This window comes from Enterobacter sp. 4974935 (assembly GCF_058661735.1).
The window spans coordinates 963,356-1,020,678 of the sequence record NZ_JBZWGT010000003.1; the positions used below are offsets into that span (position 1 = coordinate 963,356).

Sequence of the window (57,323 nt, forward strand, 5' to 3'; positions counted from 1 at the left end):
GAAGTGAAACATCTTCGGGTTGTGAGGTTAAGCGACTAAGCGTACACGGTGGATGCCCTGGCAGTCAGAGGCGATGAAGGACGTGCTAATCTGCGAAAAGCGCCGGCGAGGTGATATGAACCTTTGACCCGGCGATGTCCGAATGGGGAAACCCAGTGCAATTCGTTGCACTATCGTTAACTGAATACATAGGTTAACGAGGCGAACCGGGGGAACTGAAACATCTAAGTACCCCGAGGAAAAGAAATCAACCGAGATTCCCCCAGTAGCGGCGAGCGAACGGGGAGCAGCCCGGAGTCTGAATCAGCTTGTGTGTTAGTGGAACGGTCTGGAAAGTCCGACGGTACAGGGTGATAGTCCCGTACACGAAAGCACACTTGCTGTGAACTCGAAGAGTAGGGCGGGACACGTGGTATCCTGTCTGAATATGGGGGGACCATCCTCCAAGGCTAAATACTCCTGACTGACCGATAGTGAACCAGTACCGTGAGGGAAAGGCGAAAAGAACCCCGGCGAGGGGAGTGAAAAAGAACCTGAAACCGTGTACGTACAAGCAGTGGGAGCCTCTTTATGGGGTGACTGCGTACCTTTTGTATAATGGGTCAGCGACTTATATTCTGTAGCAAGGTTAACCGTATAGGGGAGCCGAAGGGAAACCGAGTCTTAACTGGGCGTTAAGTTGCAGGGTATAGACCCGAAACCCGGTGATCTAGCCATGGGCAGGTTGAAGGTTGGGTAACACTAACTGGAGGACCGAACCGACTAATGTTGAAAAATTAGCGGATGACCTGTGGCTGGGGGTGAAAGGCCAATCAAACCGGGAGATAGCTGGTTCTCCCCGAAAGCTATTTAGGTAGCGCCTCGTGAATTCATCTTCGGGGGTAGAGCACTGTTTCGGCTAGGGGGCCATCCCGGCTTACCAACCCGATGCAAACTACGAATACCGAAGAATGTTATCACGGGAGACACACGGCGGGTGCTAACGTCCGTCGTGAAGAGGGAAACAACCCAGACCGCCAGCTAAGGTCCCAAAGTCATGGTTAAGTGGGAAACGATGTGGGAAGGCACAGACAGCCAGGATGTTGGCTTAGAAGCAGCCATCATTTAAAGAAAGCGTAATAGCTCACTGGTCGAGTCGGCCTGCGCGGAAGATGTAACGGGGCTAAACCATGCACCGAAGCTGCGGCAGCGACACTATGTGTTGTTGGGTAGGGGAGCGTTCTGTAAGCCGTTGAAGGTGTGCTGTGAGGCATGCTGGAGGTATCAGAAGTGCGAATGCTGACATAAGTAACGATAAAGCGGGTGAAAAGCCCGCTCGCCGGAAGACCAAGGGTTCCTGTCCAACGTTAATCGGGGCAGGGTGAGTCGACCCCTAAGGCGAGGCCGAAAGGCGTAGTCGATGGGAAACAGGTTAATATTCCTGTACTTGGTGTTACTGCGAAGGGGGGACGGAGAAGGCTATGTCAGCCGGGCGACGGTTGTCCCGGTTTAAGCATGTAGGCGGAGGTTCCAGGTAAATCCGGTACCTTATTAACGCTGAGGTGTGATGACGAGGCACTACGGTGCTGAAGTGATAAATGCCCTGCTTCCAGGAAAAGCCTCTAAGCATCAGGTAACACGAAATCGTACCCCAAACCGACACAGGTGGTCAGGTAGAGAATACCAAGGCGCTTGAGAGAACTCGGGTGAAGGAACTAGGCAAAATGGTGCCGTAACTTCGGGAGAAGGCACGCTGATATGTAGGTGAAGTCCCTGCGGACGGAGCTGAAATCAGTCGAAGATACCAGCTGGCTGCAACTGTTTATTAAAAACACAGCACTGTGCAAACACGAAAGTGGACGTATACGGTGTGACGCCTGCCCGGTGCCGGAAGGTTAATTGATGGGGTTAGCGGCAACGCGAAGCTCTTGATCGAAGCCCCGGTAAACGGCGGCCGTAACTATAACGGTCCTAAGGTAGCGAAATTCCTTGTCGGGTAAGTTCCGACCTGCACGAATGGCGTAATGATGGCCAGGCTGTCTCCACCCGAGACTCAGTGAAATTGAACTCGCTGTGAAGATGCAGTGTACCCGCGGCAAGACGGAAAGACCCCGTGAACCTTTACTATAGCTTGACACTGAACACTGGTCCTTGATGTGTAGGATAGGTGGGAGGCTTTGAAGCGTGGACGCCAGTCTGCGTGGAGCCAACCTTGAAATACCACCCTTTAATGGCTGGTGTTCTAACGTAGACCCGTAATCCGGGTTGCGGACAGTGTCTGGTGGGTAGTTTGACTGGGGCGGTCTCCTCCCAAAGAGTAACGGAGGAGCACGAAGGTTGGCTAATCCTGGTCGGACATCAGGAGGTTAGTGCAATGGCATAAGCCAGCTTGACTGCGAGCGTGACGGCGCGAGCAGGTGCGAAAGCAGGTCATAGTGATCCGGTGGTTCTGAATGGAAGGGCCATCGCTCAACGGATAAAAGGTACTCCGGGGATAACAGGCTGATACCGCCCAAGAGTTCATATCGACGGCGGTGTTTGGCACCTCGATGTCGGCTCATCACATCCTGGGGCTGAAGTAGGTCCCAAGGGTATGGCTGTTCGCCATTTAAAGTGGTACGCGAGCTGGGTTTAGAACGTCGTGAGACAGTTCGGTCCCTATCTGCCGTGGGCGCTGGAGAATTGAGGGGGGCTGCTCCTAGTACGAGAGGACCGGAGTGGACGCATCACTGGTGTTCGGGTTGTCATGCCAATGGCACTGCCCGGTAGCTAAATGCGGAAGAGATAAGTGCTGAAAGCATCTAAGCACGAAACTTGCCCCGAGATGAGTTCTCCCTGAGACTTTAAGTCTCCTGAAGGAACGTTGAAGACTACGACGTTGATAGGTCGGGTGTGTAAGCGCAGCGATGCGTTGAGCTAACCGATACTAATGAACCGTGAGGCTTAACCTTACAACGCCGAAGCTGTTTTGGCGAAGAGACAGACACGATTTTCAGCCTGATACAGATTAACAGAATTTGCCTGGCGGCTTTAGCGCGGTGGTCCCACCTGACCCCATGCCGAACTCAGAAGTGAAACGCCGTAGCGCCGATGGTAGTGTGGGGTCTCCCCATGTGAGAGTAGGGAACTGCCAGGCATCAAACAGAAAAAACCCCGTACCGGAAGGTGCGGGGTTTTTTGCTTTGTGCGCGGAAAAACATGCCGGATGGCGGCTTCGCCTTATCCGGCCTACAATTGTTAAAACGATTTTAACAATGGTGCTGCTTTGACTCGTCCTTTTGATTACCAACAAGATTTTGCAAATATAAATTTTCGCGAACATCCCGAACGGTATCAGGTTGGCCGGGGTGAGCAGGGCGTATTGATGGTCGAGCCTTATAAAAGCGAAATCCTTCCACACTGGCGTTTTAAAAATTCTGAAGTCGCAGCGCGTTCGGCACAAGAGATATACGCTCTATTTGAAGAGTACCGCAGTAAAAACGATTTTGTAGGCATGGATATGGCGCGTAAATTCATACAAATGGGCTATACCCGCGCCCGGCGATACGCGAATCATAAGGGCGGTAAAAAGTATGATGCGGAACGACAAGTCAAACCCCTCGATCACGATCCAGTAAAAGCAGAAGCAGCCGCAGTCTTCAAAAAGTGGTGGGATAAAATTCGTGCAGACGAAGATTACTTGCAGCGAAAAAAGGCCCACCAGCAGTCCTGGGGATAATTACTGCGTCCGCTAATAATTAGATAGCTGATCGACTTCACAAAACGCAATGAAACATATCGGAAACATTTTATTTACCTAACGATTCGTTTTAAATCCGGTTTTACTGTTTGTGGGCAAAGGCCCGCAATGTGAGACAGGGGATATTAAAATGACAGAAACCGTAGCCAGTGCAGATACGGATAACACCAATTTGGCAGGTAAGGATACTCGCCGTCGGGTTTGGGCAATCGTTGGGGCCTCATCAGGAAACCTTGTAGAGTGGTTTGACTTTTACGTCTATTCATTTTGTTCACTCTACTTTGCGCATATCTTTTTCCCGTCAGGGAACACCACAACTCAGCTTTTGCAAACCGCAGGCGTTTTTGCCGCCGGGTTCCTGATGCGACCTATCGGTGGATGGCTATTCGGCAGGATCGCGGACAGGAAAGGGCGCAAGACATCCATGCTCATCTCTGTATGCATGATGTGCGTCGGCTCGCTGGTGATTGCCTGCCTGCCCGGTTATGAGACTATCGGAACATGGGCACCGGCGTTGTTGTTGCTGGCACGTCTGTTCCAGGGGCTATCGGTCGGTGGCGAATATGGCACCAGTGCGACATACATGAGCGAAGTGGCGGTTGAAGGGCGCAAAGGTTTCTATGCATCATTCCAGTATGTAACCCTCATTGGCGGACAGCTACTGGCGTTACTGGTTGTGGTGATCCTTCAACAGATCCTTAGCGATGAAGATTTACGCGCCTGGGGCTGGCGCATCCCGTTTGCTATGGGCGCTGCCCTGGCGGTTGTCGCCCTGTGGCTACGCCGTCAGCTTGATGAAACCTCTCAACAGGAGGTCAGGGCGCTGAAAGAGGCGGGCTCGATGAAGGGGCTCTGGCGAAACCGCAAAGCATTTTTGATGGTGTTAGGTTTTACCGCCGCGGGCTCGCTAAGTTTCTATACCTTCACCACCTACATGCAAAAATATCTGGTTAACACCACGGGCATGCATGCAAACGTTGCGAGTGTCGTCATGACGGTGGCGTTACTGGTCTTTATGCTCATCCAGCCGATTGTCGGCGCGCTGTCGGACAAAATTGGTCGCCGTACCTCCATGCTGATCTTTGGCGGCATGCTAACCCTGGGTACCGTTCCGCTTTTGACGGCGCTACAGCATACAACCTCTCCGTATGCCGCTTTCGCTTTAATCATGGTGGCGCTCATTATTATCAGTTTTTACACGGCAATCAGTGGCATTTTGAAAGCGGAAATGTTTCCCGCACAGGTGAGGGCGCTGGGCGTAGGCCTCTCTTATGCGGTTGCAAACGCCCTGTTCGGCGGTTCGGCAGAGTATGTCGCGTTATCCCTTAAGTCATGGGGCAGTGAAACGACCTTTTTCTGGTATGTCACCGTTATGGGGGCGCTGGCGTTTATTGTCTCGCTGATGCTGCATCGCAAAGGAAAAGGTATCCGTCTTTAATAATGCGCCATCTGCCAGACGGCGTAGCCGGTTGTTGCCCCGGCTACGTCCCAGGCAAAATCTTTCCAGCTCCAGCCGCTTCCCGAGGGGCGGCTATCCCAAAGTTCTTTTGATGCCCCCAGGCTGATGGAGAACATCAGGCCTATTGTGGCACTTCGATCCCTGCTATAACCCTGGTGCAGCGCATACTCATTACCCGCAGCGGACATCATTGCAGACGCCAGAAAGTGCTGAGCTTTATCCTGACCCGACCAGTTATCATTAGCCATATGGCTGCAACCTGTCAGCAAAAGAGGGATTATCAGGCAAGGCGTACGCATTAACAGGCTCCATAAAAAAGCCCCGTCGATGACAGGGCTCGTGTATTACAGAATGCGGCTGATGAGGCGATCGATACGGATCCGACGTAGACGGCGAATCAGCTTGCGAACTTTCACCGGGTAATCAGCGATGCTTTGCAGATCGCGATAATGACGAACCACTGTGGTATGCGTGCGTATAAGCTCCAGCTCACGATCGCGTTTCGCGGCTAACGCATGCTGAGGATCGTGAATAAGAATGGCGTTTTCCAAATCCAGACGCCAGGCGCGTGGGTTCAGGTTATTACCGGTCAGCAGCATCCACTCGTCATCAACCCACATTCCTTTGAGATGATAACTGTTATCTTCATCTTTCCAGAGGCGCACGACGAGCTGGTCCGTGTTCACATAGTACTGTAAACGGCTCAGAAAGCGGCGCAGGTTAATCTCATAGAGATAAGGCAGTGCGCCGATGATCTTGAAAGGCTGATCTTCCGGAATGAAAAAGTCGTTTGCCGTTTTATCCCCGACAATGATTTCCACCTTTTTACCATCACGCAGCAGCTGAATGATATTACGCACCAGAACGGCGGGAAGGTTGAAGTACGGGGTGCAGATGGTGAGCTTATGCTCCGCGCACGGCATCAAATGGAAGATAGTCTTGTTCAGGAGGCTGGATTTACCCAGGCCTACCAGAGGCGTAACGGACAGTTCTTCATTATTGGCATCACCCTGGAAACGATAAATCGCATCGCGCAGCTCCTGGCGGAAGGAGCGAACGTCGTTTTTGATTTCCGGGCTTTTCGGGCGATGAGGATCGTCAAGACGGTGCACACCCCGGCCATGAACCAGGTTTTTATCAACCCAGTTGAACATGATGTCGGTCATCTGCGGATTACGGATAAGATGGTAGCGATCGTAACGGTATTTATCGAGCTGATGGAGATAAACATCATTCAGGCTGGCGCCGCTGTAAAGGACGCTGTCATCGATGATAAATCCTTTGAAATGAAGAACGCCAAGCGCTTCACGGGTATTCACCGGTACGCCATATACCGGGATATCAATACCCGGATTTTCCTGGGCCATGCGGCAATACCAGTCCGCATTGGTATTCGAGGCAGCCGCACCAATACGGCCACGCTGAGCACGGTGCCAGTCAACCAGCACGCGAACATCCAGTTCCGGACGCTGACGTTTCGCTTCATAGAGCGCGTTCAGGATCGCACGCCCACCTTCATCTTGTTCAAGATAGAGCGCCACAATGCAAATACGTCGCGTAGCGCTGGCAATCTTTTCAAGAAGCGTCTCCCGGAAATGAGCGGGAGCATAAAAGAACTCTACATCATCAACTGACTGAGAAATCTTCGGTAGTTGAGCAAGGTGTTGTTGATGTTTATTACGCTTAAATTTTGACAACATCACAGTGCGTTTCTTCTCTGTTCATTGAAGGGTTGTCTGTACCAGGCAAACAACATAAGCGGACAATGATACCCCAGTGCCGGGAAAAGTGGGTAACATTTCCAGCAGCTTACTCTTGTTTATCCGTCGAAGTCAGGCTGAGGGACAAAGAGACAATGCCTTCATCCAGCTGGATATCAACGTCAAAACCGAGCTTCCGCGCCAGGGTCACCATACCCCGATTATTTGGCATAGTAATGCCATTGAGCCGTGACAATCCGTGATCGCGCGTATAACCAATGAGTTTTTCGAGCAGCCGTCTGCCCAAACCCAAACCTTTAAGATCGGAACGCACCAGTACGGCAAACTCCGCATCCACGTTATCCGGGTCGGAAATGGCACGCGTCACGCCGAGGATCTCCTCTCCCTCTGCGGAACGGCGGACCGCCACAATCGCCATTTCTCGATCGTAGTCGATCTGGGTCATATTGGCTAAATCGTCGTGGGTAAATTCATTAATTTCGCTGAAATAGCGATAGTACAAATCTTCTTTCGTCACCTGCGAGATGAACGCTCGCAGCAGCGGCTCGTCTTCCGGCAGGATAGGGCGAAACAGTGCCCGCTCTCCATTTTTCATCTCCACCCACTCTTCCAGATGGAGAGGATAAGGACGAATGGCGAGACGGCTTTCCCGTTCACCGACAAATGGCGCAATTTCCAGCGTCACGTCGAGGGCAGTGAAGTCATTTCCGGAAGCGAGGAGCGGGTGGATGTCCAGGCGCTGGATCTCCGCACAGTCAACAATGAGGTTGGAGACCTTCACCAGAAACTGGCTTAACCCGGCGATATCAAGCGGCCTCAGAGCGCTTCTGCCGCGGATTTTTTTACTTTTGATGGCCTGAATAACCAAATAACGCGCCAGGTTCATGTTTAGAGGTGGAAGCGCGACAGCCGCTTGTTCTTCTGGCCGCCATTCAACGCCGCCTTCACCCAACATAATAAGTGGACCAAAAACCGGATCGTGTTCGACGACCACGCGCAGCTCCTGCGCACCTGCTCGGTTAGCCATGCTCTGCACCAGCAGGCCGTGGATCCGGGCCTGTGGCCACGTCATTTTAACGCGATCGATAATGGCATCCGCGGCCTGTTGTACTTCTGTCGCGGTGCGAAGATACAGCATGACGCCCTGAACATCCGATTTGTGCGGAATATCGGGGGAGCGCAGCTTCAGCGCGACCGGATAGCCAATCTGCTCAGCGATATGTACCGCCTCAGCGCTGTCACCGGCAATCCAGGTCGGCAGTGTTTGCATCCCATAGCTGCCAAGAATGGGTTGCACTTCATGCGTATCAAGCGAAGTGGCGCCCTCTTCGATGGCCTGTTGCAATAAACTGTGTACGTCCACCGATTTTGCTGTGAGGTTGCCCGGTAGGGCAGGCGTTTCACGCAGCTGCTTCTGGTTGCGGCGGTACTCAACCATATGCATAAACGCGGTTATGGTGCCCTCTGGCGTACGGTAGGTTGGCAACCCGGCTTCACTAAACAGACGTCGCGCTTCCTGCGAGGAGAACTCGCCGCACCAGTTGGTCAGCAGGGTGACGTATTTGCCGCGCGGATGGTTTCGGACAGCCTCAATCAGCGTTCGTGCACTTTCGCTGCCTGGCGCAACCGCGCTGGGCGAATGGATAATCATCAGCGCATCAAAGTCCTGGCTATCCAGCAAAATCGTGATCGCCTTAATGTAACGATCGCTGCTGGCATCATCGCGCAAATCGAGGGGATTATCGGGAACAACGCTTCCCGGTAACGCGTCCCGCAGGCGCTGGAGCGTCTCTTCACCCAGCGTGGCCAGCTTGCCGTTGCGTAGCCAGAGCTCGTCCAGCGCCAGGGCGGCGGGAGCGGCTCCGTTGCTGACAATCATCAGCTTTTCACCGCGCAGGGGACGCATGTGGCTCAACGTTTCGACGGCGGAAAAAAGCTCGTGCGTATCCTGTACCCGCAGTAAACCGGCGCGCTGGATCGCTGCATCCCATGCGGGATCCATCCCGGAATGGGATTGCAGCAGGCGCTGAGCCGCGGGGCTGCGCCCGCTTTTGATGACCAGAATCGGTTTATTACGCGATGCGCTACGCGACGCCGACACAAAACGACGGGCGTCGCTCAGGTGTTCAAGGTAGAGCAGGATAGCGCTGGTTTTGCTGTCACGCGCCAGGAAATCCAGCAGCTCATCAACGTCAATGTCCAGGCTGTCGCCGAGGGCGATGAAATAGGAAAAGCCCATCTCACGCTGCTGCGCCCAGTCGAGGATGGTATTGGATACCGCTGCCGACTGTGAAATAAAGGCCAGTTTGCCTTTACGGATCGGAACCGGGGAAAAACTGGCATTCAGCCCTTGCCAGGGCGCAAGCAGACCGAGGCTATTTGGACCAAGAATGCGCATCTGGTAGCGGCTGGCGCAGGCCAGCAGTTCGGGCTGCTGTTCAGGAGGCGAGGAAAGAATAATGCAGGTTTTACAGCCTTTCTGACCGAGCGACTCAAGCAATTCGAGGTTTCGTTTCGCATGCGTACAGAGCACGGCGAGGTCGGGAACAAACGGTAAACTTTGCACGTCCGGCCACGCCAGCACCCCCTGTACCGCTTTATAAGCGGGCGTAACGGGCATGACCGGGCCGTTAAACCCGCCAGCCAGCAGGTTACGCATCATCAGATACCCTGCGCGGTCCGGTTTCATCGAGGCGCCAATAACGGCAATGGATTTCGGACGGAGTAGCGCTTCTAACCCTCTCTGGCTCATGCAGGCCTCCTGTGAATGCAAGCGACCTGATGATTTTAAACGCTTTCTGTCTCTGTTGCTGTGACGCTACCCTTATGAACGGTTTTTCCTGCCAGATAACGTTCGCGGAAGCAGGAGAAGTGGGAGCTTAATGCGCTGGCCGCCTGGGTATCGCCCGCCAGATCCAGTAGCGCAATGGCGACTTCAGCGGTGCAATATTGACCCTCGGCATGCGCTTCTCGTAAGCGATAGGCCGAAACGCGCGACAGATCGACGGAAATCACCGGCAGCGCATCAAGATAAGGGCTTTTGCGAAACATCTTTCTTGCTTCGGTCCAGGTGCCGTCGAGCATAATAAACAGCGGCGGCTTACCGGATGGTGGCGCCGTAAGCACCTGGCGTTGTTCGCCTGCATATGATGCCGGGAAAACGACCATGGGCTGATAGTCCGGGTTTGCCACCAGGTCAAGCAGAGCCTGAGGTGGCTCAGTGCGCGACCACTGAAACGCTGCGGTATTGGGCAGAATATCGGCGATCAAACGCCCCGTGTTGCTGGGCTTCATCGGTTCGGTATCGAACATGACCAGACAAAAACGGCTTTTCGCCTCGCTCGGTGTAAGCGTTTCGCACAGACACACTTTCAGCGGTAAAAGGCAGCGCTGGCAGCGGCGAATACGATTGCCTCGGGCCAGAAAAGGGCGGGTTGCGCGCGCAAGGCGCTCGGCGCGTAATTGAAGTACAGCGTTATCAGTCATGGGCGAAAAGGCAGGAAAAAACCCATTTTCGCAGAGGAGAGAACGGGGCACAAGATGTGCCCCGTGAATGTTACAGGGATTCGTTTAACCAGCTGTCGAAAGGCGCCTTCGGTACTGCACCATTGAGCATGTCGATCACTTCCCCATTTTTGAAAATCATAATGGTTGGAATGCTGCGAATGCGAAAACGGGCGCTGAGTTCACGTTCCGCTTCGGTATTCACTTTAACAAAACGCATTTTCCCGCTGCGCTCTTCAGCCACGTCTTCGAAGATGGGCGCAAAGTTACGGCAGGGGCCGCACCACGGTGCCCAGAAATCGACCACAACCGGCAGATCGTCCTTGAGGAGTTTGTCCAGCGTAGCACCCGTCGCGTTAATGACATCGCCATCAAATAATTCGTGGCCACAACGCCCGCATTTCGCACCGTCATCCATCCGATCGTCCGGAATGCGGTTTAAAGCCTGACAGTTGGCACATACGGTATTCATAACTAACCTCTGATAGAGCCGTGGAACAACGGCAGAACGCCGATAATGTTTCTGATATGTTACATATTATCAGTGAGCCTGTATAAATCGACAACGCGTTTTATTCAATGGGAACAATAGTCACAGGCTTTTGTACGAAATTATGGCTATGAGCTTGCACATCGGGTAATCTGCGCGCTTCGCGCAGCGCTGGTGGAGAAAAGCATGAACGACGAAATGAAAAACAAAAGCGGCAAGGTCAAAGTGATGTATGTCCGCAGTGATGATGACTCTGATAAACGCACCCAAAATCCGCGTACCGGAAAAGGTGGCGGGCGTCCGGCGTCTTCTCGTGCAGACGGTGGCCGTCGCCCCGCCCGCGATGACAGAAATAACCGCGGCGATGACCGCAAACGTGATGACCGTAAGCGTGACGATCGCAAACGCGATGATTTTGTCCGCGACGGTGGATCGCCATGGCGTACCGTTTCGCGCGCGCCCGGTGAAGAGGCGACCGAAAAAGCCGATCACGGCGGTATCAGCGGAAAAAGCTTTATCGATCCGGAAGTGCTGCGTCGTCAGCGTGCGGAAGAAACCCGTGTATATGGCGAGAACGCCTGTCAGGCCCTGTTCCAGAGCCGCCCGGAGTGTATCGTTCGCGCATGGTTTATCCAGAGCGTGACCCCGCGCTTTAAAGAAGCGCTGCGCTGGATGGCGGCGAACCGTAAAGCCTACCACGTGGTTGACGATGCCGAGCTGACAAAAGCGTCCGGGACTGAACACCACGGCGGCGTCTGCTTCCTGATCAAAAAACGTAACGGCACCACCGTGCAGCAGTGGGTCAGCCAGGCGGATGCCGATGACTGTGTGCTGGCGCTGGAAGATGTGGGTAACCCGCATAACCTGGGCGCTATGATGCGTAGCTGCGCGCACTTTGGCGTGAAAGGCGTTCTGTTGCAGGATGCCGCGCTGCTGGAATCCGGTGCGGCAATCCGTACCGCGGAAGGCGGTGCTGAGCATGTTCAGCCGATCACCGGCGACAGCGTGCTGGAGGCCCTTGAGCAATTCCGTAACGCGGGCTACACCATTGTCACCACCTCAAGCCGTGCCGCTACGCCGCTGTTTAAAGCGACGTTGCCGCGCAAAATGGTGCTGGTGTTAGGTCAGGAGCGCGATGGTCTGTCTGATGCGGCACTCTCCAGCGCTGACATGAGCGTTTCTATCGACGGCACTGGCAACGTTGAAAGCCTGAACGTATCCGTTGCGACCGGCGTGCTGCTGGCCGAATGGTGGCGTCAGAACAAAGCATAAGCCTTTTATGTGCCGGGCCTGACCCGGCACATTCAAACCCTACTCACTCTCTGCCGGTAACACAGGCATCCAGTCAATCGGCTTTTCGCCACGCTTTTCCAGCCACTCATTCGTCAGAACAAAATGGTTACTGCCAAAGAAACCGCGATGCGCAGACAGCGGCGACGGGTGCGGTGCCTTCAGTACGTGATGACGCTGACGATCGATAATCGCCCCTTTCTTTTGGGCATGTGAACCCCAGAGTAAAAACACGACGCCTTCACGATGCTCATTGATCAGGCTGATAACCTTATCGGTAAAGGTTTCCCATCCCAGACTGGCGTGGGAGTGTGCCTGACCCGCCCGGACGGTTAATACGGTATTCAGCAATAGCACGCCCTGGCGCGCCCAGCTTTCCAGATAACCGTGATTAGGGCGGGTGAAACCCGGAATCGTTCCTTCCAGCTCTTTATACATATTCAGCAGAGAAGGGGGAATGGCCACGCCCGGACGCACGGAAAATGCCAGTCCGTGAGCCTGCCCGGGACCATGGTACGGATCCTGCCCCAGTATAACCACCTTCACGTCGCTCAGTTCGGTGTAGCGAAAGGCGTTAAATACATCTTTCTGCGGTGGATAAATTGTCTGGCCGGCCTGCCGTTCAGCCGCAACGGTACTGAGGGTATTAATAAAATAGGGCTGCTGCTTCTCTTCTGCCAGCACGTCATGCCAGGTTAAAGGTGTTGTCATCTCGCTCTCCTGCGAATTTCATTCTCTGCCTAGCTTACCTGCTAATGCCTGGTGAGCAAAATTACCCGCGGAAAAGCGGCTAAGTGTCTCAATTTATGTTGAAAACCAGGCAGGGTAAGTTGAATTGGTAAATCATTAAAATTGATCTAAAACAAAAAATTCAGACCACACTCTTTATGTGGTTAGTGATTTTGTTGATTTAAATCAATAAATCACCCGGGTCTGAATGTTATATATACACACAACAAACAATGGTTTTACCAATTGGCCGCAAAAGGCCAGCATCAGTTAATGTAGCCTAAGGGAGGCAACACATGATTACAGGTATCCAGATTACTAAAGCTGCAAATGACGATCTGCTGAACTCTTTCTGGCTGCTGGACAGCGAGAAAAACGAAGCGCGCTGTGTAGTAGCGAAAGCAGGTTTTGCGGAAGACGAAATCGTTCCGGTGAGCAAACTGGGCGAAATTGAATACCGTGAAATTCCAATGCAAGTGCAACCAGAAGTGCGCGTGGAAGGTGGTCAGCACCTGAACGTTAACGTCCTGCGTCGTGAAACGCTGATGGATGCTGTTGAGAACCCAGAAAAATACCCGCAGCTGACCATCCGTGTGTCTGGCTATGCGGTGCGTTTCAACTCTCTGACTCCGGAACAGCAGCGCGACGTTATCGCCCGTACCTTTACTGAAAGCCTGTAAGGTTTCAGCTTCGGGGGTGGAATAAAAAAGCCGGGAATGTCCCGGCTTTTTTTTACTCTTCAGTTTTTGTCTCTGGCGCAGCAGAACTTGGCTTACGGCGCTTACCAATATTTTTGGTATCGCGGTGGCGCTGCTTCACGCGCGGCTTCTCTTTTTCTTTCTCTTTTCTCTCAGCACGTTTCGCGAGCGCTTTCTTGGACGGTTTACCCGTCATTTTTTCACTCGGCGCACGTGTCGTCGGACGAAGTTCGTCAATCACACGAGCTTTTAGCGGCTCATCAACGTAGCGGCCAATTTTTTGGAGCAGCAGATGGTCGTGCGCTTCTACCAGAGAAATAGCAATCCCTTTGCGGCCCGCACGGCCGGTACGACCAATACGGTGCAGGTAAGTATCACCGCTGCGCGGCATATCAAAGTTGATCACATGGCTCACGTCCGGGATGTCGATCCCGCGCGCGGCAACGTCGGTTGCAACCAGCACATTCACGCGACCATCGGTCAGGCGCTTAATCCCTTCGGTACGCTTAACCTGTGCCATTTCACCTTCGAGATAGCAGTTGTTGATGCCAGCGTTGCGCAGCATTTCTGCCAGCTCATGCACGCGCTCGCGTTTACGTACGAAGACGATGGTACGGGTTGCTTCTTCCTGCTTCAGCAGATGTTTCAGCAACTCAACCTTATGCTCAAGGTTATCTGCGCGGTAGTACCACTGGTGGATCTTCTTACGCTCACGCGTCGATGGCGTAGCGGACACTTCCACCGGATCTTCCAGCAGACGTTCGGCGAAATCTTTAATGGCATCCCCTTCAAGGGTTGCCGAGAACAGCATTGTCTGGTTACGCCAGCGCGTTTCACCCGCGATGTGTTCGATATCCTGGGCAAAGCCCATGTCCAGCATGCGGTCAGCTTCATCGAGAATCAGCGTTTCCACCGCCCGGCAGTCGAAGTTCTCTTCTTTTATGTATTGCAGCAGACGGCCTGTCGTCGCGACAACGATATCCTGGTTTTCGCTGAACACTTCGGCGTGGTTCATATACGCTACGCCGCCGGTGATGGTCGCGATATCCAGATGGGTGTTCGCCGCCAGCTCACGCGCGTGTTCGGCAACCTGCATCGCCAGTTCACGGGTCGGGGTCAGGATCAAAATGCGCGGCGGCCCTGATTTTTTACGCGGAAAATCGAGCAAATGCTGCAACACAGGCAGCAAGTAGGCTGCTGTCTTCCCCGTGCCGGTTGGCGCAGAACCGAGCACATCGCGGCCCTCAAGCGCAGGCGGAATGGCCGCGGCCTGAATGGCGGTCGGGCGTGTAAAGCCTTTACTCTCAAGAGCATTGAGCAGGCTTTCATCGAGTTCAAGTTCGGAAAAAGTCGTTACAGTCATGTTCTACCTCTGTGTGGGGCGCTGATTATAGACGTTACGGCTGTAATCTTCATCTGTTTGTATGGATATCGCTTTTCGACCACTTCGCTTTCCCCTATGCTACTCCAGTTTCACACAGAAGGTTGCCCTGACATGTCTCAACTCAAAGCGCAGTTGCGCCGCGATGGTTTTACGTTTAAACAATTTTTTGTGGCGCACGATCGTTGTGCAATGAAAGTCGGTACAGACGGTATTTTACTGGGTGCATGGGCCCCTGTCGCAGGTGTAAAACGCATTCTGGATATTGGTACGGGCAGCGGACTTCAGGCGCTGATGCTGGCGCAGCGTACCGAAGAACACGTCACTATCGACGCCGTTGAGCTTGATCCTCAGGCGGCCCAGCAGGCAAGCGAAAACGCTGCCGATTCTCCGTGGGCAGAACGGATCAGGGTGGAATGTGCCGATGTCCTGACCTGGGCACCGGAGCAGACTGCGCGTTACGATTTGATCGTCAGCAATCCGCCGTATTTCACGCCAGGTGTGGAGTGTGGAACGCCGGAACGCGAGCAGGCACGTTACACCGGCTCGCTCGATCACAAGGCGCTACTGACCAGCGCGGCGGAACTCATCTCGGAAGAGGGATTTTTCTGCGTGGTCTTGCCCGAAAGCACGGGTAACACCTTCATTGAGATCGCTCGGGATATCGGCTGGAGTTTGCGTCTTCGTACCGATATTTCGGATACGGAAGGTCGCTTACCGCACCGCGTGTTGCTGGCGCTCTCGCCGAAAGAGGGGGAGTGCTTTACCGACAGGATGGTTATTCGCGGGCCAGACCAGCGTTATTCCGAAGATTACACTGCCCTGACCCAGGCCTTTTATCTGTTTATGTGAACCTGCGGCGTCAACACCGACGGGCCGGACGTTTCCAGCGGGTCGGGATAGTCCAGCGTATAATGCAGGCCACGACTCTCTTTGCGCATCATCGCACAGCGTACAATCAGCTCGGCAACCTGCACAAGGTTGCGCAGCTCCAGCAGATTATTGGAAACGCGGAAGTTGGCGTAATATTCATCAATTTCCTGCTGCAACATCATGATGCGGCGTAACGCGCGTTCCAGACGCTTCGTTGTGCGTACAATCCCGACATAATCCCACATGAGAAGCCGCAGCTCGTGCCAGTTATGCTGGATAACCACCAGTTCGTCCGGGTTCTCTACCCGACTTTCATCCCATGCTGGCAGGTGCGTTGTTGGACGTGCATAGGGCATGCGTTTGGTTATATCTTCCGCAGCCGACCACCCATACACAAGACACTCCAGCAATGAGTTTGATGCCATGCGATTCGCACCATGCAGGCCGGTGTAGCTGACCTCGCCGATCGCATACAAACCATCCACGTCGGTACGACCATGATCGTCAACCATCACCCCGCCACAGGTATAGTGGGCGGCAGGCACAATCGGCACCGGATCGCGGGTTAAATCGATACCCAGACTCCGCAGCTTTTCATAAATCATCGGGAAGTGCTGGCGAATAAAGTCTGCCGGTTTATGGCTAATGTCCAGATACATACAGTCCACGCCAAGCCGCTTCATCTCGTGGTCAATGGCGCGGGCCACGATATCCCGCGGGGCAAGTTCACCTCGGGGGTCGAAGTCCGGCATAAACCTGGAACCGTCCGGTCGCTTGAGATACGCGCCTTCGCCGCGCAACGCTTCAGTTAACAGGAAGTTACGTGCCTGCGGGTGGAACAGGGCGGTAGGATGGAACTGATTAAACTCCATATTCGCTACGCGGCAGCCTGCGCGCCAGGCCATGGCGATACCGTCTCCGGAGGCGATATCCGGGTTAGTCGTGTACTGGTAAACCTTGGAGGCGCCGCCGGTCGCCAGCACAACGGCTTTAGCCTGGCAGGTTTCCACCTTCTCTTTATTCCGATTCCACACCCATGCGCCGACAACACGGCGCGTGCCGGGCAGGCCAATTTTATCGGAAATAATCAGGTCGACGGCGTTACTGCGCTCCAGCACCCGAATATTGGGATGGCTGAGGGCTTTGCTGACCAATGTGGTTTCAACCGCTTTTCCTGTTGCATCAGCAGCGTGCAGAATACGGCGATGGCTGTGCCCGCCTTCACGGGTCAGATGATAGCTCTCTTCACCATTAGGCTGAACCTGCGTATCAAACAGCACGCCCTGGTCGATAAGCCATTGCACGCAGTGGCGGGCATTGCTGGCGACAAACTCTGCGGCATGCTCATCCACGATCCCGGCACCGGCAATCAGAGTGTCTTCTACGTGTGAGGCAATGCTGTCCGTTTCATCAAACACGGCGGCAATACCGCCTTGTGCATAGAAGGTGGAACCTTCGCTCATCGGCCCTTTACTCAGCACGATTACGTTCTGATATTCCGCCAGGCGCAGCGCGAGGGAAAGGCCAGCAGCACCGCTGCCGATAATCAGTACATCACAATGGAGTTCAGGCGTTGTATTCATGATGTTTGTTTAATTTACTAAACATGGTCTGGGCAGAATAGCATTGTGATGCGAGTTATCGCACGTTTTTTTTGAAGCGTGTTGCAATGACTAAACGGATGGCCGGAAGTTAAATCATCGCTAAATGACTGGAATTATTTTGCGAAGCAGATCGTTAGCTTCAGATTTTGTGGTGAAATAAAGCCTGTGTTGCGTTACTCTTCTGACGATAAAGTTAATGATTCTTGTCAGAAAGCGGGTGCGTATCGTGAACAGACTTATAATGAGAGAAAATGAACGGTCTGCGGCGCGATGAACAAAAACAAAGGCGTTACGGAACTTATTGAAGAACAGACGCTCTAATTCGGTGCTTGCTCAAAGTGCAATGTTGTTAGAGTGGCGTTTCGATAACGCGTGGAATTTGGTTTGGGGAGACATTACCTCGGATGAGCGAGCAGTTAACGGACCAGGTCCTGGTTGAACGGGTCCAGAAGGGAGATCAGAAAGCTTTTAACCTACTGGTGGTGCGCTACCAGCATAAGGTAGCGAGTCTGGTTTCCCGCTATGTACCGTCAGGCGATGTTCCTGATGTGGTACAAGAGTCTTTTATTAAGGCCTATCGCGCGCTGGATTCATTCCGGGGGGATAGTGCTTTTTATACCTGGCTGTATCGTATTGCAGTCAATACGGCTAAGAATTATTTGGTTGCTCAGGGGCGTCGTCCGCCTTCAAGTGATGTTGACGCTATCGATGCAGAAAACTTCGAAAGTGGCGGCGCGCTGAAAGAAATTTCGAACCCTGAGAACTTAATGTTGTCAGAAGAACTGAGACAAATCGTTTTTCGCACGATCGAGTCGCTCCCGGAAGATTTACGCATGGCAATTACGTTACGGGAGCTGGATGGCCTAAGCTATGAAGAGATAGCCGCCATCATGGATTGTCCGGTCGGCACGGTTCGTTCACGAATTTTCCGTGCGCGAGAAGCCATTGATAATAAAGTTCAACCGCTTATCAGGCGTTGACGATAGCGGGATACTGGAAAAGGTATTAGGCATGCAGAAAGAAAAACTTTCCGCTTTAATGGATGGTGAAATGCTGGATAGTGAGCTGCTCGATGAGTTGTCTCATTCTCCCGAAATGCAACAGACCTGGGAGAACTATCATCTTATCCGCGACACTCTGCGGGGTGATACCAGCGATGTTCTCCATTTCGATATCTCAGCACGCGTTATGGCGGCCATTGAGAACGAACCTGTTCATCAGACCACGCCGCTTATTCCTGAAGCGCAGCCTGCACCTCACCAGTGGCAGAAAATGCCGTTCTGGCACAAGGTGCGTCCATGGGCCAGCCAGCTCACCCAGATGGGAGTCGCTGCGTGTGTATCGCTTGCAGTTATCGTTGGGGTCCAGCACTATAATACCCAGTCTGAAGCCAGTCAGCAGCCTGAAGCGCCAGTGTTCAATACGCTGCCGATGATGGGTAAAGCCAGTCCGGTTAGCCTGGGCGTACCGGCAGATGTCTCCGCAAGCGGCGGACAGCAACAGCAGGTACAGGAGCAGCGTCGTCGCATTAATGCGATGTTGCAGGATTACGAGTTGCAGCGTCGTCTGCACTCCGAGCAGCTTCAGTTTGAGCAGGCCCAAACCCAGCAGGCTGCTGTGCAGGTGCCAGGAAACCAAACTTTAGGAACGCAATCGCAGTAATGAAGCAACTTTGGTTCGCCATGTCTTTGATGGCGGGTAGCCTGTTCTTCTCTGCTAACGCCTCGGCTGATGTTTCATCCGGGGCGTTGTTGCAGCAAATGAATCTGGCCAGCCAGTCACTCAATTACGAGTTGGCATTTATTAGCATCAATAAGCAGGGTGTCGAATCGTTACGCTATCGCCACGCCCGCCTTGATAATCAGCCGCTCGCCCAGCTTTTACAGATGGATGGCCCGCGTCGGGAAGTGGTCCAGCGTGGGAACGAAATCAGCTATTTCGAGCCAGGCCTTGAGCCGTTTACGCTCAATGGTGACTACATCGTTGATTCCCTGCCATCGCTCATTTACACCGATTTTAAACGTCTCGCCCCCTACTATGATTTTATCTCGGTGGGGCGAACGCGTATTGCCGACAGGTTGTGCGAAGTGATCCGCGTAGTCGCGCGGGATGGGACACGTTACAGCTATATCGTCTGGATTGACGCAGAGACGAAGCTGCCGATGCGCGTTGATCTTCTCGATCGCGACGGTGAAACGCTGGAGCAGTTCCGCGTGATCTCCTTCGACGTGAACGGTCAGGTTGGCAACAGTATGCAGAATCTGGCCAAAGCCAGCCTGCCGCCTTTGCTTTCCGTACCTGCCGGCGATTCTGTCAATTTCAACTGGGTACCTTCCTGGATCCCGCAAGGATTCAGCGAAGTATCCAGCAGCCGTCGCCAGCTGCCGACTATCGAAACACCGGTTGAGTCGCGCCTCTATTCCGATGGGCTATTTAGCTTCTCGGTGAATATCAATCGCGCTACGGCGAACAGTTCCGAACAGATGCTCCGTACCGGTCGCCGGACGGTTAGCACGACGGTACGCGATAATGCGGAAATTACCATTGTTGGTGAATTACCGCCGCCAACAGCAAAACGTATTTCAGACAGCATTAAATTCAGGGCTGCGCAATGATTAAAGAGTGGGCGACGGTCGTAACCTGGCAGGATGGCGTAGCGCTTGTCAGCTGTGACGTTAAAGCATCATGCAGCAGCTGCGCTTCGCGAGCCGGTTGCGGCAGCCGCGTATTGAATAAGCTGGGGCCGCAAACGTCGCACACTATTGCTGTGTCGAGCGATCAGCCGCTGGTGGCAGGGCAAAAAGTGGAGCTCGGCATCGCTGAAGGCAGCCTGCTCACTTCCGCCATACTGGTTTACCTTTCTCCGCTCGCCGGACTTTTCGTGATGGGCGGGGTTTTCCAGATGCTGTTCGGCACAGATTTGGCCGCCATGTGCGGTGCCGCCTTGGGCGGTGTGGGCGGGTTCTGGCTTGCTAAAGGCGTTTCCCCAAGGCTTACCGCCCGGGAAGCCTGGCAGCCCGTCATTCTCAGCGTTGCACTGGCACCCGACCAACTTCGTGTTGAGACGCTCTCTTCTGAGGCCCGGTGATCTGCCGGGCTTTATTATTATTTACATCGCAATAAAGTAAACGCCGTCTCTTCGCGCTATACCTGACTCTAAGTGCATTTCCAGCAGACGAGGTTGTAGTGTAGAATGCTGCGTTTTCGCACTGAAAAACGTCAGGCTAAGAACAGCGGCCTCCAGGAATTCGTAAGGCATAATTATTTAACTATATGAAGAACATACGTAACTTTTCGATCATTGCTCACATTGACCACGGTAAGTCGACGCTGTCTGACCGTATTATCCAGATTTGCGGTGGCCTGTCTGATCGTGAAATGGCAGCCCAGGTTCTGGACTCCATGGACCTGGAACGCGAACGCGGTATTACCATTAAAGCCCAGAGCGTGACGCTCGACTATAAGGCTTCCGATGGTGAAACCTACCAGCTGAACTTTATCGACACCCCAGGGCACGTTGACTTCTCTTATGAAGTGTCACGCTCGCTGGCGGCCTGCGAAGGCGCGCTGCTGGTGGTGGATGCCGGGCAGGGCGTAGAGGCCCAGACGCTGGCAAACTGCTATACCGCCATGGAAATGGATCTCGAAGTGGTGCCGGTTCTGAATAAAATCGACCTGCCAGCCGCCGATCCTGAGCGCGTAGCGGAAGAAATTGAAGACATCGTCGGTATCGATGCGACCGATGCAGTGCGCTGCTCGGCAAAAACCGGCGTAGGTGTTCCGGATGTACTGGAACGTCTGGTGCGTGACATTCCGCCGCCGGAAGGTGACCCGGATGCGCCGCTCCAGGCGCTGATCATCGACTCCTGGTTTGATAACTACCTGGGCGTTGTCTCGCTGGTGCGTATTAAAAACGGCACCATGCGTAAAGGCGACAAAATCAAGGTCATGAGCACCGGGCAGGTCTACAACGCTGACCGCCTCGGCATCTTCACGCCAAAACAGGTTGACCGTACCGAACTGAAATGCGGCGAAGTGGGTTGGCTGGTCTGTGCAATTAAAGACATCCTCGGCGCGCCAGTGGGCGATACCCTGACCGGCGCACGTAACCCGGCAGATAAAGCGCTGCCAGGCTTCAAAAAGGTGAAACCGCAGGTTTATGCGGGTCTGTTCCCGGTCAGCTCCGACGATTACGAAAACTTCCGCGATGCGCTCGGAAAGCTGAGCCTCAACGATGCTTCCCTGTTCTATGAGCCAGAAAGCTCAACGGCGCTGGGCTTCGGCTTCCGCTGTGGCTTCCTCGGTCTGCTGCACATGGAGATCATTCAGGAACGTCTGGAGCGTGAATACGATCTGGATCTGATCACCACCGCCCCGACGGTTGTCTACGAAGTAGAAACCACGTCGAAAGAGGTGATCTACGTCGACAGCCCTTCCAAGCTCCCGCCGCTGAATAATATTCAGGAATTGCGCGAGCCTATCGCAGAGTGTCACATGCTGCTGCCGCAGGAGTTCCTCGGCAACGTGATCACCCTGTGTATTGAGAAGCGTGGCGTGCAGACCAACATGGTGTACCACGGTAACCAGGTGGCGCTGACCTATGAAATTCCGATGGCGGAAGTGGTGCTCGACTTCTTCGACCGTCTGAAGTCTACCTCCCGTGGCTATGCGTCACTGGACTACAACTTCAAACGCTTCCAGGCCTCGAACATGGTTCGCGTGGACGTGCTGATCAACGGCGAGCGAGTTGATGCCCTGGCGCTGATCACCCACAACGATAACGCACCGTACCGTGGTCGTGAGCTGGTTGAGAAGATGAAAGAGCTGATCCCGCGTCAGCAGTTTGACATTGCGATTCAGGCGGCCATTGGTAACCACATCATTGCCCGTTCAACCGTGAAGCAGCTGCGTAAAAACGTTCTGGCTAAGTGCTACGGCGGCGACGTCAGCCGTAAGAAAAAGCTGTTGCAGAAGCAGAAAGAAGGTAAGAAGCGTATGAAGCAGGTCGGTAACGTTGAGCTGCCGCAGGAAGCATTCCTTGCCATCCTTCATGTTGGTAAAGACGGAAACGGTAAATAACCTTAAGGAGTTGGCATGGCGAACATGTTTGCCCTGATCCTGGTCATCGCTACCCTGGTAACAGGTCTGTTATGGTGCCTGGATAAGTTTATCTTCGCCCCAAAACGCCGTGAACGTCAGGCTGCCGCGCAGGCAGCCACGGGCGATACGCTGGACGCGAAAACCCTGAAAAAAGTCGGCCCAAAACCGGGCTGGCTGGAAACAGGGGCATCGGTCTTCCCGGTGCTGGCGATTGTGCTGGTGGTGCGTTCATTTATCTATGAACCGTTCCAGATCCCGTCAGGATCGATGATGCCAACGCTGCTGATCGGTGATTTCATTCTGGTTGAGAAGTTTGCCTATGGCATCAAAGATCCGATTTACCAGAAAACGCTGATCGAAACGGGTCATCCGAAACGTGGCGACATCGTGGTGTTTAAATATCCGGAAGATCCACGGCTGGATTATATTAAACGCGCGGTAGGTCTGCCGGGCGATAAAGTAACCTACGATCCGATAGCGAAGGAAGTGAGGATTCAGCCAGGCTGTAGCTCTGGAACTGCATGTGAAAATGCGCTGCCAGTCACTTACTCCAACGTTGAGCCAGGTGATTTTGTGCAGACCTTCGCCCGCCGTAATGGCGGTGAAGCGACCAGCGGATTCTTCCAGGTGCCAAAAGGTGAAACCAAAGAGAACGGTATTCGTCTGGTTGAACGCAAAGAGACGCTGGGCGATGTCACTCACCGCATTCTGACCGTGCCAATCGCACAGGACCAGCTAGCAATGTACTACCAGCAGCCAGGCCAGCAGCTGGCGACCTGGATTGTGCCGCCGGGACACTACTTCATGATGGGTGACAACCGCGATAACTCCGCGGACAGCCGTTACTGGGGCTTTGTGCCGGAAGCGAATCTGGTCGGTAAAGCAACCGCTATCTGGATGAGTTTCGAGAAGCAGGAAGGCGAGTGGCCGACCGGCGTTCGCCTGAATCGTATTGGCGGAATTCATTAATTTTCGTCAAAAATAACACGTAGCGGCTTTTATTCGCCGCTACGTGAATTATTTCAGCGATAAATCTCTTTGAACTAACGACATCCCCTGTCGTTGCGTATAGAATATTCCCCCGAAGTTTAAGGTTGGCCCTGCAAGGGTGCCACGGCACACGAAACCGCGTTGGTTTTCTCAGGTCGGTTTCGTGTGCTGCATTTTTGACGCATTCATTTATTGGTATCGCATGAACCCCATCGTAATTAATCGGCTTCAACGGAAGCTGGGCTACACTTTTCATCATCAGGAGTTGTTGCAACAGGCATTAACCCATCGCAGTGCCAGCAGCAAACATAATGAGCGTCTCGAGTTTTTAGGCGACTCTATTTTAAGTTTCGTGATTGCAAATGCGCTTTATCATCGTTTTCCGCGTGTGGACGAAGGTGATATGAGCCGCATGCGTGCCACGCTGGTGCGCGGCAACACCCTCGCTGAAATCGCACGCGAGTTTGAGCTGGGTGAGTGTCTGCGTCTGGGGCCGGGTGAGCTGAAAAGTGGTGGGTTCCGTCGTGAATCCATTCTTGCCGATACGGTCGAGGCTTTAATCGGTGGCGTGTTCCTGGACAGCGATATCCAGACCGTAGAAAAGATGATCCTGAACTGGTATCAGACCCGTCTGGACGAAATCAGCCCGGGCGATAAACAAAAAGATCCGAAAACGCGTCTGCAAGAATATTTGCAGGGTCGTCACCTCCCGCTGCCATCCTATCTGGTGGTGCAGGTACGTGGCGAAGCGCACGATCAGGAATTTACCATCCATTGCCAGGTCAGTGGCCTGAGTGAACCGGTGGTCGGCACGGGTTCAAGCCGTCGTAAGGCTGAACAGGCTGCCGCCGAACAGGCGTTAAAAATGCTGGAGCTGGAATGAGCGAAGAAAAAACGTATTGCGGATTTATTGCCATCGTCGGACGTCCGAACGTTGGCAAATCCACCCTGTTGAATAATCTGCTTGGACAGAAGATTTCCATTACCTCACGTAAGGCGCAGACCACGCGTCACCGCATCGTCGGTATCCATACTGAAGGCGCGTATCAGGCGATCTACGTCGATACCCCGGGCCTGCACATGGAAGAGAAGCGTGCCATCAACCGTCTGATGAACAAGGCGGCGAGCAGCTCCATTGGCGATGTAGAGCTGGTGATTTTCGTTGTGGAAGGCACCCGCTGGACGCCGGACGACGAAATGGTCCTGAACAAGCTGCGTGACGGCAAAACGCCGGTGATCCTCGCGGTCAATAAAGTGGACAACGTGCAGGAAAAAGCCGATCTGCTGCCGCATCTGCAATGGCTGGGCAGCCAGATGAACTTCCTGGACATCGTCCCGCTGTCTGCGGAAACGGGTCTGAACGTCGATACCATCGCGGGCATCGTGCGTAAACATCTGCCGGAAGCGACTCATCACTTCCCGGAAGACTACATCACCGATCGCTCTCAGCGTTTTATGGCGTCTGAAATCATCCGTGAGAAGCTGATGCGTTTCCTGGGCGCTGAACTGCCGTACTCTGTGACGGTGGAGATCGAGCGTTTCCAGAGCAACGAGCGTGGCGGCTACGATATTAACGGTCTGATCCTCGTTGAGCGAGAAGGGCAGAAGAAGATGGTGATCGGCAATAAAGGTGCCAAGATCAAAACTATCGGAATCGAAGCCCGTAAAGACATGATGGACATGTTTGAAGCACCGGTTCACCTGGAACTGTGGGTGAAAGTGAAATCTGGCTGGGCCGATGATGAGCGTGCGCTGCGCAGCCTCGGTTACGGCGAAGATCAGTAACCTAAGACGACGAGCATATGGATGGATGGCAGCGCGCCTTTGTCCTGCATAGTCGTCCCTGGAGCGAAACCAGCCTGATGCTGGACGTCTTCACGGAAGAGTCCGGTCGCGTGCGCCTTGTTGCCAAAGGCGCACGTTCCAGACGTTCTAATCTGAAAGGTGCCTTGCAGCCTTTCACCCCGCTGCTGGTCCGCTTTGGCGGGCGAGGGGAAGTCAAAACCCTGCGCAGTGCTGAAGCCGTCTCCCTGGCGCTTCCTCTTTCTGGTATCACGCTCTACAGCGGTTTGTATGTCAACGAACTCATTTCACGGGTTCTTGAACATGAGACCCGCTTCTCTGAACTTTTCTTTGATTACCTGCACTGTATTCAGGCACTTGCTGGCGCAACCGGCACCCCTGAGCCTGTGCTGCGTCGTTTCGAACTGGCGCTGCTCGGGCACCTTGGTTACGGCGTTGATTTTCTGCACTGTGCGGGGAGCGGGGACGAGGTAGAAGACACTATGACCTACCGCTATCGTGAGGAAAAGGGCTTTATTGCCAGTGTCGTCGTCGATAACAGCACTTTTACCGGGCGCCAGCTCAGAGCACTGTATGAACGCGAGTTCCCGGACGCCGACACCCTGCGTGCGGCAAAACGCTTTACCCGAATCGCGCTCAAGCCGTATCTTGGGGGCAAACCTTTAAAGAGCCGCGAATTATTCAGGCAGTTTATGCCGAAACGCTAATGTTTTACCCCTCACCCCAGCCCTCTCCCGGAGGGAGAGGGAGAAGGTAAATGACCAAAAATACCGAGGATTGTCATGGCTGAATTACTGTTAGGCGTCAATATCGATCACATCGCCACGTTACGTAATGCACGCGGTACCGCGTATCCCGATCCGGTTCAGGCGGCATTTATCGCTGAGCAGGCTGGCGCCGACGGCATTACCGTCCACTTGCGTGAAGATCGTCGCCACATCACTGACCGCGACGTGCGCATCCTGCGTCAGACGCTGGATACCCGCATGAACCTGGAGATGGCGGTGACAGAAGAGATGCTGGCGATTGCCTGCGAGACCAAACCGCATTTCTGCTGCCTGGTGCCGGAAAAGCGTCAGGAAGTGACCACCGAAGGCGGTCTCGATGTGGCCGGGCAGCTCGACAAAATGCGCGATGCCTGCAAACGCCTGGCGGATGCCGGTATCCTGGTATCTTTATTTATCGACGCCGATTTCACCCAGATTAAAGCCGCTGCCGACGTGGGTGCGCCGTATATTGAAATTCACACCGGCTGCTATGCCGATGCCGAAAACGACGCAGCGCAGGCGAAAGAGCTGGAGCGAATCGCCAAAGCGGCAACCTACGCCGCGAGCCTGGGACTGAAGGTGAACGCCGGACACGGCCTGACCTATCACAACGTAAAAGCCATTGCTGCCCTGCCGGAAATGCATGAGCTGAACATTGGCCACGCCATTATTGGTCGTGCGGTGATGAGTGGCCTGAAAGAGGCGGTGTCCGAGATGAAGCGCCTGATGCTGGAAGCGCGTCAGTAATGGCTATTCTGGGCTTAGGCACCGACATCGTCGAAATAGCCCGCATTGAAGCGGTGATCGCCCGCAGCGGCGATCGCCTCGCAAGACGCGTGCTGAGCGATAACGAATGGGCTATCTGGGAGGCGCATCAACAGCCGGTGCGCTTTCTGGCAAAGCGCTTCGCGGTAAAAGAGGCGGCGGCGAAAGCGTTCGGCACGGGCATTCGTAACGGCCTGGCGTTCAACCAGTTTGAAGTGTTTAACGATGAGCTGGGTAAGCCACGTCTGCGTTTATGGGGCGAGGCGCTTAAGCTGGCGGAAAAGCTGGGCGTGGCGCACATGCACGTAACGCTTGCAGATGAACGCCACTATGCCTGTGCGACGGTGATTATTGAGAGTTAAATTTTGTCCGCATGGTGCATCAGGACAAACTTATCCCACAACTGTTCTTCATTCTCGACGTGTGCCGGATCTTTTAAGATCGTATTGGGAATTGGGCACACCTTCTGGCAGGTCGGCGTTTCATAGTGGCCGATGCATTCGGTGCAGCGGTCGCTGTTAATCTCATAAATGCTGTCGCCCATCGAAATCGCCTGGTTCGGGCATTCGGGTTCGCACATATCGCAGTTGATGCATTTTTTGGTGATTAACAGCGCCATCAGGAAATTCTCAGAAACATCACAAACAGGGCGGGCATTATACGCTCATTCGTTGTTCAAACCAGTTTTTTTACCAGCTCTTCGCTGTGCCGAATACGTTCTGGCGCACGCTCCAGATCCTGCTGAACCAGCGCCATAAACAGCAGGTCCGTCAGCATCATCTGCGCACTCGTCGACGAAATCGCCGCGCTGCGAGTGGCCTGTTCCTCGGCAATGGTATACAGGCAGCGGGTTGCCCGTTGCTGGAGCGCATTCGGGCTAAATCCGGTAATCGCCAGAATTTTTCCCCCTACGCGCAGGGCTTCGTCGGTGGCCATATTAATTTCACGTCGCTCGCCGGAATAGGAGATGGCCAGCAGTAAATCGTCAGGATCCATGGCCTGCACGGTCGCCAGCAGCGCGTGCATATCCTGTTCAACGATGGCGTTATAGCCGATTTTTGTCAGCTTCCAGCCAAAGTTACGCGCAACCAGTCCGGAGGCGCCGATCCCGGTCAACACAATACGCCGCGCGTCGCGAAGCATGGCTACGCTTTCCAGCAGCTTCTCTTCTGTGTTCACATCCAGCGTGGCATGCATTGCCGCCACGTTCTCCTTGATCAGCTTTTCGCCCACCAGACGCATCGGATCGTCGCCACGGATCTGGTTATGCACCGGCATTGACTGCGGATTCGGGTTGCTCACCAGTGCTTCACTGATCGCCAGCTTTAGCGCCGGAAAGCCCTTATAGCCTATTTTCTGGGCGAATTTCACCACGCTCGACTGGCTTACCCCGGCTTCGCCTGCCAGCTGCTGGGAGCTGAGGTGTCGCGCGCGATCGGGCTGAGAAAGTAAAAAATCCGCCAGCTTTTTATCACTCTGGGCAAACCCTGCGTAGCGCTGACGAATACGAATTAAACAGTTCATACGGTCTCCTGGCGAAAATGTGATTACCCGCGCAAATACGAATTTTGCTCGCCTGAATGAATTTTATATTCCATTATAGTGCGTTTATTATGAATTAAAAATTCCAGAGGTAAATAACATGAATCTTGGCTCTCTTGTTTCTGAAACGCGTAACCCGCAAACCATGGATCTTGATGCACTGTCCACGCTGGAGCTGGTAAACCGCTTTAATCAACAGGATACCCTCGTCGCGCTGGCAGTCAAAGAGACATTGCCTGAGGTAGCAAAAGCCGTAGACGCCGCTGCCGACGCTCTCAAAGCAGGAGGACGCATTATTTATATGGGAGCGGGAACCAGCGGGCGCCTCGGGGTGCTGGATGCCTCAGAATGTCCGCCGACTTTTGGCGTTCCGCACGGGCTGGTCGTTGGCCTGATTGCCGGTGGCCCCGGCGCGCTGCTGAAAGCGGTAGAAGGGGCAGAAGACAATAAACAGCTTGGGGAAGACGATCTCAGGGCGCTAAACCTGACCGCGCAGGATCTGGTGGTCGGGCTGGCGGCTTCTGGTCGTACGCCGTACGTCATTGGTGGACTGGAATATGCCAGACAGACCGGGTGCACCACAGTGGCCATCTCCTGTAACCCGGGCTCGCCGATTGCGCAGGTGGCCGCCATTGCCATCTCTCCGGTCGTCGGGCCGGAAGCGCTCACCGGCTCCACACGGCTGAAGTCGGGTACCGCGCAGAAGCTGGTGCTCAATATGATCTCCACCGGCGCGATGGTGAAATTTGGCAAGGTCTACCAAAACCTGATGGTGGATATGCAGGCCACTAACATCAAGCTGGTGGACAGAGCGTGTCGCATGGTGATGGAAGCGACAGGCGCCAGTCGTGAAGAGGCGGAAAAGGTGCTTCAGCAGACCGATCACGATGTAAAACCCGCCATTCTGATGATATTAACCGGGCTGGATGCAGCCGCGGCCAGAGCCAGACTCGAAGCCCATCACGGGTTTTTACGGGCGGCATTAGAACACCAATAAGAGGCGTGTATGGACAAAACAGCAGCGCTCGCCAGCGACATCCTGCTCGGGATCGGTGGGGAAAAAAATATTCAGCGTCTTGAGAACTGTATGACGCGTGTTCGCGTCGAGGTGCATAACGACGAACAGCTTGATTTGACGCGCCTTAAGCAGCTTCCCGGCGTGAGCGGGTACGTTAAGCAGGGGCAACAGCACCAGTTGATTGTCGGTCCGGGCAAAGCGGCGCAGGTGGTAGATGCCATGCGCGCCCTGATGACGGGCGGTGAAACGGCTCCCGCCTTTGACGATGCGGAACGCACCAAAGCGCAGGCGAAAGCCAAATACAAAGCCCCTATGAGCGATGCGCTGCGCCAACTGGCTAACGTCTTTATTCCGCTGATCCCGGCGTTTATCGCGTCGGGGCTGATCACCGGGATTATCAATATTCTTAAGCGTCCGGATATTGTCGGGGATTTTGCCACGCAGTATCCGAACCTGCTGGGTATTCTGGCGATTTTCGGCAGCGCGGTGTTTGCCATCATGAACATTCTGGTGGGGGTGAACACGGCCAAAGTGTTTGGCGGCTCGCTGGCGATGGGCGGCGTTATGGCGGGTATCCTCTCCAGCCCGCAGCTGGCGCAGATTACGCTGTTTGGCGAGGCGCTTCAGCCTGGCCGCGGCGGGGTGATTGCCGTGCTGCTGGTGGTCATTCTGATGTGCTGGATCGAGAAAAAGCTGCGCGCGGTGCTGCCAGGCTCGATTGAGCTGATCCTCAACCCGCTGCTGACCACATTGATTACCGGGAGCGTGGCGATTGTGGCGCTGCAACCGTTAGGCGGCGCCATCTCTGAAGCCATCGCCCACGGCGCGTCTCTGGCTATCGATCGCGGTGGGTTATTGGTGGGGGCTGTGCTGTCCGGAACCTTCCTGCCGTTAGTGCTGACCGGTCTGCATCAGGGGCTAGTGCCGATTCACGTCGAACTGGTACAGGCGCACGGCTATAACGCCCTGCTGCCGATCCTGTCGATGGCGGGCGTTGGGCAGGTCGGCGCGGCCATCGCGGTGCTGATGAAAACCCGCAACGCACGTCTGAAAAAGGTCATTAAAGGGGCGTTGCCGGTCGGGTTGCTCGGTATCGGCGAGCCGCTGATTTTCGGCGTTACGCTGCCGCTGGGCAAGCCGTTCCTGGCCGCCTGTCTCGGTGGCGCGGTGGGCGGGGCGTTGATTAGCTACTGGAAAGTGGCGACCGTTATCACCTTCGGGATTTCCGGTTTACCGCTGGCATTAACCATCGTGACCGGAAAAGTGATGCTCTATCTGTTAGGCTATCTGGTAGCGGTGATCGCCGGGTTCCTGTTTACCGGGCTATTAGGATTCAACGACCCAGAGGAGTAAGGTTTGGCAAATCATGAGCGTCGCGTTGTCTTTTTTGATCTGGATGGAACGCTGCATCAGCAGGATATGTTCGGCACCTTTATGCGCTATCTGCTGCGGCGCCAGCCCCTTAACGCGTTGCTGGTATTGCCCCTTTTACCCGTTATTGGCATCGCGCTACTGGTGAAAGGCCGTTCAGCGCGCTGGCCGATGAGCCTGCTGCTCTGGGGATGCACGTTTGGTCATAGCGAAGCGCGTCTTAAGCAGCTTGAACAGGATTTTGCCCACTGGTTTCGCGGCCACGTCGCCGCGTTTCCCGTGGTCCAGGCGCGCCTGACCAGCTATCTCGACGCCAACGATGCCGATATCTGGCTGATTACCGGCTCCCCGCAGACGCTGGTGGAGCAGGTCTATTATGATACGCCCTGGCTGCCGCGCGTAAACCTTATCGCCACGCAGATCGCGCGCGGCTACGGCGGCTGGGTGCTCACCCTGCGTTGCCTCGGACATGAAAAAGTGGTGCAGTTGGAGAAACGCATCGGTACGCCGCTGCGTCTGTACAGCGGCTACAGCGACAGCAAGCAGGACAACCCGCTGCTCTATTTTTGCCAGCACCGCTGGCGCGTCACGCCTCTGGGCGAACTTCAGCAACTCGAATAGTCTTATCTGTACCGGCTGTGTATAATGCCGCCCGCTTTTCGACTGGAGTATCAGCCCTTGTCCAACCCTGAACACAATCATGAATACTGGATGCGCCACGCGCTGGCGCTGGCTCAGCGCGCCTGGGAAGAGGGCGAAGTTCCCGTGGGCGCGGTGCTGGTCCATAACAATCAGGTAATTGGTGAAGGGTGGAACCGTCCGATTGGCCGTCACGATCCTACCGCGCATGCTGAAATTATGGCGCTGCGTCAGGGCGGGCTGGTGCTGCAAAACTATCGTCTGCTTGATACCACCCTGTACGTCACCCTTGAACCGTGCGTGATGTGCTCCGGGGCGATGGTGCATAGCCGAATCGGTACGCTGGTGTTTGGCGCGCGGGATGAAAAAACGGGCGCTGCTGGTTCACTGATGGACGTGCTTGGGCATCCGGGGATGAACCACCAGGTGAAAACTATCGGCGGGGTACTTGCACCAGAATGTTCGGGTCTGTTAAGTGACTTTTTTCGAATGCGTCGGCAGCAGAAAAAGCAACAAAAGGCAGAATTGAAACCGCAGGATGATTAAGCTCGTCCGGTGCGACCACCGGATAGCTTTCAGCCAGCTGTTGCGCCTCGGCCGCCTCTTTTTCTTTCTCCAGCAGATATCCCACCAGGCTAATCTGATACTTACGAATATTTTCCACGTAGGCATACGCTTCATGCCCGCGCGCATAGCCGTACGTCAGCTTCTGGTACCACTGTTTCTGGCTAAGCAGCGGCAGGCGCTGTTTTACATCTGACCAGCTGTCCGGGTTACCTTTGGTTTTTGCCGTCAGCGTCCGCGCGTCGAGCATATGGGCATAACCCATGTTATAGGCGGCCAGCGCAAACCAGATCCGCTCCCCTTCAGGGACCGTCTCCGGCACTTTCGCCATCATATCCTGTAAATATTGCGCGCCGCCGCTGATGCTCTGTTCCGCATCGGTTCGATCGCTAATGCCGAGGCTCTGCGCGGTATTTTTGGTCAGCATCATCAACCCGCGCACGCCCGTGGGGGAGGTGGCCTGAGCATCCCAGTGCGATTCCTGGTAGGAAATTGCCGCCAGTAACTTCCAGTCAATCTCCTGAGCGTACTTCTCGAACAGCGGTTGCAGGTCCGGCAGCACGCTATCCACCGCGCGCAGGAAGGAGCGGGTGTCAACGTAATCAAAATCGTCACCGTGACCGAGATATTTCTCTTCCAGACGCGCCAGGGTGCCGTCTTCATTGATGGAATTAAAGAAATCGAGCATAGCCGCAGAGACGGTTTGATCGTCGTCTAACTGGGTAAACCAGGTTACCGGCTGTTCATCGGTCACATCCAGCGCCACGGCGATTTCAGGATGAACGCGCTGGAAAAGGCTGATCGCCACCGAATCAGCAATGGTATAGGCCAGCTTTTTATCTTTTACCTGCTCCAGCAATTCGGTAGTGCCGAGTTTAGGATCGACCGTCCAGCTGAGGTTCGGGTATTTGTTCTCTTTCAACGCCCGCAGATCGTCAATCACCACATGGCCTGGCGCGATGGTCAATTGCTGGTCGGTAATGTCGGCCAGTGAGCGCGGGCGCAAGCTACCCACACGATAAACCACCTGCTGCGACACAGAGTAATAAGTCGGGCCCGGCTGATAATTTTTGCTGCGTTCGCTATTGTACACCAGACCTGCGGCGAGAATATCGGCACGGTCATGGTCTAAATCATCAAACAGCTGGTTGATGTTCTGCCGCACGGTGACTTTCAGCTTCACGCCCAGATAGTCCGCAAACAGCTGTGCCAGTTCGTAATCAAGACCAATGGTTTTACCGTTGATATCGTCGTATATAAGCGGAGAGGAGAGGGTACTGACGCGCAACTCCCCCCGCTCCTGAATGGCGGCGATACGGTTTTCGGCTTTGCCGAACCAGGGGATAGACGGCCAGAGGGCCACTGCCAGCAGCAACGTAACAATGCCGATGAGCAGATAATTAATCTTTAATTTTTTCAATTAGTTAATTCTCTGCGACGCCGGTTGCCTCAGTGTGCTGTAGTCATGTTAAGAGTAGAGTTTGCCATTGATTGAGCGGCATTTTGCGCAAAGTAGCGCCAGTTGGCAACCAATTAGAGAGACAGGTCACATCTATTGTTAAACAAAAAGGATGATTTTATTTCGACGCAAACGGTTTCGTCGGCGCTCAGGATTCTCTATAATGACGCCCGTTTTCCCCCCTTGCGCACACTGTAAGCGCCCCGGCGCTTCGAAGACGAGAGACTTATGATGGAAATTCTGCGTGGTTCGCCTGCACTGTCTGCCTTCCGTATTAATAAACTGCTGGCACGTTTTCAGGCGGCCGACCTTCCGGTAAGCAATATTTACGCTGAGTATGTCCATTTTGCTGACCTGAATGCCCCCCTGAATGCAGAGGAGCGCGTACAGCTGGAACGTCTGCTTAAATATGGCCCAAGCCTGAGCAGCCATACGCCGACCGGCAAATTAATCCTCGCCACGCCACGTCCTGGCACCATCTCCCCCTGGTCTTCCAAAGCCACCGACATCGCGCACAACTGCGGCCTGAGCCAGATTAACCGTCTGGAGCGCGGCGTGGCGTACTATGTGGAAGCGTCAACCCTGAGCGACGCGCAGTGGCAGGCCGTGACAGCGGAGCTGCACGACCGCATGATGGAGAGCGTGTTTGACTCTCTGGATGATGCGCAGAAACTGTTCTCCCACCATCAGCCTGCGCCGGTACAGAGCGTGGATCTGCTGGGGCAGGGGCGTCAGGCGCTGATCGACGCAAACCTGCGTCTTGGTCTGGCGCTCGCAGAAGATGAAATCGACTACCTTCAGGATGCATTCGTTAAGCTGAATCGCAACCCGAACGACATCGAACTGTATATGTTCGCGCAGGCCAACTCCGAGCACTGCCGCCACAAAATTTTCAACGCCGACTGGATTATCGACGGCGAACAGCAGCCGAAGTCGCTGTTCAAAATGATCAAAAACACCATGGAGCAAACCCCTGACCACGTGCTGTCTGCCTATAAAGACAACGCCGCGGTGATGGAAGGTTCCGAGGTGGGCCGCTTCTTCGCCGACCGCGAAGCAGGGCGCTATGACTTCCACCAGGAGCCTGCGCATATCCTGATGAAAGTGGAAACCCACAACCACCCGACGGCCATCTCTCCGTGGCCGGGTGCGGCGACCGGCTCCGGCGGTGAAATCCGTGACGAAGGTGCGACCGGTCGCGGCGCGAAACCAAAAGCGGGTCTGGTCGGTTTCTCCGTTTCCAACCTGCGTATCCCGGGCTTTGAACAGCCGTGGGAAGAAGATTTCGGCAAGCCAGAGCGCATTGTGACCGCGCTGGATATCATGACCGAAGGCCCGCTGGGCGGCGCGGCGTTCAACAATGAATTTGGTCGTCCGGCGCTGAACGGTTACTTCCGTACCTACGAAGAGAAAGTGGACAGCCACAACGGCGAAGAGCTGCGCGGCTACCACAAACCAATTATGCTGGCGGGCGGGATCGGCAACATTCGCGCCGATCACGTGCAAAAAGGTGAGATCGTCGTGGGCGCGAAGCTGATCGTGCTCGGCGGCCCGGCCATGAACATTGGTCTGGGCGGTGGTGCAGCCTCGTCTATGGCTTCCGGCCAGTCTGATGCGGATCTCGACTTCGCGTCCGTGCAGCGCGACAACCCGGAAATGGAGCGCCGCTGTCAGGAAGTGATCGACCGCTGCTGGCAGCTCGGCGATGCCAACCCGATTCTGTTTATCCACGACGTGGGCGCGGGTGGGCTCTCTAACGCCATGCCTGAGCTGGTGAGCGACGGCGGTCGCGGCGGGCGCTTCAACCTGCGCGATATCCTGAGCGATGAGCCAGGCATGAGCCCGCTGGAAATCTGGTGTAACGAATCCCAGGAGCGCTACGTGCTGGCGGTTGCTGCCGATCAGCTGCCGCTGTTTGACGAGCTGTGCCGCCGCGAGCGCGCGCCGTATGCCGTCATCGGTGAAGCGACCGAAGAGCAGCACCTGACTCTCAGTGATACCCATTTCGACAACCAGCCGATCGATCTGCCGCTCGACGTGCTTCTCGGCAAAACGCCGAAGATGACCCGCGACGTTACAACCCGCAAAGCGGCGGGTAAAGCGCTGGATCGTCAGGGCATTATTGTGGCGGAAGCGGTTAACCGCGTGCTGCACCTGCCTGCGGTGGCGGAGAAAACCTTCCTGGTCACCATCGGCGACCGTACCGTGACCGGTATGGTGTCACGCGATCAGATGGTCGGCCCGTGGCAGATCCCGGTCGCTAACTGCGCCGTGACCACCGCGAGCCTCGACAGCTACTACGGCGAAGCGATGGCGCTGGGTGAACGCACCCCGGTGGCTCTGCTGGACTTCGCCGCTTCTGCCCGTCTGGCGGTCGGTGAAGCGCTGACCAATATCGCCGCGACGCAGATTGGCGACATCAAACGCATCAAACTTTCCGCGAACTGGATGGCCGCTGCCGGTCACCCTGGCGAAGACGCGGGCCTGTACGAAGCGGTAAAAGCGGTGGGTGAAGAGCTGTGTCCTGCGCTCGGCCTGACCATTCCGGTGGGTAAAGACTCCATGTCGATGAAAACCCGCTGGCAGGAAGGCAGCGAGCAGCGCGAGATGACTTCGCCGCTGTCGCTGGTGATCACCGCGTTTGCGCGCGTGGAAGACGTGCGTCATACCGTTACGCCGCAGCTTTCCACTGAAGATAACGCCCTGCTGCTGATTGACCTCGGCAAAGGCCATAACGCGCTGGGTGCCACCGCGCTGGCACAGGTTTATCGCCAGCTCGGCGAAAAGCCAGCCGACGTGCGGGACGTCGCACAGTTGAAAGGCTTCTACGACGCAATTCAGGCGCTGGTGGCGCAGCGTAAGCTGCTGGCCTACCACGATCGTTCCGATGGCGGCCTGCTGGTGACGCTGGCAGAGATGGCCTTCACCGGCCACTGCGGCGTTGAAGCAAACATTGCAACGCTTGGTGAAGACCGCCTGGCGGCGCTGTTTAACGAAGAGCTGGGTGCCGTCATTCAGGTACGCGCCGCAGATCGCGACGCGGTGGAAGCGATTCTGGCGCAGCACGGTCTGGCAGACTGCGTGCACTATCTCGGTAAAGCGGTGCAGGGCGACCGTTTCGTGATTGAAGCCGACGGCCACCCGGTGTTCAGCGAAAGCCGCACCACGTTGCGTATGTGGTGGGCGGAAACCACCTGGCAGATGCAGCGCCTGCGTGACAACCCGGAATGTGCCGATCAGGAGCATAACGCGAAGGCGAACGACAACGATCCTGGCCTGAACGTGAAGCTCACCTTCGACATCAACGAAGACATTGCCGCGCCGTACATTGCGACCGGTGCGCGTCCTAAAGTGGCCGTGTTGCGCGAACAGGGCGTTAACTCCCACGTTGAGATGGCAGCGGCCTTCCACCGGGCGGGCTTTGACGCCATCGACGTCCACATGAGCGACCTGCTGGCAGGGCGTACCGGGCTGGATGATTTCCAGGCACTGGTAGCCTGCGGGGGGTTCTCCTACGGTGACGTGCTGGGCGCGGGCGAAGGCTGGGCGAAGTCCATCCTGTTCAACAGCCGCGTACGTGACGAGTTTGAAACCTTCTTCCACCGTCCGCAGACGCTGGCGCTGGGGGTGTGTAACGGCTGCCAGATGATGTCTAACCTGCGCGAGCTGATCCCGGGCAGCGAAGCCTGGCCGCGCTTTGTGCGTAACCAGTCTGACCGCTTTGAAGCGCGCTTCAGCCTGGTAGAAGTAACCCAAAGCCCGTCTCTGCTGTTGCAGGGGATGGTCGGTTCGCAGATGCCAATCGCGGTTTCGCACGGTGAAGGTCAGGTTGAAGTCCGTGATGCGGCGCACCTGGCTCAGCTTGAAAGCAAAGGACTGGTGGCGCTGCGCTTTGTTGATAACTTTGGCAAGGTCACCGAAACCTATCCGGCTAACCCGAACGGTTCGGCAAATGGCATTACCGCGGTCACCAGCGAAAGCGGTCGGGTGACGATTATGATGCCGCACCCGGAGCGTGTCTTCCGTACCGTGAGCAACTCCTGGCACCCGGAAAACTGGGGCGAGGACAGCCCGTGGATGCGCATTTTCCGCAACGCACGTAAACAACTAGGTTAAGTTTCAACGCTCTGACTGTAGGCCCGGTAAGCGCGAGCGCCACCGGGCTTTTTTGTCTCTGTCGCAAAATCGCGACAACTCTCTGGTCTGAGTGTCTCCAAAAGGAGACATTTAACCTGTTGATTTATATGCGGCAGGACAGGTTCCCGTTAAGGTGTTGCTTAATAGCGACACTTAGCCTGGAAATCATTCACGTAACAATCAATACGTTTTGATAATAAAAATATTACTAATCATAAGGATAGCATTAATTTTTGCAATCTGGCACGCGTGTTGCATAATAGTAACCAGTGGCTCATTCACCTTGTTATGTCAGCCCCTTCGGGACGTGCTACATAAACTTCGAATGACGCACAAAAAGGTGCCTGCCGTCCAACTACTGATTATTGCAATGCTTTATCAGGCCAGGGCGAAACGTCGAGTTAGGCACCGCCTTATTCCATGACAAAGCCGGGTTTTTACCCGGCTTTGTTGTATCTGAAGGGCAGACTCAGTTACGCTCTCCTCAAACCCGGATGAAGAGAGTAATGTGTTGAAACGCTGGCCCGCTTTCCCTCGCTCCCTGCGACAGCTCGTTATGATGGCCTTCCTGCTGATCCTGCTACCTTTGCTGGTTCTGGCCTGGCAGGCCTGGCAAAGCCTGAACGCGTTAAGTGCACAGGCGGCCCTGACTAACCGCACCACGCTTATTGATGCTCGCCGTAGCGAGGCGATGACCAACGCCGCGCTTGAGATGGAGCGTAGCTATCGCCAGTACTGCGTGCTGGACGATCGCACGCTGGAGAGGGTCTATCAGAACCAGCGTAAACGCTACAGCGAAATGCTGGACGCCCACGCCGGGGTGCTGCCAGATGACAAACTCTATCAGGCGCTGCGTCAGGATCTGAACGATCTGGCGCAGCTCCAGTGCAAAAACAGCGGTCCTGATGCCGCCGCCGCCGCCCGACTTGAAGCCTTCGCGAACGCCAATACGGAGATGGTTCAGTCCACCCGTACGGTTATCTTTTCCCGTGGTCAGCAGCTCCAGCAGGAGATTGCCGAGCGCGGCCAGTTCTTCGGCTGGCAGGCGCTGGTGCTGTTCCTCGTCAGCCTGGGGCTGGTGCTGCTCTTTACCCGCATGATCATCGGCCCCGTGAAGGGGATCCAGCGGATGATTAACCGCCTGGGGGAGGGTAAATCTCTCGGGGATACGGTCGTTTTTAAAGGCCCGCGCGAGCTGCGCTCGGTCGGTCAACGCATCATCTGGCTTTCAGAGCGCCTGGCATGGCTGGAATCGCAGCGCCACCAGTTCCTGCGCCATATCTCACACGAACTCAAAACGCCGCTGGCCAGCATGCGTGAAGGTACGGAACTGCTGGCCGACGAAGTGGCGGGGCCGTTAACCCCTGAGCAAAAAGAGATCGTGGCGATTCTGGATGCCAGCAGCCGCAATTTACAAAAGCTTATTGAACAACTGCTGGACTATAACCGCAAGCTGGCGGATGGTGCTGTGGTGCTTGAAAGCGTTGAGATTGAACCGCTGGTGGACATGGTGATCTCCGCCCATAGCCTGCCAGCAAGAGCTAAAATGATGCATACCCAGGTGGAACTCAACGCGCCAGCCTGTCTTGCAGAACCGATGCTGTTAATGAGCGTACTGGATAATCTTTATTCCAATGCGGTGCACTATGGTACTGAATCCGGTACCATTTATATCAGAAGCAATAACAACGGTTCGCGGGTATTTATTGACGTAGCGAATACCGGAAGCCCGATTCCGGATGATGAAAAAACGATGATCTTTGAACCCTTCTTCCAGGGGAGTCATCAGCGAAAAGGTGCGGTAAAAGGAAGTGGTCTGGGGCTGAGTATTGCCCGCGACTGCATACGACGCATGCAGGGTGAGCTTAACATCGTGAGTGATGAACGCGCCGATGTCTGTTTTCGTATCGAACTGCCTCTTGAGCCGGAAAAATCAATGAAATGAATAACAACCTGGTGAGTATGTCACACGTCTTTTACCGCGCACTGCGCGCGGTGTTTTCCAGCAAAAATGTGCGCCTCAGCCTGCCCTGCTTACTGCTGGCAGGCTGTGTAACCCATGCACCGAAAAGTGCAATTAGCCACAAACAGGAAGATAAATGGCCGCAAAAACAGCTGGCTGATTTCCTTTCGACACGTTGCGATGATATCTGGAGCCTGTCGGGGCGAGATGTTGAATCCAATCCGCTGTTCTGGCTGCGCGGAATAGACTGCGCCCAGCGGCTGGCGCCCGCCGAGGCCCGTGCCCAGGCGGCGATGCTGGTGGACGATACCTGGCAGGACGCATTTAAACGCGGGATCGTGATGGCGGATGCCAGAATCACGCCTGTCGAACGCCGCGCCAACGTGACGCGGCTGGATACTTACGTGATCAATATTCCCCCGCAGGTGCGCCCGGTCTATCAGCTCTGGCGGGACGGACAAACCCTGCAATTACAGCTGTCTGAAGAGCGTTTCCGCTACAGCAAATTGCAGCAGTCAAGCGACAGCGAGCTTGATGCGCTTCGCCAGCAGCAGGAGTCGCTGCGCGAGCAGCTGGAAACCACCACCCGCAAGCTCGAAAATCTGACCGATATCGAAAGACAGCTCTCGACGCGTAAGCCGGCAGGCAGCTATCTGCCCGATGGGTCGAAAGGCAACTCTGCCACGACGCCAGACAGTGAGATGCCGAAACAAGAGGATGTGAAGCCATGACAAGCCGTAAACCTGCCCATCTGTTACTGGTGGATGACGATCCCGGGCTGTTAAAGCTGCTGGGAATGCGTCTGGTCAGCGAAGGCTACAGCGTGGTCACCGCTGAAAGCGGGCAGGAGGGGCTGAAGGTGCTCAGCCGTGAGAAAATCGATCTGGTGATCAGCGATTTGCGCATGGATGAAATGGATGGCCTGCAACTGTTCACGGAGATCCAGAAGCAGCAGCCCGGGATGCCGGTGATTATCCTCACCGCTCACGGATCTATTCCTGATGCGGTGGCCGCGACGCAGCAGGGGGTATTCAGCTTCCTCACCAAACCGGTGGATAAAGACGCCCTCTATAAAGCGATCGACAGCGCCCTTGAGCACGCGGCGCCATCCGGCGACGACGCCTGGCGTGAATCCATCGTGACGCGTAGCCCTGTAATGCTGCGCCTGCTGGAACAGGCGCGGATGGTGGCGCAATCCGATGTTAGCGTGCTGATCAACGGCCAGAGCGGGACCGGGAAAGAGATCCTCGCCCAGGCGATCCACAACGCCAGCCCGCGCAGTAAAAATGCTTTTATTGCCATTAACTGTGGCGCGTTGCCGGAACAGCTGCTCGAATCAGAGCTCTTCGGCCATGCCCGCGGCGCCTTTACCGGCGCGGTGAGCAGCCGTGAAGGGCTGTTCCAGGCGGCTGAGGGGGGCACGCTGTTCCTTGATGAAATTGGCGATATGCCCGCGCCGCTGCAGGTCAAATTGCTGCGCGTGTTGCAGGAGCGGAAAGTACGTCCGCTCGGCAGCAACCGCGATATCGATATCAACGTGCGTATTATTTCCGCCACCCACCGTGATTTACCCAAGGTGATGGCGCGCAACGAGTTCCGCGAAGATCTCTACTATCGACTGAATGTCGTCAACCTGAAAATCCCGGCGCTGGCCGAGCGTGCGGAAGATATCCCGCTGCTGGCAAATCACCTTTTGCGCCAGGCCGCTGACCGCCACAAACCATTTGTGCGCGCGTTCTCCACCGATGCGATGAAACGCCTGATGACCGCAAGCTGGCCGGGTAACGTACGCCAGCTGGTGAACGTGATTGAGCAGTGCGTGGCGCTGACGTCATCGCCGGTGATCAGCGATGCGCTGGTGGAGCAGGCGCTCGAGGGGGAAAACACGGCCTTACCGACGTTTGCGGAAGCGCGAAATCAGTTCGAGCTGAACTATCTGCGCAAGCTGCTGCAAATCACCAAAGGCAACGTGACCCACGCGGCGCGCATGGCCGGGCGTAACCGTACCGAGTTCTATAAATTGCTCTCACGCCACGAGCTGGAAGCGAACGATTTTAAAGAGTAATACCGCAAAATTCGCCTGAATATGATACTGTGAGCAACCGATTACGAGGCTGCTTACTGGCAAGAGTTTAAGGACCCACCATGAAAAAAATTGATGCGATTATTAAACCTTTCAAACTGGATGATGTACGTGAAGCGCTGGCAGAAGTAGGCATCACCGGGATGACCGTAACTGAAGTGAAAGGTTTTGGTCGTCAGAAGGGCCACACCGAGCTTTACCGTGGCGCAGAGTACATGGTGGACTTTCTGCCGAAAGTGAAAATCGAGATCGTGGTGAGCGATGATATCGTCGATACCTGTGTGGATACCATCATCCGCACGGCGCAGACCGGTAAAATTGGCGACGGGAAAATCTTCGTCTTTGACGTGGCGCGCGTGATCCGTATCCGTACCGGCGAAGAAGACGACGCGGCGATTTAACATTCTTGCCGGGTGGCGCTGCGCTTACCCGGCCTACAGAACCCTTCGCAGGTCCGTGCAAGCGCAGCGCCGCCGGGCGATTACAGCACTTTATGCGGGCCGAAACATTCGTAATGAATGTTGTCTTTGTTCACGCCCAGGTCTACCAGCTGCTTCGCGGCATACTGCATAAACGCTACCGGCCCACACACGTAGAACTGCATCCCCGGTGCGCTAAACGCCCCTTCGTGCTGCCCTAAATTCATCAGGCCTTCGCTGTCAAAACGTGCCGCTGCGCGGTCAGCTTCCGTGGGTAAACGATACCAGGTATGCGCGGTAAAGTGTGGCAGACCCGCTCCGAGCGCTTTCACTTCATCTGCAAAGGCGTGCACATCACCGTTTTCGGCCGCGTGGAACCAGTTAACCTGCGCACTGTGGTTTGATTTTGCCAGCGTATCCAGCATCGCCAGCATTGGCGTTTGACCAACACCTGCGGAAATCAGCGTCACCGGGGTACCCGATTCCACCGCCATAAAGAAATCACCCGCTGGCGCGGCCAGATGAACGATATCACCCACGCTGGCGACGTTATGCAGCCAGCTGGATACCTGACCGCCTTCCTCACGTTTAACCGCAATGCGATAGCCTTTGCCGTCTGGCTTGCGGGTCAGGGAGTACTGGCGAATCTCCTGGTGCGGGAAGCCTTCAGGCTTCAGCCAGACGCCCAGATACTGCCCCGGCTGGTAATCGGCAACTGGCTGGCCGTCTACCGGCTCAAACTCAAAGCTGGTGATCAGTGCGCTGCGCGGGGTTTTCTCAACGATGCGGAAAGCACGCGTGCCTTCCCAGCCGCCATTCTTGCTGGCGTTTTCGCTGTAGATCTGCGCTTCACGGTTGATGAACACGTTTGCCAGCACGCCGTATGCCTTACCCCAGGCATCCAGCACTTCCTGGCCCGGGCTGAACATTTCGTCCAGGGTTGCCAGCAGGTGACTGCCCACGATGTTGTACTGCTCAGGTTTGATCTGGAAGCTGGTGTGCTTCTGCGCGATTTTTTCCACCGCAGGCAGCAGAGCCGGCAGGTTTTCGATGTTGCTGGCATAGGCGGCAATAGCGTTAAACAGCGCTTCGCGCTGATCGCCGTTACGCTGGTTGCTCATGTTGAAAATCTCTTTGAGCTCCGGGTTATGCGCAAACATGCGATCGTAGAAATGAGCGGTCAGTTTAGGACCCGTTTCAACCAGCAGGGGGATTGTGGCTTTCACGGTAGCGATGGTTTGGGCGTCGAGCATAGCAGCTTCCTTCTGATGTTACTTTAATGATGTATTTTATATGCATCTTATAAAAATACCCCTGCAATGTAAATGGTTCTTTGCATCGTGAAAAATATGCATCACAAAGCTGAAAAGAAATCCGTTGAAAATGGCGAGAGCTTTATTGCTCAAACCCTTGCGTGGCGTGGAGGTAAACGTTTGCGTAAAATCGTTTGTCAAGACCTGTTATCGCAGAACTATTCAGTTATACTGTTGCCCGTCGTCCAACAGGACTGCCTTTTCAGGCCAAAAATTTACTTGTTAGCTGAGTCAGGAGATGCGGATGTTAAAGCGTGAAATGAACATTGCCGATTATGATGCCGAACTGTGGCAGGCTATGGAGCAGGAAAAAGTACGTCAGGAAGAGCACATCGAACTGATCGCCTCCGAAAACTACACCAGCCCGCGCGTGATGCAGGCGCAGGGTTCTCAGCTGACCAACAAATATGCTGAAGGTTATCCGGGCAAGCGCTACTACGGCGGTTGCGAATACGTTGATATCGTTGAGCAACTGGCGATTGACCGTGCGAAAGAACTCTTTGGCGCTGACTACGCGAACGTCCAGCCGCACTCTGGCTCTCAGGCTAACTTCGCTGTTTACACCGCGCTGTTGCAGCCGGGCGATACCGTTCTGGGTATGAACCTGGCGCAGGGCGGCCACCTGACTCACGGCTCTCCGGTTAACTTCTCTGGCAAACTGTACAACATCATCCCTTACGGTATTGATGAGTCCGGTAAAATTGACTACGAAGACATGGCGAAGCAGGCCAAAGAGCACAAGCCGAAGATGATCATCGGTGGCTTCTCTGCTTACTCCGGCATCGTTGACTGGGCAAAAATGCGTGAAATCGCTGACAGCATCGGCGCGTACCTGTTCGTCGACATGGCGCACGTTGCCGGTCTGATTGCCGCTGGCGTTTACCCGAACCCGGTTCCACATGCGCACGTTGTGACCACCACCACCCACAAAACCCTGGCGGGTCCACGCGGTGGCCTGATCCTGGCGAAAGGCGGTGACGAAGAGCTGTACAAAAAGCTGAACTCCGCCGTGTTCCCAAGCGCCCAGGGCGGCCCGCTGATGCACGTTATCGCCGCGAAAGCCGTCGCGCTGAAAGAAGCAATGGAGCCAGAGTTCAAGGTTTACCAGCAGCAGGTTGCTAAAAACGCCAAAGCGATGGTGGAAGTGTTCCTGAATCGTGGTTACAAAGTGGTGTCCGGTGGGACTGAAAACCACCTGTTCCTGCTGGATTTGGTCGATAAGAACCTGACCGGTAAAGAAGCTGACGCAGCCCTCGGCCGCGCCAACATCACCGTGAACAAAAACAGCGTGCCAAACGATCCGAAGAGCCCGTTCGTGACTTCCGGTATCCGTATCGGTTCTCCGGCCGTAACTCGCCGTGGCTTTAAAGAAGCGCAAGTGAAAGAGCTGGCGGGCTGGATGTGTGACGTTCTGGACAACATCAATGACGACGCGGTTATCGAGCGCGTTAAAGGTAAAGTTCTGGACATCTGCGCACGCTTCCCGGTGTACGCATAATTCTCTGCGTTTCAGAACTGAAAAAGGCCGCTCATGCGGCCTTTTTTTATGGGCTAACGTCGGTCGAGGGAGATGGCCCCCGGCCCGGTTATCGCCAGCAAAATAAAGGCGCCAGCGATACTCACATTTTTATAGAAGTTAATCATATTTGGCAGGACCGCATCGCCCGTCATATCCCAGTAGTGGTGTCCAATCACCGCCGTTCCCAGCGTATAGAAGACAAAGATCACCGCGAGGGGGCGGGTAAAAAAGCCCAGAACGATCAGAATCGCGGCGGGGATTTCCATTACCACCGCAATAATCGCGGCCAGCATGGGCATGGGGGCGCCGAGCGACGTCATGTACTGAACGGTGCCGCTAAACCCCGTCAGCTTGGGATAACCGAAAATAATAAACAGGACCACGATAGCAATGCGGGCAATTAAAAGCAGGAGAGAACGAGAGGATCCGAAATCGAAATAACGTAAGCTGTTCATGGCAAACGACCTCTTCAGGCGATGTCTTATAAACGTAATACAGTTTTACCGCTCTCGCCATACGCTGTACGGCTGGTGATGATGTTAATTTTTAGTTAATTTATAGCGCGCTAACGACTTGCTAAAGTCAGGGATTAACGCCAGACTATCGCCTCCATTTCGGGAGGGATTCATGGTCTTGCATTCCACGCGCTGGCTGGCGCTCAGCTATTTCACCTATTTCTTTAGTTACGGTATTTTTTTGCCTTTCTGGAGCGTCTGGCTCAAGGGAATTGGTCTGACGCCTGAGACCATCGGCATCCTGCTGGGCACGGGGCTGGTGGCACGTTTCCTGGGTAGCCTGCTGATAGCACCCCGCGTCAGCGATCCCTCTCTGTTGATTAAAGCGGTGCGAATTCTGGCCCTCCTGACGCTGGTCTTTGCGGCCTGCTTCTGGGTCAGCCACCAGTTTGCCTGGCTGATGGTGGTGATGGTTGGCTTTAATCTGTTCTTCTCCCCGCTGGTGCCGCTGACGGATGCCCTGGCGAACACCTGGCAAAAGCAGATCACCATGGACTATGGACGCGTGCGCCTGTGGGGATCGATTGCCTTCGTGATTGGCTCTGCGCTGGTCGGGAAACTGGTCAGCCTCTATGACTATCGCGCCATTCTGGCCCTGTTAACGCTCGGCATCGCCTCGATGCTGCTCGGTATGTTGCTGCGTCCGTCGGTGATGCCGCAGGGCGAAAGCCGCCATCAGGAGAGCGCTGGCTGGCCCGCCTGGCGCTCGCTGGTGGCGCAAAGCTGGCGTTTCCTGGCCTGCGTCTGTCTGCTTCAGGGGGCGCATGCGGCCTATTACGGCTTCAGCGCCATCTACTGGCAGGGGGCGGGCTACTCGGCTTCTGCGGTAGGCTACCTGTGGTCGCTCGGCGTGGTAGCGGAGGTCATTATCTTCGCGCTGAGCCAAAAACTGTTCCGTCGTTTCGGGGCGCGTGACCTGCTGCTGCTTTCCGCCGTTTGCGGCGTAGCGCGCTGGGGCATCATGGGCTGGACGACGGAGCTGCCGTGGCTGATTGTGGCGCAAATTCTGCACTGCGGAACCTTCACCGTCTGCCATCTGGCGGCGATGCGCTATATCGCGGCGCGAGAGGGTGGGGACGTTATTCGTCTTCAGGCAGTCTATTCAGCGGTGGCGATGGGCGGCAGTATTGCGGTGATGACCGTATTTGCCGGTTTCCTCTATCAGCACCTGGGCCACGGTGTGTTCTGGGTGATGGCGCTGGTCGCTTTACCGGCCATTGTCATCCGCCCTAAAGTCGCTGCTCGCACGTAACTAGGATTCGAGCATAACGCGAATATGTTCCTGCTGCTGCGTGTTCAGGGTCTCAACGGCATGAATGAGCGGCGGCGAGAACAGCGGCAGGGCGGTTGGATAAGGCGTAATAACCAGCGCCGCCTCGCGGGGGGCGCCCTCCTTCTTAAACGCTTCCAGGCTAAGATAACGAATATTGAGCGGCAGCAGCGTCAGCTCGCGAAGCTGCTGCTCAATTAACTCCTCGCAGGCTTTATCTTCCCCCGTTAACAGGACCACCTGTTTTTCATGAAGATCGGTTTCCTGCATCAGCCAGGCACCAAAAATCACCGCCACCAGAGCCATCTCTTCACCGGAGAATCGCAGGCCAAATTCGGCTTCCAGCTCAAACAGCGCCTCTTTAGTGGTGCGCAGCAGCCGGGGGTATAGACGGTGGATCTCTTCCGGCAGACTGTTGTCGATGCCGATGTCAAATAAGGAGCGGTCCAGCGCCTGAGCCAGATGAATATACAGCTGATCGGTCAGCCCTTGCTCATCGCTGAAGTTCATCCCGGTTTGCGCCCGGAAACGGGCAATCATACGCACGATGGCCCGACGCAGGCGCTGATCCTGCTGGTGTTTATCCAGTACCGGGTCGGGTGTGCGGAGCATCATAAACAGCAGCGCCAGGAACAGCTGTTCATCACTGTGCGTTCCCTGCGGGACGCGCCGTTTCCAGTGACGGACAATTTCCTGCGCCGTAAAGTATTCCCCTCTCGATTGCGTCCAGCTGCGCTGAACGGGTGAAAACTCCGGCGTATTACCCAGATGATGCTGAATAAGACAATATTGCAGATAAAGCTGTAAAAACTGTACGTCGCGGGACTCAAACTGGCGCTGAAGCTTGCGCGCGCAAAAGTTGATAAGCGCCCGAAGGTTCGCATCGTCATAAAGCGGGCGGGCAATGCCGTGCTGTTTGAGCGCGGTTTTTAAGGCAGGGGTAAACTGTTGGGCGACAAAATGTGGACACAGCCGAAGCGCCCTGCGCAGCCAGTGCAGCAGGCACAAACGCTGATTCAGGGCGGAGCCCTCAATACGGTAGCAACCGTCATGGTGCGTGACGATATCAAGCCGATGATAGCGCTGGATTTCATCGCGCGTCTCGGCTATATCTTGCCGTGCCAGGACGTCGTCCACGCCGTTGGCAGCGATTATGCTCTGTGCGGTGACGGCAGCATCGGGCAGGTAAAGCATCAAAAGCACCTGGCAACGGCGCTGCGAACTGGAAAGCACAGATGGAATTTCAAGCGTCGTCATCATCTGTCGGGTATCCAGTGTGAATGTTTGATAAGAATAGCTAAAGGATGGGCGCTGAAAAGCGCGCCGGCAGGCCTTTCATTCAGGATTGCTGGCGAACATCACAGAATTTTTGACGTGAGGAATTGATGCAAACAGTTAAACAAAGCGTGACAGCGTTATTTTTGGCGGTTATCACCTCCGCCGCCAGCGCACATCCTCACAGCTTTATCAGCCTGAAAACCGAACTGGTGACGGACGGCACACAGCTCAGCGGCCTGAAGATGCGCTGGACGATGGATGAAATCACCTCCGCCGACCTGCTGTACGATGCCGGAAACGCAAAGCCCGGCGACGAGATCTGGAAAAAGCTGGCGGCGGAAGTCATGGCCAACGTGCTGGGTCAGCACTACTTCACCGAGTTCTGGCACAACGGACAAAAGGTGAAATTTCTTAACCGTCCCACGGAGTACGGTATGACCCGCGACGGCCATCAGGCGGTGCTGACGTTTATCCTTCCGCTGGCGCACCCTCAGCCGCTGGCCGGGCAGAAGTACAGGTTTTCCACGTTTGACCCAACCTACTATGTCGATATGCATTACGCCCAGGACAGCGACGTGCAGTTGCCAGAAATATTGCAAAAAAGCTGCAAAATTGCCGTGCACACGCCGACGCCCAGTGAAGAGACGCTGAACTTTGCCGTTTCCCTTGATAAAGAAGATGCGCCTCCAGAAGACATGGAATTAGGAAAACAGTTTGCGCAGGAGGTGACGTTACAATGTCAGTGATCTCCTCCCCCGTCAGTAAGCCGCGTCGCTGGCTGCACCTCTGGCCTCTGGCGCTCTTTTTGCTGTTAGCGTCTGGCGGCGCGCTCTGGCTGTGGCAGGCATGGCCGCAGGTGATGATGAAAAGTATCCTCTGGCAGCGGGAAGTTAATCAGCAGATGAGCGGGCTGCTGAAAGCCGTGGCGGAAAATCCGTCCAAAGCGGGCGGCTCTCTTCTGGCGTTCAGCTTTATCTATGGCGTGCTGCATGCCCTGGGGCCGGGGCACGGCAAAATCGTCATCACGACCTGGCTTGCCACCCATCCGTCGAAGCTGAAATCGAGTATCGGCCTGACGCTGGCTTCCTCGTTACTTCAGGGCGGTGTGGCAATTGCGCTGGTCGTGGTCGTCCTTTCGCTGCTACAGCTCCCGGCCCGCCAGCTGCATATGAGCAGCTTCTGGCTGGAGAAGGGAAGTTACGCGCTGGTAGGCGTGCTGGGGCTGATCCTCTGCCTGAGGGCGCTGAAAAAATTGCGCGCGTTGCTGCAAAAACCAAAATTCAAAATCTTTGCGCCGCATCACCTTCACCATGAAAACTGCGGGTGCGGGCATCAGCATCTGCCGACGCAGGAACAATTACAGAATGGTGACGACTGGCGTGCGCGCCTGATGATTGTTCTCTCAATGGGGATGCGTCCGTGCTCGGGCGCAATCATGGTGCTGTTGTTCAGCAAAGTGATAGGTGTATTTGGCTGGGGCATGATCTCGGCGCTGGCGATGGCGGCGGGAACATCTCTGACTATCTCTTCGTTAGCCTTGCTGGTGCACAGCTTCCGTCAGCTGGCGGTAAAACTCAGCGGCAATAAAACGCCGGTATTGTGGCGACAGGTTGGCTGGACGACGCTTGCGCTGGCGGGCGGGGTGATTCTGCTGGTGGCTGCGGTCACGATGTGGATAAGTGCGGTGCCGGTGGGAAGGGGGTTGCGGCCTTTTTAGCCATACCTGAGGAGTTTGTAGGCCCGGTAAGCGTAGCGCCACCGGGCTTAACAGACTGGATTAACGCTTCAGCGCATCGCTCAGTTCTTCACGCATGTTTGCCAGCATGGCTTTAACAACGCGCGGGTTACCTGCAACGATGTTGCCGGTAGACATATAGTTATGGCCGCCGGTGAAGTCACAAACAATCGCGCCAGCTTCACGTGCGATCAGCTCGCCCGCCGCGAAGTCCCACGGCTTCAGTGACAGCTCAAAGTAACCGTCAACGCGGCCGGTCGCCACGTAGGCCAGATCCAGTGCAGCAGAGCCGGTGCGACGGAAGTCCGCGCATTCGGTGAACAGTTTGCCGAGGATATTCATATAAGTGGTTGCGTGCTGCTTCGCCTTGAACGGGAAGCCGGTCGCCAGAATCGTGCCGTCCAGATCGCGTGCATTGCTGCAGCGCAGACGGTAGCCGTTCAGCTGCGCGCCCTGACCGCGGGTCGCGGTGAACAGTTCGTTACGCATTGGATCGTAAACAACGGCGACTTCAGTACGGCCTTTGATGCGTACTGCGATAGACACAGAGAAGTGTGGCAGGCGCTTAACGAAGTTGGTGGTGCCATCCAGTGGATCGATAACCCATTGAACATCCTGATCGGTACCTTCATGTTCACCGCTTTCTTCGGTGATGATGGTGTGCTGCGGGTAAGATTTGCGGATCGTTTCGATAATAATCGCTTCGGCGGCTTTATCGACGTTAGTCACGAAATCATTGCTGCCTTTCTGGCTGGTTTCTACGGAGTCTGGGGTTTCGTAGTGTTTGGCAATTACATTACCCGCCTTGCGCGCTGCGCGCACGGCGATGGTCAGCATCGGATGCATCGGTCTCTCTCACTGGATGTTAAAGAACAGGAAAATCGGCGCAGAGTATAGCAGCGGGATCGGATTATGTCTCTCGTTTATGATAATATGCCCGAATATTCTTCAGACACTGAATCCAGACATCTAAAAATTATGCTGCAAAACATTCGAATCGTGCTGGTCGAAACATCGCACACCGGCAACATGGGCTCTGTGGCCCGCGCTATGAAAACCATGGGCTTAACGAACCTGTGGCTGGTTAATCCGCTGGTGAAACCAGACTCTCAGGCTATTGCGCTGGCGGCCGGCGCCAGCGACGTGATAGGGAATGCACAGATTGTGGACACCCTGGACGAAGCCCTGGCCGGTTGCAGTCTGGTGGTGGGGACCAGCGCGCGCTCCCGTACGCTGCCCTGGCCGATGCTGGACCCGCGCGAATGCGGCCTGAAAAGTATCTCAGAAGCGGAACAGGCGCCGGTTGCGCTGGTGTTTGGTCGTGAACGCGTTGGCCTGACCAACGAGGAACTACAGAAGTGTCACTACCACGTGGCGATTGCCGCAAACCCGGAATACAGCTCGCTGAACCTGGCGATGGCGGTGCAGGTGATTGCCTACGAAGTGCGCATGGCATGGCTGGCGACGCAGGAAAAACCGGTCGAACCTAAAGAAGAGACGGCCTACCCGCTGGTGGACGATCTTGAGCGCTTCTACGGCCACCTGGAGCAGACGCTGCTCTCGACCGGCTTTATCCGTGAAGGCCATCCAGGGCAGGTGATGAACAAGCTGCGCCGTATGTTCACCCGCGCGCGCCCGGAAAGCCAGGAGCTGAACATCCTGCGCGGGATCCTGGCGTCGATTGAGCAGAAGAATAAAGAGTAGTGCCGTGTGTTCGCCGGGTGGCGCTTCGCTTACCCGGCCTACAAAGCCCGTAGGCCCGTGCAAGCGCAGCGCCGCCGGGCAAAAAATACGGCACAGAAGGTTAAATACCTGACTAAAACAGTCAAGTAAATAGTTGACCAATTTAGTCAGGAATGTCAGACTTGGCCCTGCTATGCAATACCCCCATTTTACAATAAAAAACCCCGGGCAGGGGCGAGTTTGAGGTTAAGTAAGACATGAGACTGACATCTAAAGGGCGTTATGCCGTGACCGCGATGCTGGACGTTGCGCTCAACTCCGAAGCGGGCCCGGTTCCGTTGGCTGATATTTCTGAACGACAGGGGATCTCCCTCTCTTATCTGGAACAGCTGTTCTCCAGACTGCGTAAAAATGGACTGGTGTCCAGCGTTCGTGGCCCGGGCGGCGGTTATCTGCTGGGTAAAGACGCGGGCAGTATTGCGGTTGGCGAAGTGATTAGCGCAGTTGACGAATCCGTTGACGCGACCCGTTGCCAGGGCAAAGGCGGCTGTCAGGGCGGCGATAAATGCCTGACCCACGCGCTGTGGCGCGATCTGAGCGACCGTCTGACCGGCTTCCTGAATAACATCACCCTGGGTGAGCTGGTTAATAACCAGGAAGTTCTGGATGTTTCTGGTCGTCAGCACAGTCAGGATTCACAACGCAGCACCCGCACGCAGGACGCCATCGACGTTAAACTGCGCGCGTAATTAAAAAGATAAGTATTCAGAATCAGGCCGGGGTGGTCACACCCCGCGTACTCGGTCGTACATCCAGCCGGTTGCCTGATTCCTTGCATTGAAGCGATGTACGGAGTTTATAGAGCAATGAAATTACCGATTTATCTCGACTACTCCGCAACCACGCCGGTGGACCCGCGTGTTGCCGAGAAAATGATGCAGTGTCTGACCCTGGACGGAAACTTTGGTAACCCAGCTTCCCGTTCACACCGTTTTGGCTGGCATGCTGAAGAGGCGGTTGATATCGCCCGTAATCAGATTGCTGACCTGGTCGGTGCCGACCCGCGTGAAATTGTTTTCACCTCCGGTGCGACCGAATCCGACAACCTGGCGATCAAAGGTGCAGCCAACTTTTATCAGAAAAAAGGCAAGCACATCATCACCAGCAAAACCGAACACAAAGCCGTGCTGGACACCTGCCGTCAGCTGGAGCGTGAAGGGTTCGAAGTGACTTACCTGGCGCCGCAGAGCAACGGGATCATCGACCTGAAAGAGCTCGAAGCGGCGATGCGTGATGACACCATTCTGGTTTCCATCATGCACGTTAACAACGAAATCGGTGTTGTGCAGGACATCGCCACCATCGGCGAAATGTGCCGTGCGCGCGGCATCATCTACCACGTGGATGCGACCCAGAGCGTGGGCAAACTGCCTATCGACCTGAGCCAGCTGAAAGTGGACCTGATGTCCTTCTCCGGTCACAAAATCTATGGCCCGAAAGGCATCGGCGCGCTGTACGTTCGTCGTAAGCCACGTATCCGCATCGAAGCACAGATGCACGGCGGCGGTCACGAGCGCGGCATGCGTTCCGGTACTTTGCCTGTTCACCAGATCGTGGGGATGGGCGAAGCGTATCGCATCGCGAAAGAAGAGATGGAAAGCGAGATGGCACGCCTGCATACGCTGCGTAACCGTCTTTGGGACGGCGTGAAGGATATGGAAGAAGTCTATCTGAACGGCGATCTCGAGCAGGGCGCGCCGAACATCCTCAACGTCAGCTTCAACTATGTTGAAGGCGAGTCGCTGATCATGGCGCTGAAAGACCTGGCCGTTTCTTCCGGTTCTGCCTGTACGTCTGCAAGCCTGGAGCCATCCTACGTGCTGCGTGCGCTGGGCATGACTGACGAGCTGGCGCACAGCTCTATCCGTTTCTCTTTAGGTCGTTTCACTACCGAAGAAGAGATTGACTACACCATCAAACTGGTTCGTAACTCCATCGGCCGTCTGCGCGACCTTTCTCCACTGTGGGAAATGTTCAAGCAGGGCGTGGATCTGAACAGCATTGAATGGTCACATCAATAATCGGTACATAAGGAGAATTCAATCATGGCATACAGCGAAAAAGTTATCGATCATTACGAGAACCCGCGCAACGTTGGCTCTTTTGACAACAGCGACGAATCTGTCGGTAGCGGTATGGTTGGCGCGCCAGCGTGTGGCGACGTGATGAAGTTGCAGATTAAAGTCAACAATGAAGGTATCATTGAAGACGCGCGCTTCAAGACCTACGGCTGCGGTTCTGCTATCGCCTCCAGCTCCCTGGTCACCGAGTGGGTGAAGGGCAAGTCTCTGGACGAAGCACAGGCAATCAAAAACACGGACATTGCTGAAGAACTCGAACTGCCGCCGGTGAAAATTCACTGTTCAATTCTGGCAGAAGACGCGATCAAAGCCGCCATTGCGGATTACAAAAGCAAACGTGAAGCAAAATAATTGAGGTTTGAGTATGTCGATTACCCTTAGCGACAGCGCTGCCGCGCGAGTAAGCTCTTTTCTGGCGAACCGTGGTAAAGGCTTTGGCCTGCGACTGGGCGTACGTACCTCCGGCTGTTCTGGTATGGCTTACGTACTGGAGTTTGTTGACGAACCGGCGTCTGATGACACCGTGTTTGAAGACAAGGGCGTGAAGGTGGTGGTCGATGGCAAAAGCCTGCAATTTCTCAACGGCACTCAGCTGGACTTTGTAAAAGAAGGCCTGAACGAAGGGTTCAAATTTACGAACCCGAACGTCAAAGACGAGTGTGGTTGCGGCGAAAGCTTCCACGTTTAACCGCGTTCCGCTGTTATACCGATTAATTCGTGTTGCAGAAAGGCGGCAAGCGAGTGAATCCCCGGGAGCTTACTTAAGTAAGTGACTGGGGTGAACGAGCGCAGACAACGCATCTGCAGCGCGAAGTAAGAAGGTATAACCCCACCGTGGCTGTGCTACGCGTGGGGTTTGTTCTAACAGGCTACCCCTGAGATTGTTATGGATTACTTCACTCTCTTCGGACTACCCGCTCAATACCCGATTGATCTCCAGGCGCTGACGATCCGTTTTCAGGATCTCCAGCGTCAGTACCATCCGGATAAATTCGCCAGCGGGACGCAGGCAGAGCAGCTGGCTGCGGTATCACACTCCGCAACCATCAACCAGGCCTGGCAAACGCTGCGTCATCCGCTGGCGCGTGCAGAATATCTGCTCTCGCTCCACGGTTTTGATCTGGCGAGCGAACAGCATACCGTGCGCGACACCGCGTTTCTGATGGAGCAGCTGGAGCTTCGCGAAGAGCTGGATGAAATTGAACAGGCTAAAGACGAAGCGCGTCTGGAACGTTTTCTCCAGCGCGTAAAGGGCATGTTCGATACCCGCCATCAGCAGATGGTTGAGCAACTGAACAACGAGACCTGGGACGTGGCGGCAGACACTGTGCGCAAACTCCGTTTTCTCGATAAACTGCGAAGCAGTGCTGAACAACTCGAAGAAAAGCTGCTCGATTTTTAATTTCGGAAGCAATTATGGCCTTATTACAAATTAGTGAGCCAGGCTTAAGCGCCGCACCGCACCAGCGTCGTCTGGCGGTCGGTATTGACCTGGGCACCACCAATTCTCTCGTGGCGACCGTGCGTAGCGGCCAGGCGGAAACGCTGGCTGACGAGCAGGGCCGCCATCTGCTGCCTTCCGTGGTCCACTACCAGCAGCAGGGTCACGCTGTCGGCTTTGATGCCCGCGCCAATGCCGCGCGCGATCCGGCTAACACCATCAGCTCGGTTAAGCGCATGATGGGCCGCTCGCTGGCGGATATCCAGACCCGTTATCCGCATCTGCCGTACCAGTTACAGGCCAGCGAAAACGGCCTGCCGATGATTGCGACATCTGCCGGTCTGCTGAACCCGATTCGTGTTTCCGCTGACATCCTCAAAGCGCTGGCGGCGCGCGCGACGGCGACGCTCGGTGGCGATCTGGACGGCGTAGTAATCACCGTTCCGGCCTACTTCGACGATGCACAACGTCAGGGCACCAAAGACGCCGCGCGTCTGGCGGGCCTGCACGTGCTGCGTCTGCTGAACGAACCGACAGCGGCAGCCATTGCCTACGGCCTCGATTCCGGTCAGGAAGGGGTGATTGCGGTTTACGATCTCGGCGGCGGGACGTTTGATATCTCTATCCTGCGCTTAAGCCGCGGTGTGTTCGAAGTGCTGGCCACCGGCGGGGATTCCGCGCTCGGCGGCGATGACTTCGACCATCTGCTGGCGGACTACATCCGCGAGCAGGCGGGCATCAGCGATCGCAGCGATGCGCGCGTCCAGCGTGAACTGCTGGATGCGGCCATCGACGCCAAAATCGCCCTGAGCGATGCGCAGTCCGTCAGCGTGAACGTCGCAGGCTGGCAGGGTGAGATCACCCGCGACCAGTTCAGCGAACTGATTGCGCCTCTGGTTAAGCGTACCCTGCTGGCCTGCCGTCGCGCATTGAAAGATGCGGGCGTTGAGGCTAACGAGGTGCTGGAAGTGGTCATGGTTGGCGGCTCAACCCGCGTGCCGCTGGTACGTGAGCGCGTAGGGGAATTCTTTGGCCGCACGCCGCTGACCTCTATCGACCCGGACAAAGTGGTTGCCGTGGGTGCCGCTATCCAGGCCGATATCCTGGTCGGCAACAAGCCGGACAGCGAAATGCTGCTGCTGGACGTCATCCCGCTGTCTCTGGGTTTAGAAACCATGGGCGGCCTGGTGGAGAAAGTTATTCCCCGTAACACCACCATTCCGGTGGCGCGCGCGCAGGAGTTTACGACCTTCAAAGACGGCCAGACCGCGATGTCCATCCACGTGATGCAGGGCGAGCGCGAGCTGGTGCAGGACTGCCGCTCTCTGGCGCGCTTTGCGCTGCGCGGAATTCCGGCGCTGCCGGCGGGCGGGGCGCATATTCGCGTCACCTTCCAGGTGGATGCGGACGGTCTGCTGAGCGTGACGGCGATGGAAAAATCCACCGGCGTGGAATCGTCTATCCAGGTGAAGCCGTCCTACGGCCTGACCGATGGCGAAATCGCCTCCATGATTCAGGACTCAATGAGCTACGCCGAGCAGGATGTGAAGGCGCGTATGCTGGCGGAACAAAAAGTGGAAGCCGCCCGCGTGCTGGAAAGCCTGAACGGCGCGCTTGCTGCCGATGCCGCGCTGTTAAGCGCCGCTGAGCGCCAGGTGATTGACGACGCTGCTGCGCGCTTAAGCGCCGTGGCCGAAGGCAATGACGCTGACGCAATAGAAGATGCCATTAAAAACGTTGATAAACAAACCCAGGACTTCGCTGCTCGCCGCATGGACAAATCTGTCCGCGTCGCGCTGAAAGGCCAGTCCGTGGACGAGGTTTAATATGCCAAAGATTGTTATTTTGCCTCATGCGGACCTCTGTCCGGATGGCGCTGTTCTGGAAGCGAAGACCGGTGAAACCATTCTCGATGTAGCCCTGCGTGCAGGTATCGAAGTGGAACACGCCTGTGAAAAATCCTGTGCCTGTACCACCTGCCACTGCATCGTGCGTGAAGGTTTTGATTCTCTCGCCGAGAGCACCGAAGACGAAGACGACATGCTGGACAAAGCATGGGGTCTGGAGCCAGACAGCCGCTTAAGCTGCCAGGCCGCGGTGACCGATGAAGATCTGGTCGTGGAATTCCCACGCTACACCATCAACCACGCACGCGAGCATTAATATGGGACTGAAGTGGACAGACAGCCGTGAAATCGGCGAAGCGCTCTACGACGCGAACCCGGATCTCGATCCGAAGACCGTACGATTCACCGACATGCATCAGTGGATCTGCGATTTAGAGGATTTTGACGACGATCCAAACGCATCCAATGAAAAAATTCTGGAGGCGATTCTGTTA

General features: G+C 55.3%; 53 protein-coding genes and 2 rRNA genes (1 of these 55 cut by a window edge). 40 read left to right on the top strand and 15 right to left on the bottom strand.

What is annotated here, in order from left to right:
* Positions 1-25 precede the first annotated feature (25 nt).
* From AC4OVS_RS05870 to AC4OVS_RS05885, 4 genes are all read left to right on the top strand, one after another.
* Positions 26-2,930 (top strand): 23S ribosomal RNA (locus AC4OVS_RS05870).
* Positions 2,931-2,999: 69 nt separating this feature from the next.
* Positions 3,000-3,115, top strand: a 5S ribosomal RNA gene (rrf, locus tag AC4OVS_RS05875).
* A 129-nt stretch (positions 3,116-3,244) separates the two neighbouring features.
* On the top strand, positions 3,245-3,697 hold the full coding sequence (locus AC4OVS_RS05880; protein ID WP_032622345.1) for a DUF4385 domain-containing protein: 453 nt from the start codon (positions 3,245-3,247) through the stop codon (positions 3,695-3,697).
* A 151-nt stretch (positions 3,698-3,848) separates the two neighbouring features.
* A complete protein-coding gene (locus AC4OVS_RS05885; protein WP_038416531.1) occupies positions 3,849-5,156 on the top strand; it encodes an MFS transporter in 1,308 nt (435 codons plus the stop codon).
* Here the strand turns inward: AC4OVS_RS05885 and AC4OVS_RS05890 are convergent.
* The 5 genes from AC4OVS_RS05890 to trxC form a co-directional block, all read right to left on the bottom strand.
* A complete protein-coding gene (locus AC4OVS_RS05890) occupies positions 5,153-5,476 on the bottom strand; it encodes a YfiM family lipoprotein (protein ID WP_022649053.1) in 324 nt (107 codons plus the stop codon). The genes AC4OVS_RS05885 and AC4OVS_RS05890 overlap by 4 nt on opposite strands.
* Positions 5,477-5,521: 45 nt before the next feature.
* On the bottom strand, positions 5,522-6,877 hold the full coding sequence (pssA, locus tag AC4OVS_RS05895) for a CDP-diacylglycerol--serine O-phosphatidyltransferase (protein ID WP_022649052.1): 1,356 nt from the start codon (positions 6,875-6,877) through the stop codon (positions 5,522-5,524).
* A 109-nt stretch (positions 6,878-6,986) separates the two neighbouring features.
* The gene (locus tag AC4OVS_RS05900) at positions 6,987-9,650 is read right to left on the bottom strand and encodes a bifunctional acetate--CoA ligase family protein/GNAT family N-acetyltransferase (RefSeq protein ID WP_491922254.1); all 2,664 of its coding nucleotides are present in this window, start codon (positions 9,648-9,650) and stop codon (positions 6,987-6,989) included.
* A 35-nt stretch (positions 9,651-9,685) separates the two neighbouring features.
* Entirely contained in the window at positions 9,686-10,384 is a 699-nt protein-coding gene (gene tapT, locus AC4OVS_RS05905; RefSeq protein ID WP_023306729.1) for a tRNA-uridine aminocarboxypropyltransferase, read from the bottom strand.
* 70 nt (positions 10,385-10,454) lie between these two features.
* Entirely contained in the window at positions 10,455-10,874 is a 420-nt protein-coding gene (gene trxC / locus AC4OVS_RS05910; protein ID WP_003860733.1) for a thioredoxin TrxC, read from the bottom strand.
* Positions 10,875-11,078: 204 nt separating this feature from the next.
* Between trxC and AC4OVS_RS05915 the strand changes: the two genes are divergently transcribed.
* Positions 11,079-12,164 carry a tRNA/rRNA methyltransferase gene (locus AC4OVS_RS05915; protein WP_023300740.1) on the top strand — a complete coding sequence of 362 codons (1,086 nt, stop codon included), beginning with the start codon at positions 11,079-11,081 and terminating at the stop codon, positions 12,162-12,164.
* A gap of 39 nt (positions 12,165-12,203) precedes the next feature.
* Here the strand turns inward: AC4OVS_RS05915 and ung are convergent, their stop codons facing one another.
* The gene (gene ung, locus AC4OVS_RS05920) at positions 12,204-12,893 is read right to left on the bottom strand and encodes a uracil-DNA glycosylase (RefSeq protein WP_003860729.1); all 690 of its coding nucleotides are present in this window, start codon (positions 12,891-12,893) and stop codon (positions 12,204-12,206) included.
* A gap of 314 nt (positions 12,894-13,207) precedes the next feature.
* On the opposite strand from ung, the gene grcA reads away from it, so the two are divergent.
* Entirely contained in the window at positions 13,208-13,591 is a 384-nt protein-coding gene (gene grcA, locus AC4OVS_RS05925) for an autonomous glycyl radical cofactor GrcA (RefSeq protein ID WP_022649048.1), read from the top strand.
* A gap of 52 nt (positions 13,592-13,643) precedes the next feature.
* On the opposite strand, the gene srmB is transcribed toward grcA, so the two are convergent.
* Complete coding sequence (gene srmB / locus AC4OVS_RS05930; protein WP_022649047.1) at positions 13,644-14,972, bottom strand: ATP-dependent RNA helicase SrmB; 1,329 nt, start codon at positions 14,970-14,972, stop codon at positions 13,644-13,646.
* A gap of 132 nt (positions 14,973-15,104) precedes the next feature.
* Here srmB and trmN point away from each other — a divergent pair, with 132 nt between their 5' ends.
* Entirely contained in the window at positions 15,105-15,842 is a 738-nt protein-coding gene (gene trmN / locus AC4OVS_RS05935) for a tRNA(1)(Val) (adenine(37)-N(6))-methyltransferase TrmN (protein ID WP_023306727.1), read from the top strand.
* On the opposite strand, the gene nadB is transcribed toward trmN, so the two are convergent.
* On the bottom strand, positions 15,827-17,446 hold the full coding sequence (gene nadB, locus AC4OVS_RS05940) for an L-aspartate oxidase (protein WP_048966849.1): 1,620 nt from the start codon (positions 17,444-17,446) through the stop codon (positions 15,827-15,829). The two genes, trmN and nadB, sit on opposite strands and share 16 nt — an antisense overlap.
* 425 nt (positions 17,447-17,871) lie before the next feature.
* Here nadB and rpoE point away from each other — a divergent pair, with 425 nt between their 5' ends.
* The 11 genes from rpoE to acpS all read left to right on the top strand — a co-directional run bounded on the left by rpoE (position 17,872) and on the right by acpS (position 27,254).
* A complete protein-coding gene (gene rpoE / locus AC4OVS_RS05945) occupies positions 17,872-18,447 on the top strand; it encodes an RNA polymerase sigma factor RpoE (RefSeq protein WP_006176728.1) in 576 nt (191 codons plus the stop codon).
* Between the two features lie 31 nt (positions 18,448-18,478).
* Positions 18,479-19,129 (top strand): anti-sigma-E factor RseA, encoded by a 651-nt coding sequence (gene rseA, locus AC4OVS_RS05950; RefSeq protein ID WP_048966848.1) that lies wholly within the window; start codon positions 18,479-18,481, stop codon positions 19,127-19,129.
* Positions 19,129-20,082 (top strand): sigma-E factor regulatory protein RseB, encoded by a 954-nt coding sequence (gene rseB, locus AC4OVS_RS05955; RefSeq protein ID WP_022649043.1) that lies wholly within the window; start codon positions 19,129-19,131, stop codon positions 20,080-20,082. Before rseA ends, rseB begins: the two co-directional genes overlap by 1 nt.
* Positions 20,079-20,555 carry a SoxR-reducing system protein RseC gene (gene rseC, locus AC4OVS_RS05960; RefSeq protein ID WP_491922255.1) on the top strand — a complete coding sequence of 159 codons (477 nt, stop codon included), beginning with the start codon at positions 20,079-20,081 and terminating at the stop codon, positions 20,553-20,555. Before rseB ends, rseC begins: the two co-directional genes overlap by 4 nt.
* Before the next feature lie 185 nt (positions 20,556-20,740).
* A complete protein-coding gene (gene lepA, locus AC4OVS_RS05965; RefSeq protein ID WP_022649041.1) occupies positions 20,741-22,546 on the top strand; it encodes a translation elongation factor 4 in 1,806 nt (601 codons plus the stop codon).
* A gap of 15 nt (positions 22,547-22,561) precedes the next feature.
* Positions 22,562-23,536, top strand: coding sequence for a signal peptidase I (lepB, locus tag AC4OVS_RS05970; RefSeq protein WP_022649040.1), 975 nt, complete (start codon positions 22,562-22,564; stop codon positions 23,534-23,536).
* 223 nt (positions 23,537-23,759) lie between these two features.
* On the top strand, positions 23,760-24,440 hold the full coding sequence (gene rnc, locus AC4OVS_RS05975) for a ribonuclease III (protein ID WP_023300736.1): 681 nt from the start codon (positions 23,760-23,762) through the stop codon (positions 24,438-24,440).
* The gene (gene era, locus AC4OVS_RS05980) at positions 24,437-25,342 is read left to right on the top strand and encodes a GTPase Era (protein WP_022649038.1); all 906 of its coding nucleotides are present in this window, start codon (positions 24,437-24,439) and stop codon (positions 25,340-25,342) included. Before rnc ends, era begins: the two co-directional genes overlap by 4 nt.
* 17 nt (positions 25,343-25,359) lie before the next feature.
* Complete coding sequence (recO, locus tag AC4OVS_RS05985; RefSeq protein WP_015572142.1) at positions 25,360-26,067, top strand: DNA repair protein RecO; 708 nt, start codon at positions 25,360-25,362, stop codon at positions 26,065-26,067.
* 75 nt (positions 26,068-26,142) lie between these two features.
* A complete protein-coding gene (gene pdxJ / locus AC4OVS_RS05990) occupies positions 26,143-26,874 on the top strand; it encodes a pyridoxine 5'-phosphate synthase (protein ID WP_015572143.1) in 732 nt (243 codons plus the stop codon).
* Positions 26,874-27,254 carry a holo-ACP synthase gene (gene acpS, locus AC4OVS_RS05995; protein WP_015572144.1) on the top strand — a complete coding sequence of 127 codons (381 nt, stop codon included), beginning with the start codon at positions 26,874-26,876 and terminating at the stop codon, positions 27,252-27,254. Before pdxJ ends, acpS begins: the two co-directional genes overlap by 1 nt.
* Here the strand turns inward: acpS and AC4OVS_RS06000 are convergent.
* Entirely contained in the window at positions 27,251-27,511 is a 261-nt protein-coding gene (locus AC4OVS_RS06000; RefSeq protein WP_023300734.1) for a YfhL family 4Fe-4S dicluster ferredoxin, read from the bottom strand. The genes acpS and AC4OVS_RS06000 overlap by 4 nt on opposite strands.
* 56 nt (positions 27,512-27,567) lie before the next feature.
* Positions 27,568-28,416 (bottom strand): MurR/RpiR family transcriptional regulator, encoded by an 849-nt coding sequence (locus AC4OVS_RS06005; RefSeq protein ID WP_023300733.1) that lies wholly within the window; start codon positions 28,414-28,416, stop codon positions 27,568-27,570.
* Between the two features lie 118 nt (positions 28,417-28,534).
* Here AC4OVS_RS06005 and murQ point away from each other — a divergent pair, with 118 nt between their 5' ends.
* Genes murQ through tadA form a run of 4 tightly spaced genes read left to right on the top strand, consistent with a single transcriptional unit; the run spans position 28,535 to position 32,008 of the window.
* Positions 28,535-29,431: an N-acetylmuramic acid 6-phosphate etherase gene (murQ, locus tag AC4OVS_RS06010; protein ID WP_023306721.1), complete on the top strand. Its 897-nt coding sequence runs from the start codon at positions 28,535-28,537 to the stop codon at positions 29,429-29,431.
* 9 nt (positions 29,432-29,440) lie between these two features.
* Positions 29,441-30,805 carry a PTS transporter subunit EIIC gene (locus AC4OVS_RS06015; protein ID WP_491922256.1) on the top strand — a complete coding sequence of 455 codons (1,365 nt, stop codon included), beginning with the start codon at positions 29,441-29,443 and terminating at the stop codon, positions 30,803-30,805.
* A 3-nt stretch (positions 30,806-30,808) separates the two neighbouring features.
* On the top strand, positions 30,809-31,444 hold the full coding sequence (gene yfhb / locus AC4OVS_RS06020; protein ID WP_022649033.1) for a phosphatidylglycerophosphatase C: 636 nt from the start codon (positions 30,809-30,811) through the stop codon (positions 31,442-31,444).
* A gap of 24 nt (positions 31,445-31,468) precedes the next feature.
* A complete protein-coding gene (gene tadA / locus AC4OVS_RS06025; RefSeq protein WP_022649032.1) occupies positions 31,469-32,008 on the top strand; it encodes a tRNA adenosine(34) deaminase TadA in 540 nt (179 codons plus the stop codon).
* Here the strand turns inward: tadA and mltF are convergent.
* Complete coding sequence (gene mltF, locus AC4OVS_RS06030; RefSeq protein ID WP_023306718.1) at positions 31,896-33,446, bottom strand: membrane-bound lytic murein transglycosylase MltF; 1,551 nt, start codon at positions 33,444-33,446, stop codon at positions 31,896-31,898. The two genes, tadA and mltF, sit on opposite strands and share 113 nt — an antisense overlap.
* Positions 33,447-33,713: 267 nt before the next feature.
* On the opposite strand from mltF, the gene purL reads away from it, so the two are divergent.
* From purL to glnB, 5 genes are all read left to right on the top strand, one after another.
* Positions 33,714-37,601, top strand: a complete 3,888-nt coding sequence (gene purL / locus AC4OVS_RS06035) for a phosphoribosylformylglycinamidine synthase (RefSeq protein ID WP_048966847.1) — start codon at positions 33,714-33,716, stop codon at positions 37,599-37,601.
* A gap of 532 nt (positions 37,602-38,133) precedes the next feature.
* A complete protein-coding gene (gene qseE / locus AC4OVS_RS06040; protein ID WP_032622390.1) occupies positions 38,134-39,567 on the top strand; it encodes a two component system sensor histidine kinase QseE/GlrK in 1,434 nt (477 codons plus the stop codon).
* Positions 39,564-40,316: a two-component system QseEF-associated lipoprotein QseG gene (gene qseG / locus AC4OVS_RS06045; RefSeq protein ID WP_023300725.1), complete on the top strand. Its 753-nt coding sequence runs from the start codon at positions 39,564-39,566 to the stop codon at positions 40,314-40,316. Before qseE ends, qseG begins: the two co-directional genes overlap by 4 nt.
* The gene (gene glrR, locus AC4OVS_RS06050) at positions 40,313-41,650 is read left to right on the top strand and encodes a two-component system response regulator GlrR (RefSeq protein ID WP_015572150.1); all 1,338 of its coding nucleotides are present in this window, start codon (positions 40,313-40,315) and stop codon (positions 41,648-41,650) included. The genes qseG and glrR overlap by 4 nt, the downstream gene beginning before the upstream one ends.
* Before the next feature lie 80 nt (positions 41,651-41,730).
* Positions 41,731-42,069, top strand: a complete 339-nt coding sequence (gene glnB / locus AC4OVS_RS06055; RefSeq protein ID WP_003860685.1) for a nitrogen regulatory protein P-II — start codon at positions 41,731-41,733, stop codon at positions 42,067-42,069.
* A gap of 80 nt (positions 42,070-42,149) precedes the next feature.
* Here glnB and hmpA read toward each other — a convergent pair whose 3' ends face one another.
* Positions 42,150-43,340 (bottom strand): NO-inducible flavohemoprotein, encoded by a 1,191-nt coding sequence (hmpA, locus tag AC4OVS_RS06060; protein WP_032623756.1) that lies wholly within the window; start codon positions 43,338-43,340, stop codon positions 42,150-42,152.
* A 304-nt stretch (positions 43,341-43,644) separates the two neighbouring features.
* On the opposite strand from hmpA, the gene glyA reads away from it, so the two are divergent.
* On the top strand, positions 43,645-44,898 hold the full coding sequence (gene glyA / locus AC4OVS_RS06065; protein ID WP_491922257.1) for a serine hydroxymethyltransferase: 1,254 nt from the start codon (positions 43,645-43,647) through the stop codon (positions 44,896-44,898).
* A gap of 53 nt (positions 44,899-44,951) precedes the next feature.
* Here the strand turns inward: glyA and AC4OVS_RS06070 are convergent, their stop codons facing one another.
* A complete protein-coding gene (locus AC4OVS_RS06070; RefSeq protein WP_038416512.1) occupies positions 44,952-45,374 on the bottom strand; it encodes a DoxX family protein in 423 nt (140 codons plus the stop codon).
* A 172-nt stretch (positions 45,375-45,546) separates the two neighbouring features.
* Here AC4OVS_RS06070 and AC4OVS_RS06075 point away from each other — a divergent pair, with 172 nt between their 5' ends.
* Positions 45,547-46,686 (top strand): 3-phenylpropionate MFS transporter, encoded by a 1,140-nt coding sequence (locus tag AC4OVS_RS06075; protein WP_063149210.1) that lies wholly within the window; start codon positions 45,547-45,549, stop codon positions 46,684-46,686.
* Here the strand turns inward: AC4OVS_RS06075 and csiE are convergent, their stop codons facing one another.
* Positions 46,687-47,964 carry a stationary phase inducible protein CsiE gene (csiE, locus tag AC4OVS_RS06080; protein ID WP_032623757.1) on the bottom strand — a complete coding sequence of 426 codons (1,278 nt, stop codon included), beginning with the start codon at positions 47,962-47,964 and terminating at the stop codon, positions 46,687-46,689.
* A gap of 125 nt (positions 47,965-48,089) precedes the next feature.
* On the opposite strand from csiE, the gene AC4OVS_RS06085 reads away from it, so the two are divergent.
* Positions 48,090-48,728, top strand: a complete 639-nt coding sequence (locus AC4OVS_RS06085; RefSeq protein ID WP_022649022.1) for a DUF1007 family protein — start codon at positions 48,090-48,092, stop codon at positions 48,726-48,728.
* Positions 48,719-49,699, top strand: coding sequence for a nickel/cobalt transporter (locus tag AC4OVS_RS06090; RefSeq protein WP_250116260.1), 981 nt, complete (start codon positions 48,719-48,721; stop codon positions 49,697-49,699). Before AC4OVS_RS06085 ends, AC4OVS_RS06090 begins: the two co-directional genes overlap by 10 nt.
* A 60-nt stretch (positions 49,700-49,759) precedes the next feature.
* Here the strand turns inward: AC4OVS_RS06090 and suhB are convergent, their stop codons facing one another.
* Positions 49,760-50,563 carry an inositol-1-monophosphatase gene (gene suhB / locus AC4OVS_RS06095; protein ID WP_022649020.1) on the bottom strand — a complete coding sequence of 268 codons (804 nt, stop codon included), beginning with the start codon at positions 50,561-50,563 and terminating at the stop codon, positions 49,760-49,762.
* A 132-nt stretch (positions 50,564-50,695) separates the two neighbouring features.
* Here suhB and trmJ point away from each other — a divergent pair, with 132 nt between their 5' ends.
* From trmJ to iscX, 9 genes are all read left to right on the top strand, one after another.
* Positions 50,696-51,421, top strand: coding sequence for a tRNA (cytosine(32)/uridine(32)-2'-O)-methyltransferase TrmJ (gene trmJ / locus AC4OVS_RS06100; RefSeq protein WP_015572157.1), 726 nt, complete (start codon positions 50,696-50,698; stop codon positions 51,419-51,421).
* Between the two features lie 236 nt (positions 51,422-51,657).
* Positions 51,658-52,149, top strand: a complete 492-nt coding sequence (gene iscR / locus AC4OVS_RS06105; protein ID WP_003860665.1) for a Fe-S cluster assembly transcriptional regulator IscR — start codon at positions 51,658-51,660, stop codon at positions 52,147-52,149.
* A gap of 117 nt (positions 52,150-52,266) precedes the next feature.
* Complete coding sequence (gene iscS / locus AC4OVS_RS06110) at positions 52,267-53,481, top strand: cysteine desulfurase (protein ID WP_491922258.1); 1,215 nt, start codon at positions 52,267-52,269, stop codon at positions 53,479-53,481.
* A gap of 24 nt (positions 53,482-53,505) precedes the next feature.
* On the top strand, positions 53,506-53,892 hold the full coding sequence (gene iscU / locus AC4OVS_RS06115; protein ID WP_003860661.1) for a Fe-S cluster assembly scaffold IscU: 387 nt from the start codon (positions 53,506-53,508) through the stop codon (positions 53,890-53,892).
* A 13-nt stretch (positions 53,893-53,905) separates the two neighbouring features.
* Complete coding sequence (gene iscA / locus AC4OVS_RS06120; protein ID WP_003860659.1) at positions 53,906-54,229, top strand: iron-sulfur cluster assembly protein IscA; 324 nt, start codon at positions 53,906-53,908, stop codon at positions 54,227-54,229.
* Between the two features lie 198 nt (positions 54,230-54,427).
* Complete coding sequence (hscB, locus tag AC4OVS_RS06125) at positions 54,428-54,943, top strand: co-chaperone HscB (RefSeq protein WP_022649017.1); 516 nt, start codon at positions 54,428-54,430, stop codon at positions 54,941-54,943.
* A gap of 14 nt (positions 54,944-54,957) precedes the next feature.
* Positions 54,958-56,808, top strand: a complete 1,851-nt coding sequence (gene hscA / locus AC4OVS_RS06130) for a Fe-S protein assembly chaperone HscA (RefSeq protein ID WP_491922259.1) — start codon at positions 54,958-54,960, stop codon at positions 56,806-56,808.
* 1 nt (position 56,809) lies between these two features.
* On the top strand, positions 56,810-57,145 hold the full coding sequence (gene fdx, locus AC4OVS_RS06135) for an ISC system 2Fe-2S type ferredoxin (RefSeq protein ID WP_003860652.1): 336 nt from the start codon (positions 56,810-56,812) through the stop codon (positions 57,143-57,145).
* Between the two features lies 1 nt (position 57,146).
* Positions 57,147-57,323: the 5' portion of a Fe-S cluster assembly protein IscX gene (gene iscX, locus AC4OVS_RS06140; RefSeq protein ID WP_003860650.1), read on the top strand. The gene runs 24 nt beyond the window's last position; 177 of the gene's 201 nt are visible here — the first part of the coding sequence; the start codon lies at positions 57,147-57,149; its stop codon lies off the right edge, out of view.

What these genes read in the sequence shown, in the direction of transcription:
- AC4OVS_RS05885 (WP_038416531.1), top strand. Translation starts at nt 3,849, where the DNA reads ATGACAGAAACCGTAGCCAGTGCAGATACGGATAACACCAATTTGGCA.
- AC4OVS_RS05890 (WP_022649053.1), bottom strand. Translation starts at nt 5,476, where the DNA reads ATGCGTACGCCTTGCCTGATAATCCCTCTTTTGCTGACAGGTTGCAGC.
- pssA (WP_022649052.1), bottom strand. Translation starts at nt 6,877, where the DNA reads ATGTTGTCAAAATTTAAGCGTAATAAACATCAACAACACCTTGCTCAA.
- AC4OVS_RS05900 (WP_491922254.1), bottom strand. Translation starts at nt 9,650, where the DNA reads ATGAGCCAGAGAGGGTTAGAAGCGCTACTCCGTCCGAAATCCATTGCC.
- tapT (WP_023306729.1), bottom strand. Translation starts at nt 10,384, where the DNA reads ATGACTGATAACGCTGTACTTCAATTACGCGCCGAGCGCCTTGCGCGC.
- trxC (WP_003860733.1), bottom strand. Translation starts at nt 10,874, where the DNA reads ATGAATACCGTATGTGCCAACTGTCAGGCTTTAAACCGCATTCCGGAC.
- AC4OVS_RS05915 (WP_023300740.1), top strand. Translation starts at nt 11,079, where the DNA reads ATGAACGACGAAATGAAAAACAAAAGCGGCAAGGTCAAAGTGATGTAT.
- ung (WP_003860729.1), bottom strand. Translation starts at nt 12,893, where the DNA reads ATGACAACACCTTTAACCTGGCATGACGTGCTGGCAGAAGAGAAGCAG.
- grcA (WP_022649048.1), top strand. Translation starts at nt 13,208, where the DNA reads ATGATTACAGGTATCCAGATTACTAAAGCTGCAAATGACGATCTGCTG.
- srmB (WP_022649047.1), bottom strand. Translation starts at nt 14,972, where the DNA reads ATGACTGTAACGACTTTTTCCGAACTTGAACTCGATGAAAGCCTGCTC.
- trmN (WP_023306727.1), top strand. Translation starts at nt 15,105, where the DNA reads ATGTCTCAACTCAAAGCGCAGTTGCGCCGCGATGGTTTTACGTTTAAA.
- nadB (WP_048966849.1), bottom strand. Translation starts at nt 17,446, where the DNA reads ATGAATACAACGCCTGAACTCCATTGTGATGTACTGATTATCGGCAGC.
- rpoE (WP_006176728.1), top strand. Translation starts at nt 17,872, where the DNA reads ATGAGCGAGCAGTTAACGGACCAGGTCCTGGTTGAACGGGTCCAGAAG.
- rseA (WP_048966848.1), top strand. Translation starts at nt 18,479, where the DNA reads ATGCAGAAAGAAAAACTTTCCGCTTTAATGGATGGTGAAATGCTGGAT.
- rseB (WP_022649043.1), top strand. Translation starts at nt 19,129, where the DNA reads ATGAAGCAACTTTGGTTCGCCATGTCTTTGATGGCGGGTAGCCTGTTC.
- rseC (WP_491922255.1), top strand. Translation starts at nt 20,079, where the DNA reads ATGATTAAAGAGTGGGCGACGGTCGTAACCTGGCAGGATGGCGTAGCG.
- lepA (WP_022649041.1), top strand. Translation starts at nt 20,741, where the DNA reads ATGAAGAACATACGTAACTTTTCGATCATTGCTCACATTGACCACGGT.
- lepB (WP_022649040.1), top strand. Translation starts at nt 22,562, where the DNA reads ATGGCGAACATGTTTGCCCTGATCCTGGTCATCGCTACCCTGGTAACA.
- rnc (WP_023300736.1), top strand. Translation starts at nt 23,760, where the DNA reads ATGAACCCCATCGTAATTAATCGGCTTCAACGGAAGCTGGGCTACACT.
- era (WP_022649038.1), top strand. Translation starts at nt 24,437, where the DNA reads ATGAGCGAAGAAAAAACGTATTGCGGATTTATTGCCATCGTCGGACGT.
- recO (WP_015572142.1), top strand. Translation starts at nt 25,360, where the DNA reads ATGGATGGATGGCAGCGCGCCTTTGTCCTGCATAGTCGTCCCTGGAGC.
- pdxJ (WP_015572143.1), top strand. Translation starts at nt 26,143, where the DNA reads ATGGCTGAATTACTGTTAGGCGTCAATATCGATCACATCGCCACGTTA.
- acpS (WP_015572144.1), top strand. Translation starts at nt 26,874, where the DNA reads ATGGCTATTCTGGGCTTAGGCACCGACATCGTCGAAATAGCCCGCATT.
- AC4OVS_RS06000 (WP_023300734.1), bottom strand. Translation starts at nt 27,511, where the DNA reads ATGGCGCTGTTAATCACCAAAAAATGCATCAACTGCGATATGTGCGAA.
- AC4OVS_RS06005 (WP_023300733.1), bottom strand. Translation starts at nt 28,416, where the DNA reads ATGAACTGTTTAATTCGTATTCGTCAGCGCTACGCAGGGTTTGCCCAG.
- murQ (WP_023306721.1), top strand. Translation starts at nt 28,535, where the DNA reads ATGAATCTTGGCTCTCTTGTTTCTGAAACGCGTAACCCGCAAACCATG.
- AC4OVS_RS06015 (WP_491922256.1), top strand. Translation starts at nt 29,441, where the DNA reads ATGGACAAAACAGCAGCGCTCGCCAGCGACATCCTGCTCGGGATCGGT.
- tadA (WP_022649032.1), top strand. Translation starts at nt 31,469, where the DNA reads ATGCCGCCCGCTTTTCGACTGGAGTATCAGCCCTTGTCCAACCCTGAA.
- purL (WP_048966847.1), top strand. Translation starts at nt 33,714, where the DNA reads ATGATGGAAATTCTGCGTGGTTCGCCTGCACTGTCTGCCTTCCGTATT.
- qseG (WP_023300725.1), top strand. Translation starts at nt 39,564, where the DNA reads ATGAATAACAACCTGGTGAGTATGTCACACGTCTTTTACCGCGCACTG.
- glrR (WP_015572150.1), top strand. Translation starts at nt 40,313, where the DNA reads ATGACAAGCCGTAAACCTGCCCATCTGTTACTGGTGGATGACGATCCC.
- glnB (WP_003860685.1), top strand. Translation starts at nt 41,731, where the DNA reads ATGAAAAAAATTGATGCGATTATTAAACCTTTCAAACTGGATGATGTA.
- hmpA (WP_032623756.1), bottom strand. Translation starts at nt 43,340, where the DNA reads ATGCTCGACGCCCAAACCATCGCTACCGTGAAAGCCACAATCCCCCTG.
- glyA (WP_491922257.1), top strand. Translation starts at nt 43,645, where the DNA reads ATGTTAAAGCGTGAAATGAACATTGCCGATTATGATGCCGAACTGTGG.
- AC4OVS_RS06070 (WP_038416512.1), bottom strand. Translation starts at nt 45,374, where the DNA reads ATGAACAGCTTACGTTATTTCGATTTCGGATCCTCTCGTTCTCTCCTG.
- AC4OVS_RS06075 (WP_063149210.1), top strand. Translation starts at nt 45,547, where the DNA reads ATGGTCTTGCATTCCACGCGCTGGCTGGCGCTCAGCTATTTCACCTAT.
- csiE (WP_032623757.1), bottom strand. Translation starts at nt 47,964, where the DNA reads ATGATGACGACGCTTGAAATTCCATCTGTGCTTTCCAGTTCGCAGCGC.
- AC4OVS_RS06085 (WP_022649022.1), top strand. Translation starts at nt 48,090, where the DNA reads ATGCAAACAGTTAAACAAAGCGTGACAGCGTTATTTTTGGCGGTTATC.
- AC4OVS_RS06090 (WP_250116260.1), top strand. Translation starts at nt 48,719, where the DNA reads ATGTCAGTGATCTCCTCCCCCGTCAGTAAGCCGCGTCGCTGGCTGCAC.
- suhB (WP_022649020.1), bottom strand. Translation starts at nt 50,563, where the DNA reads ATGCATCCGATGCTGACCATCGCCGTGCGCGCAGCGCGCAAGGCGGGT.
- trmJ (WP_015572157.1), top strand. Translation starts at nt 50,696, where the DNA reads ATGCTGCAAAACATTCGAATCGTGCTGGTCGAAACATCGCACACCGGC.
- iscR (WP_003860665.1), top strand. Translation starts at nt 51,658, where the DNA reads ATGAGACTGACATCTAAAGGGCGTTATGCCGTGACCGCGATGCTGGAC.
- iscS (WP_491922258.1), top strand. Translation starts at nt 52,267, where the DNA reads ATGAAATTACCGATTTATCTCGACTACTCCGCAACCACGCCGGTGGAC.
- iscU (WP_003860661.1), top strand. Translation starts at nt 53,506, where the DNA reads ATGGCATACAGCGAAAAAGTTATCGATCATTACGAGAACCCGCGCAAC.
- iscA (WP_003860659.1), top strand. Translation starts at nt 53,906, where the DNA reads ATGTCGATTACCCTTAGCGACAGCGCTGCCGCGCGAGTAAGCTCTTTT.
- hscB (WP_022649017.1), top strand. Translation starts at nt 54,428, where the DNA reads ATGGATTACTTCACTCTCTTCGGACTACCCGCTCAATACCCGATTGAT.
- hscA (WP_491922259.1), top strand. Translation starts at nt 54,958, where the DNA reads ATGGCCTTATTACAAATTAGTGAGCCAGGCTTAAGCGCCGCACCGCAC.
- fdx (WP_003860652.1), top strand. Translation starts at nt 56,810, where the DNA reads ATGCCAAAGATTGTTATTTTGCCTCATGCGGACCTCTGTCCGGATGGC.